This window comes from Pantoea osteomyelitidis, assembly GCF_044342975.1.
GTDB lineage: Bacteria > Pseudomonadota > Gammaproteobacteria > Enterobacterales > Enterobacteriaceae > Pantoea > Pantoea osteomyelitidis.
This window is the reverse complement of sequence record NZ_JBGFSN010000006.1, coordinates 1-55,405: the sequence shown is the minus strand read 5'-3', so window position 1 is coordinate 55,405 and position 55,405 is coordinate 1. Positions and strand designations below refer to the sequence as shown.

The 55,405-nt window shown below is 53.4% G+C and carries 55 protein-coding genes and 4 pseudogenes (1 of these 59 cut by a window edge); 24 read left to right on the top strand and 35 right to left on the bottom strand.

Going from position 1 to position 55,405, the window contains the following annotated elements; genetic code table 11:
• Positions 1 to 195 carry the final stretch of an aldehyde dehydrogenase (NADP(+)) gene (locus tag ABU178_RS16335; protein ID WP_397216799.1) on the top strand. 1,335 nt of this gene lie to the left of the window's left edge, so only the last 195 of its 1,530 coding nucleotides appear in the window; its start codon lies off the left edge, out of view; the stop codon is at positions 193 to 195.
• A 405-nt stretch (positions 196 to 600) separates the two neighbouring features.
• Here the strand turns inward: ABU178_RS16335 and ABU178_RS16330 are convergent, their stop codons facing one another.
• The 3 genes from ABU178_RS16330 to ABU178_RS16320 are packed head-to-tail and all read right to left on the bottom strand — an operon-like array spanning position 601 to position 2,648.
• Positions 601 to 1,365, bottom strand: coding sequence for a molybdopterin-dependent oxidoreductase (locus ABU178_RS16330; RefSeq protein ID WP_397216797.1), 765 nt, complete (start codon positions 1,363 to 1,365; stop codon positions 601 to 603).
• Complete coding sequence (locus ABU178_RS16325; protein WP_397216795.1) at positions 1,358 to 1,999, bottom strand: cytochrome b/b6 domain-containing protein; 642 nt, start codon at positions 1,997 to 1,999, stop codon at positions 1,358 to 1,360. The genes ABU178_RS16330 and ABU178_RS16325 overlap by 8 nt, the downstream gene beginning before the upstream one ends.
• A 25-nt stretch (positions 2,000 to 2,024) precedes the next feature.
• Positions 2,025 to 2,648: a hypothetical protein gene (locus ABU178_RS16320; RefSeq protein WP_397216793.1), complete on the bottom strand. Its 624-nt coding sequence runs from the start codon at positions 2,646 to 2,648 to the stop codon at positions 2,025 to 2,027.
• A 209-nt stretch (positions 2,649 to 2,857) separates the two neighbouring features.
• Here ABU178_RS16320 and ABU178_RS16315 point away from each other — a divergent pair, with 209 nt between their 5' ends.
• Together ABU178_RS16315 and ABU178_RS16310 are read left to right on the top strand one after the other, a co-directional pair.
• Positions 2,858 to 3,532: a heavy metal response regulator transcription factor gene (locus ABU178_RS16315; RefSeq protein WP_397216791.1), complete on the top strand. Its 675-nt coding sequence runs from the start codon at positions 2,858 to 2,860 to the stop codon at positions 3,530 to 3,532.
• A 1-nt stretch (position 3,533) separates the two neighbouring features.
• The gene (locus tag ABU178_RS16310; protein ID WP_397216948.1) at positions 3,534 to 4,982 is read left to right on the top strand and encodes a heavy metal sensor histidine kinase; all 1,449 of its coding nucleotides are present in this window, start codon (positions 3,534 to 3,536) and stop codon (positions 4,980 to 4,982) included.
• A 71-nt stretch (positions 4,983 to 5,053) separates the two neighbouring features.
• Here ABU178_RS16310 and ABU178_RS16305 read toward each other — a convergent pair whose 3' ends face one another.
• The 3 genes from ABU178_RS16305 to ABU178_RS16295 all read right to left on the bottom strand — a co-directional run bounded on the left by ABU178_RS16305 (position 5,054) and on the right by ABU178_RS16295 (position 7,480).
• Positions 5,054 to 5,998, bottom strand: a complete 945-nt coding sequence (locus ABU178_RS16305) for an NADP-dependent oxidoreductase (protein WP_397216789.1) — start codon at positions 5,996 to 5,998, stop codon at positions 5,054 to 5,056.
• Positions 5,999 to 6,233: 235 nt separating this feature from the next.
• Entirely contained in the window at positions 6,234 to 6,983 is a 750-nt protein-coding gene (locus ABU178_RS16300; protein WP_397216787.1) for a carboxymuconolactone decarboxylase family protein, read from the bottom strand.
• An 11-nt stretch (positions 6,984 to 6,994) separates the two neighbouring features.
• On the bottom strand, positions 6,995 to 7,480 hold the full coding sequence (locus tag ABU178_RS16295; RefSeq protein WP_397216785.1) for a (R)-mandelonitrile lyase: 486 nt from the start codon (positions 7,478 to 7,480) through the stop codon (positions 6,995 to 6,997).
• A gap of 138 nt (positions 7,481 to 7,618) precedes the next feature.
• Between ABU178_RS16295 and ABU178_RS16290 the strand changes: the two are divergent.
• Positions 7,619 to 7,729 (top strand): annotated as a pseudogene (locus tag ABU178_RS16290) (LysR family transcriptional regulator); the annotation flags it as partial.
• 107 nt (positions 7,730 to 7,836) lie between these two features.
• A complete protein-coding gene (locus ABU178_RS16285; protein ID WP_397216783.1) occupies positions 7,837 to 8,514 on the top strand; it encodes a LysR substrate-binding domain-containing protein in 678 nt (225 codons plus the stop codon).
• 611 nt (positions 8,515 to 9,125) lie between these two features.
• Here ABU178_RS16285 and ABU178_RS16280 read toward each other — a convergent pair.
• Both ABU178_RS16280 and vapB read right to left on the bottom strand, forming a co-directional pair.
• The gene (locus ABU178_RS16280; protein ID WP_397216781.1) at positions 9,126 to 9,542 is read right to left on the bottom strand and encodes a type II toxin-antitoxin system VapC family toxin; all 417 of its coding nucleotides are present in this window, start codon (positions 9,540 to 9,542) and stop codon (positions 9,126 to 9,128) included.
• Positions 9,535 to 9,768, bottom strand: coding sequence for a type II toxin-antitoxin system VapB family antitoxin (gene vapB, locus ABU178_RS16275; RefSeq protein ID WP_397216780.1), 234 nt, complete (start codon positions 9,766 to 9,768; stop codon positions 9,535 to 9,537). The genes ABU178_RS16280 and vapB overlap by 8 nt, the downstream gene beginning before the upstream one ends.
• Before the next feature lie 489 nt (positions 9,769 to 10,257).
• On the opposite strand from vapB, the gene ABU178_RS16270 reads away from it, so the two are divergent.
• Positions 10,258 to 10,419, top strand: a complete 162-nt coding sequence (locus ABU178_RS16270) for a hypothetical protein (protein ID WP_397216778.1) — start codon at positions 10,258 to 10,260, stop codon at positions 10,417 to 10,419.
• Between the two features lie 867 nt (positions 10,420 to 11,286).
• Here the strand turns inward: ABU178_RS16270 and ABU178_RS16265 are convergent.
• Positions 11,287 to 12,021 (bottom strand): replication initiation protein, encoded by a 735-nt coding sequence (locus ABU178_RS16265; protein WP_397216776.1) that lies wholly within the window; start codon positions 12,019 to 12,021, stop codon positions 11,287 to 11,289.
• 999 nt (positions 12,022 to 13,020) lie between these two features.
• On the opposite strand from ABU178_RS16265, the gene ABU178_RS16260 reads away from it, so the two are divergent.
• The 3 genes from ABU178_RS16260 (at position 13,021) to ABU178_RS16250 (ending at position 15,322) form a co-directional block, all read left to right on the top strand.
• Positions 13,021 to 13,893 (top strand): ParA family protein, encoded by an 873-nt coding sequence (locus tag ABU178_RS16260; RefSeq protein ID WP_397216774.1) that lies wholly within the window; start codon positions 13,021 to 13,023, stop codon positions 13,891 to 13,893.
• Positions 13,883 to 14,917, top strand: coding sequence for a ParB/RepB/Spo0J family partition protein (locus tag ABU178_RS16255; RefSeq protein WP_397216773.1), 1,035 nt, complete (start codon positions 13,883 to 13,885; stop codon positions 14,915 to 14,917). Before ABU178_RS16260 ends, ABU178_RS16255 begins: the two co-directional genes overlap by 11 nt.
• Positions 14,918 to 14,992: 75 nt before the next feature.
• Positions 14,993 to 15,322: a hypothetical protein gene (locus ABU178_RS16250; RefSeq protein WP_397216771.1), complete on the top strand. Its 330-nt coding sequence runs from the start codon at positions 14,993 to 14,995 to the stop codon at positions 15,320 to 15,322.
• Between the two features lie 292 nt (positions 15,323 to 15,614).
• Here ABU178_RS16250 and ABU178_RS16245 read toward each other — a convergent pair whose 3' ends face one another.
• From ABU178_RS16245 to ABU178_RS16215, 7 genes and pseudogenes are all read right to left on the bottom strand, one after another.
• Positions 15,615 to 16,556 (bottom strand): 2-hydroxyacid dehydrogenase, encoded by a 942-nt coding sequence (locus ABU178_RS16245; RefSeq protein ID WP_397216769.1) that lies wholly within the window; start codon positions 16,554 to 16,556, stop codon positions 15,615 to 15,617.
• Between the two features lies 1 nt (position 16,557).
• Positions 16,558 to 17,871 (bottom strand): MFS transporter, encoded by a 1,314-nt coding sequence (locus ABU178_RS16240; RefSeq protein WP_397216767.1) that lies wholly within the window; start codon positions 17,869 to 17,871, stop codon positions 16,558 to 16,560.
• Between the two features lie 158 nt (positions 17,872 to 18,029).
• Positions 18,030 to 19,178 carry a galactonate dehydratase gene (gene dgoD, locus ABU178_RS16235; protein WP_397216765.1) on the bottom strand — a complete coding sequence of 383 codons (1,149 nt, stop codon included), beginning with the start codon at positions 19,176 to 19,178 and terminating at the stop codon, positions 18,030 to 18,032.
• Positions 19,175 to 19,792, bottom strand: coding sequence for a 2-dehydro-3-deoxy-6-phosphogalactonate aldolase (locus tag ABU178_RS16230; protein WP_397216763.1), 618 nt, complete (start codon positions 19,790 to 19,792; stop codon positions 19,175 to 19,177). Before ABU178_RS16230 ends, dgoD begins: the two co-directional genes overlap by 4 nt.
• Positions 19,776 to 20,657: a 2-dehydro-3-deoxygalactonokinase gene (locus tag ABU178_RS16225; protein WP_397216761.1), complete on the bottom strand. Its 882-nt coding sequence runs from the start codon at positions 20,655 to 20,657 to the stop codon at positions 19,776 to 19,778. Before ABU178_RS16225 ends, ABU178_RS16230 begins: the two co-directional genes overlap by 17 nt.
• A complete protein-coding gene (locus tag ABU178_RS16220) occupies positions 20,654 to 21,349 on the bottom strand; it encodes a FadR/GntR family transcriptional regulator (RefSeq protein ID WP_397216759.1) in 696 nt (231 codons plus the stop codon). The genes ABU178_RS16225 and ABU178_RS16220 overlap by 4 nt, the downstream gene beginning before the upstream one ends.
• 508 nt (positions 21,350 to 21,857) lie before the next feature.
• Positions 21,858 to 22,466 (bottom strand): annotated as a pseudogene (locus ABU178_RS16215) (MFS transporter); the annotation flags it as partial.
• Here ABU178_RS16215 and ABU178_RS16210 point away from each other — a divergent pair.
• From ABU178_RS16210 to ABU178_RS16200, 3 genes and pseudogenes are all read left to right on the top strand, one after another.
• A pseudogene (locus ABU178_RS16210) lies at positions 22,460 to 22,627 on the top strand (LysR substrate-binding domain-containing protein); the annotation flags it as partial. The pseudogenes ABU178_RS16215 and ABU178_RS16210 overlap by 7 nt on opposite strands.
• A 212-nt stretch (positions 22,628 to 22,839) precedes the next feature.
• The gene (locus tag ABU178_RS16205) at positions 22,840 to 23,052 is read left to right on the top strand and encodes a hypothetical protein (protein ID WP_397216757.1); all 213 of its coding nucleotides are present in this window, start codon (positions 22,840 to 22,842) and stop codon (positions 23,050 to 23,052) included.
• 260 nt (positions 23,053 to 23,312) lie between these two features.
• Entirely contained in the window at positions 23,313 to 24,572 is a 1,260-nt protein-coding gene (locus tag ABU178_RS16200) for a diguanylate cyclase domain-containing protein (protein WP_397216755.1), read from the top strand.
• A gap of 242 nt (positions 24,573 to 24,814) precedes the next feature.
• Here the strand turns inward: ABU178_RS16200 and ABU178_RS16195 are convergent, their stop codons facing one another.
• Complete coding sequence (locus tag ABU178_RS16195) at positions 24,815 to 25,252, bottom strand: alpha/beta fold hydrolase (RefSeq protein WP_397216753.1); 438 nt, start codon at positions 25,250 to 25,252, stop codon at positions 24,815 to 24,817.
• Positions 25,253 to 25,469: 217 nt separating this feature from the next.
• On the opposite strand from ABU178_RS16195, the gene ABU178_RS16190 reads away from it, so the two are divergent.
• The gene (locus tag ABU178_RS16190) at positions 25,470 to 25,829 is read left to right on the top strand and encodes a type II toxin-antitoxin system RelE/ParE family toxin (RefSeq protein WP_397216751.1); all 360 of its coding nucleotides are present in this window, start codon (positions 25,470 to 25,472) and stop codon (positions 25,827 to 25,829) included.
• Positions 25,826 to 26,125 carry an XRE family transcriptional regulator gene (locus ABU178_RS16185; RefSeq protein WP_397216749.1) on the top strand — a complete coding sequence of 100 codons (300 nt, stop codon included), beginning with the start codon at positions 25,826 to 25,828 and terminating at the stop codon, positions 26,123 to 26,125. Before ABU178_RS16190 ends, ABU178_RS16185 begins: the two co-directional genes overlap by 4 nt.
• A 505-nt stretch (positions 26,126 to 26,630) precedes the next feature.
• Here ABU178_RS16185 and ABU178_RS16180 read toward each other — a convergent pair.
• Entirely contained in the window at positions 26,631 to 27,542 is a 912-nt protein-coding gene (locus ABU178_RS16180; RefSeq protein WP_397216747.1) for a LysR family transcriptional regulator, read from the bottom strand.
• 165 nt (positions 27,543 to 27,707) lie between these two features.
• On the opposite strand from ABU178_RS16180, the gene ABU178_RS16175 reads away from it, so the two are divergent.
• Both ABU178_RS16175 and ABU178_RS16170 read left to right on the top strand, forming a co-directional pair.
• Entirely contained in the window at positions 27,708 to 28,406 is a 699-nt protein-coding gene (locus tag ABU178_RS16175) for a glutathione S-transferase family protein (RefSeq protein WP_397216745.1), read from the top strand.
• Between the two features lie 285 nt (positions 28,407 to 28,691).
• Entirely contained in the window at positions 28,692 to 28,814 is a 123-nt protein-coding gene (locus ABU178_RS16170; protein ID WP_397216743.1) for a DUF427 domain-containing protein, read from the top strand.
• A gap of 170 nt (positions 28,815 to 28,984) precedes the next feature.
• Here the strand turns inward: ABU178_RS16170 and ABU178_RS16165 are convergent, their stop codons facing one another.
• Genes ABU178_RS16165 through ABU178_RS16145 form a run of 5 tightly spaced genes read right to left on the bottom strand, consistent with a single transcriptional unit; the run spans position 28,985 to position 35,530 of the window.
• Entirely contained in the window at positions 28,985 to 30,481 is a 1,497-nt protein-coding gene (locus tag ABU178_RS16165; protein WP_397216741.1) for an efflux transporter outer membrane subunit, read from the bottom strand.
• Positions 30,482 to 30,494: 13 nt separating this feature from the next.
• Positions 30,495 to 31,613, bottom strand: a complete 1,119-nt coding sequence (locus ABU178_RS16160) for an ABC transporter permease (protein ID WP_397216739.1) — start codon at positions 31,611 to 31,613, stop codon at positions 30,495 to 30,497.
• 3 nt (positions 31,614 to 31,616) lie between these two features.
• Positions 31,617 to 32,744: an ABC transporter permease gene (locus tag ABU178_RS16155; protein ID WP_397216737.1), complete on the bottom strand. Its 1,128-nt coding sequence runs from the start codon at positions 32,742 to 32,744 to the stop codon at positions 31,617 to 31,619.
• The gene (locus ABU178_RS16150) at positions 32,737 to 34,518 is read right to left on the bottom strand and encodes an ATP-binding cassette domain-containing protein (protein ID WP_397216735.1); all 1,782 of its coding nucleotides are present in this window, start codon (positions 34,516 to 34,518) and stop codon (positions 32,737 to 32,739) included. Before ABU178_RS16150 ends, ABU178_RS16155 begins: the two co-directional genes overlap by 8 nt.
• Positions 34,505 to 35,530, bottom strand: a complete 1,026-nt coding sequence (locus ABU178_RS16145; RefSeq protein WP_397216733.1) for an HlyD family efflux transporter periplasmic adaptor subunit — start codon at positions 35,528 to 35,530, stop codon at positions 34,505 to 34,507. The genes ABU178_RS16150 and ABU178_RS16145 overlap by 14 nt, the downstream gene beginning before the upstream one ends.
• Before the next feature lie 107 nt (positions 35,531 to 35,637).
• On the opposite strand from ABU178_RS16145, the gene ABU178_RS16140 reads away from it, so the two are divergent.
• Together ABU178_RS16140 and ABU178_RS16135 are read left to right on the top strand one after the other, a co-directional pair.
• On the top strand, positions 35,638 to 36,279 hold the full coding sequence (locus ABU178_RS16140) for a TetR/AcrR family transcriptional regulator (RefSeq protein WP_397216732.1): 642 nt from the start codon (positions 35,638 to 35,640) through the stop codon (positions 36,277 to 36,279).
• Positions 36,280 to 36,634: 355 nt separating this feature from the next.
• Complete coding sequence (locus ABU178_RS16135) at positions 36,635 to 37,204, top strand: DUF4142 domain-containing protein (protein WP_397216730.1); 570 nt, start codon at positions 36,635 to 36,637, stop codon at positions 37,202 to 37,204.
• Between the two features lie 355 nt (positions 37,205 to 37,559).
• On the opposite strand, the gene ABU178_RS16130 is transcribed toward ABU178_RS16135, so the two are convergent.
• The 6 genes from ABU178_RS16130 to ABU178_RS16105 form a co-directional block, all read right to left on the bottom strand.
• Entirely contained in the window at positions 37,560 to 39,203 is a 1,644-nt protein-coding gene (locus tag ABU178_RS16130) for a methyl-accepting chemotaxis protein (RefSeq protein ID WP_397216729.1), read from the bottom strand.
• A gap of 424 nt (positions 39,204 to 39,627) precedes the next feature.
• Positions 39,628 to 40,386: a carbon-nitrogen hydrolase family protein gene (locus tag ABU178_RS16125; protein WP_397216727.1), complete on the bottom strand. Its 759-nt coding sequence runs from the start codon at positions 40,384 to 40,386 to the stop codon at positions 39,628 to 39,630.
• Positions 40,387 to 40,639: 253 nt separating this feature from the next.
• Positions 40,640 to 41,842, bottom strand: coding sequence for an MFS transporter (locus ABU178_RS16120; RefSeq protein ID WP_397216725.1), 1,203 nt, complete (start codon positions 41,840 to 41,842; stop codon positions 40,640 to 40,642).
• A 46-nt stretch (positions 41,843 to 41,888) separates the two neighbouring features.
• Positions 41,889 to 42,650 carry an SDR family oxidoreductase gene (locus ABU178_RS16115; protein ID WP_397216723.1) on the bottom strand — a complete coding sequence of 254 codons (762 nt, stop codon included), beginning with the start codon at positions 42,648 to 42,650 and terminating at the stop codon, positions 41,889 to 41,891.
• Between the two features lie 48 nt (positions 42,651 to 42,698).
• Positions 42,699 to 43,514: an SDR family NAD(P)-dependent oxidoreductase gene (locus tag ABU178_RS16110; RefSeq protein WP_397216722.1), complete on the bottom strand. Its 816-nt coding sequence runs from the start codon at positions 43,512 to 43,514 to the stop codon at positions 42,699 to 42,701.
• A 155-nt stretch (positions 43,515 to 43,669) separates the two neighbouring features.
• Positions 43,670 to 44,608: a GlxA family transcriptional regulator gene (locus ABU178_RS16105; protein WP_397216946.1), complete on the bottom strand. Its 939-nt coding sequence runs from the start codon at positions 44,606 to 44,608 to the stop codon at positions 43,670 to 43,672.
• Between the two features lie 294 nt (positions 44,609 to 44,902).
• On the opposite strand from ABU178_RS16105, the gene ABU178_RS16100 reads away from it, so the two are divergent.
• Complete coding sequence (locus ABU178_RS16100; protein ID WP_397216720.1) at positions 44,903 to 45,112, top strand: YdgH/BhsA/McbA-like domain containing protein; 210 nt, start codon at positions 44,903 to 44,905, stop codon at positions 45,110 to 45,112.
• Positions 45,113 to 45,649: 537 nt separating this feature from the next.
• Here ABU178_RS16100 and ABU178_RS16095 read toward each other — a convergent pair.
• Both ABU178_RS16095 and ABU178_RS16090 read right to left on the bottom strand, forming a co-directional pair.
• Complete coding sequence (locus tag ABU178_RS16095; protein ID WP_397216718.1) at positions 45,650 to 46,615, bottom strand: LysR family transcriptional regulator; 966 nt, start codon at positions 46,613 to 46,615, stop codon at positions 45,650 to 45,652.
• A 55-nt stretch (positions 46,616 to 46,670) separates the two neighbouring features.
• Positions 46,671 to 47,228 (bottom strand): TetR/AcrR family transcriptional regulator, encoded by a 558-nt coding sequence (locus ABU178_RS16090; RefSeq protein ID WP_397216716.1) that lies wholly within the window; start codon positions 47,226 to 47,228, stop codon positions 46,671 to 46,673.
• A gap of 159 nt (positions 47,229 to 47,387) precedes the next feature.
• Here ABU178_RS16090 and ABU178_RS16085 point away from each other — a divergent pair, with 159 nt between their 5' ends.
• From ABU178_RS16085 to ABU178_RS16070, 4 genes are all read left to right on the top strand, one after another.
• Positions 47,388 to 48,593, top strand: coding sequence for an MFS transporter (locus ABU178_RS16085; RefSeq protein ID WP_397216714.1), 1,206 nt, complete (start codon positions 47,388 to 47,390; stop codon positions 48,591 to 48,593).
• A gap of 80 nt (positions 48,594 to 48,673) precedes the next feature.
• Positions 48,674 to 49,528: an N-acyl homoserine lactonase family protein gene (locus tag ABU178_RS16080; protein ID WP_397216712.1), complete on the top strand. Its 855-nt coding sequence runs from the start codon at positions 48,674 to 48,676 to the stop codon at positions 49,526 to 49,528.
• 190 nt (positions 49,529 to 49,718) lie between these two features.
• Entirely contained in the window at positions 49,719 to 50,720 is a 1,002-nt protein-coding gene (locus tag ABU178_RS16075; protein ID WP_397216711.1) for a zinc-binding alcohol dehydrogenase family protein, read from the top strand.
• A gap of 61 nt (positions 50,721 to 50,781) precedes the next feature.
• Positions 50,782 to 51,978, top strand: coding sequence for an SMP-30/gluconolactonase/LRE family protein (locus ABU178_RS16070; protein ID WP_397216709.1), 1,197 nt, complete (start codon positions 50,782 to 50,784; stop codon positions 51,976 to 51,978).
• A 175-nt stretch (positions 51,979 to 52,153) separates the two neighbouring features.
• Here the strand turns inward: ABU178_RS16070 and ABU178_RS16065 are convergent, their stop codons facing one another.
• Complete coding sequence (locus ABU178_RS16065) at positions 52,154 to 52,690, bottom strand: carboxymuconolactone decarboxylase family protein (protein WP_397216708.1); 537 nt, start codon at positions 52,688 to 52,690, stop codon at positions 52,154 to 52,156.
• A gap of 172 nt (positions 52,691 to 52,862) precedes the next feature.
• On the bottom strand, positions 52,863 to 53,228 hold the full coding sequence (locus ABU178_RS16060; protein ID WP_397216706.1) for an EthD domain-containing protein: 366 nt from the start codon (positions 53,226 to 53,228) through the stop codon (positions 52,863 to 52,865).
• A gap of 78 nt (positions 53,229 to 53,306) precedes the next feature.
• Between ABU178_RS16060 and ABU178_RS16055 the strand changes: the two genes are divergently transcribed.
• A complete protein-coding gene (locus tag ABU178_RS16055; protein ID WP_397216704.1) occupies positions 53,307 to 54,278 on the top strand; it encodes an AraC family transcriptional regulator in 972 nt (323 codons plus the stop codon).
• 39 nt (positions 54,279 to 54,317) lie between these two features.
• Here ABU178_RS16055 and ABU178_RS16050 read toward each other — a convergent pair whose 3' ends face one another.
• Together ABU178_RS16050 and ABU178_RS16045 are read right to left on the bottom strand one after the other, a co-directional pair.
• On the bottom strand, positions 54,318 to 54,794 hold the full coding sequence (locus ABU178_RS16050; protein WP_397216702.1) for a nuclear transport factor 2 family protein: 477 nt from the start codon (positions 54,792 to 54,794) through the stop codon (positions 54,318 to 54,320).
• 59 nt (positions 54,795 to 54,853) lie between these two features.
• A pseudogene (locus tag ABU178_RS16045) lies at positions 54,854 to 55,270 on the bottom strand (TetR family transcriptional regulator C-terminal domain-containing protein); the annotation flags it as partial.
• Positions 55,271 to 55,405 lie beyond the last annotated feature (135 nt).

The window sequence follows — 55,405 nt, the reverse complement described above, 5'->3', positions numbered from 1 at the left end:
GCAGGACGCATTCTCGCCAACGGCTTCCCCACCGGCGTGGATGTTGGCTACGCTATGGTGCACGGTGGCCCCTTCCCCGCCACCAGCGATGCGCGCACCACATCCGTTGGCGCAGCGGCGATTCAGCGCTTCCTGCGCCCGGTTTGCTATCAGGACTTACCTGCCGCGCTGCTGCCGCCATCGGTGCAACATTGAGACGAAGGCGACAAATGTTGTCGCCGCTTTTCATGAGTGGATTGCGAAGCCTGATCCCGATAGTTCACTGTATAGATCGCATTTCATGATGCGCGGTGAGAGCCCGAGGGAACACAAGACTATCATGCCCAACCCGGCAGCAAGTTTTGCAAAACGGCCTGAAGGAAAAATAAAAAAGACGACGCGCAGCGGCGGCGTCGAAAGGGATTTACCCTCGGTTTGTAGCCCTGTGAGCAATGCCTTCCTCTCGGTAATCGCACACCACTGTGCCAGACATAACTCATATTGAGCGCGTTGTATCGCGATAGCGTCTGCGCTACCACCGCCGCGACTCACAGTAAATAACCAACAAGGGCAGATCTTTACTATTTCATACTAAGCCAGATACAACAGGCGAATGCAGTATTAAATCCCGCTAAACCAGTTATAACCCTGATCTTCCCAATAACCGCCCGGATTGTTATTGGTGACGAAAATGGCGCCGATATGTTTGGCATTTTTAAAGCCCAGTTTAGTCGGCATGCGCAAACGCAGCGGATAGCCGAAATCGGGAGGCAAAGGTTTGCCGCCAAAATCCAATGCCAAAATGGTTTGTGGATGCAACGCTGTTTCCATGTCAATGCTGGAGTAATAGCGGTCATCGCATTTAAATCCGACATATTTAGCGGTCAGATCCGCCCCGATGTGCTGTAAAAAGGTTTTAAGCTGCACGCCTCGCCACTGACCAATAGCGCTCCACCCTTCAATACAAATAAGCCGCGTGATCTGGCTTTCCTGGGGCAGACGCTGGAGCTGCTCCAGCGTCCATGACGCTTTCTTTTGTACAAGACCGGAGACTTCCAGCCGGTAATTCGGGACGTCGATTTCCGGCACATTATATTCCGGGTAATAGGCATTAAAGCGAAACGGCTGGGTAATTTGATCTTCGCGGTAAGTTTGCGCAAGCTTTTGCCCGCTGAATAACCAACTTTGCACACGATCATTCCAGCGCGACATCGCCCACAGCACTTTGTCGACTTCGTCTCCGTCCTGCAAATTGCATCCGGTCAGCATGGAAACAGCACCCAGCGTCAGCCCGGAGCGCAGCAATAATCGACGCTGAATATTCACCAGTTTTTTTCGCTGGTCGGGTTCAAGAATAATTTTTGGCCGTCGGGATTGATCACTCATCGACCTTTTCCTCTTTATTCATTGCCGTGCCGCCGGTAATCATCGCAACAAAAGTTTTGGGGACCAGCAATACCATCAGGACATGAATGACCACAAACAGCATCACGCCGCCCATAGCAAAAAAGTGTACATATCGGGCAATATCGAACCCGCCGAATAACCATACCAATAAGCTGAACTGCACCGGTTTCCAGATAGACAATCCTGATAACACCAGCAGAACCCCTAACAATAAAACACCGCTGTACATCAGTTTTTGGACAGCATTGTACTGCCCCAGTTTATGGGGCAGATGGAATGTCAGCGCGCGCACCGTATCGCGCCAGACAGCGCGGGGAGAAAACGGGAAAAAATTCTGTGTGAAATGACCGCTGTAAATTCCCCAGATCAGATAAAACAGGGCATTAGCAACCAGCAACCACATCACAGCAAGATGCCAGGCGATGTTACCGCCCAGCCAGCCGCCGAGCGTGGCATTTTGGGGAAAAGTAAATGTGAAAAGGGGATCGGCGTTATATATCCCCCAGCCGCTCATCACCATGCCGATCATTGCCAGAAGGTTAACCCAGTGACAAAGGCGTACAGGCCATAAGTGGACTCTGCGTTTTTGATGCGAAGATCGCTGAGGTTTCACACAATACTCCTGCTTATCCGTCCTGTTACATGGGTGGCGTCACGCCATCTTTGCCGGCAGAAATACCCCGTGCGACTAAATCGCCTTTGTCATCTTTCATTGCGAACAGGACAATTTTAGCGCCAGGTTTCAGCAGGCTGCGATCGCCAGGCGTCAGCAGGACAACCGGGACGTCATCCGGGACGACAACGGTTTTTTGAGCGTCGTGATATTTTACGGTTAACGTGCGTCCGTTGCTGTTCACCAGTTTGCCCACCGTACCGTTGGTCATCGTGTTGATTTTGCCATCAGCCGATTCAAACGGATTAAAGCCTTCGCCTGAGCCGCGCAGGCTCGGTGCAAATACATGCACTTCCAGCGCTTTCAGCGTGCCGTTCGCCTGCGGCACGGCGGCAGTACCGATAAAGCTGTCGGTTTTAATGTCGCTGATTTGGCCTTTAGTGACCGAGTTGATGCGGGTCTTGTCGGTCAGCTTAACATCGAGCTTATCACCCTGACGGGTCGTGATATGCAGAGATGTATCATTAACTGAATCAATGGTTCCACGTGTGGGTTTAATTACGTTATCAGCAGCGAGAGCCGATGTCGCTCCACTGCACATCAGCAGAGAACCGAGTAATAAACCTGCAAGGCGTGTCGGCGTATTCATTATTAATCCTCCATTGTTTGATGTCGTTCAAAAATTTATATGAATCACTGCTGTTTCCAGTGATGGATGCCTTGTCTCAGAGTGAACGATCTACCGGCATTGGTCGATGACAAATTGATGACAAAAATGTCATCAAAGGGCGTTGTTGAAACTGATAAACTTTCCTCAAATTATTTTTTGCATGTAATCGTGCGGCGTCGGGGGCCTGAATGCGGATACTCGTGATAGAAGATGATGTCAGCACTGGCAACTACCTGAAAAAAGGGCTGACGGAAGCCGGTTACCGCGTTGATTTGGCACGCAACGGCGCCGATGGCCTGTTTTTAGCGCTGGAGGAAGGCTATGACGCGATTATCCTCGATGTCATGCTGCCCGGCCTTGATGGCTGGCAAGTGATGGAAGTGCTGCGTAAAAAAAGCGATGTGCCGGTTCTGTTCCTGACAGCGCGTGACGACGTGCAGGATCGTATTCACGGACTGGAGCTGGGCGCTGATGACTATTTGATCAAACCTTTTTCTTTTACCGAGCTGGTGCTGCGTATCCGGACTCTGTTGCGTCGCCCGACGGCACGGGAGCCGGACACCTATTCTATAGCCGATCTGAATCTGGATGCGCTGCGCCGCCGCGTAACCCGTCAGGATCAGACTATCTTATTGACCAACAAAGAATTTATGTTGTTACAGCTCTTGATGCGCCGCGAAGGCGAAGTACTGTCGCGCACAATGATTGCGTCGCAGGTCTGGGACATGAATTTTGACAGTGATACTAACGTTGTGGATGTCGCGATTAAGCGTCTGCGTGCCAAAGTGGATCGCGCCTTTGAGGTGAAACTGATCCATACCGTACGTGGCATTGGCTACGTTTGTGAAGTACGCAATGACTAATATGAGAAAGGAAAACTCCCGCCAGCCCGTGTCAAAAGGGGCGATCTCCCTGACGTTGCGGGCGACGTTACTGTTTGCGTTTATCGCCTCTCTGGTTATCAGCAGCGTCGGATTTTATCTCTATTATTCGATGGGTAAAGAGCTGATGCGTCGTGCTGATTATCAGGTCAGCGGACGCGTTCAGTATTTCCGCCATCTGCTGGCGAATGAATTCCCTTTATCGCAACTGAGTCATAACCCCGGTCTGTTTGAAAATATGCTCGGTAATGAGCGAGATATTTTGACCTTCCGTCTGGCAGGCCAGCCGCCATTGATTAACGTCAACCCTGCGCAATTGGTATTGCCGCCAGTGGCGCCTGTGCCTGACGGCCAGCCGCTGACCCTGGAAACAGTACATCATCTGATGGCGCCTGATGGAACGCCGGTGCGTTTTGCTCGTGCAGACGTGCAGATTAAGGATGGGAGAATGGTAGAAATTACCGGCGCGCATTTTATGACCGAAGAGTCTCGTCTGCTGGAAACGTTCCGCTGGAAAATTATTGGCGCCGTGCTTTTTGCTTATTTACTGATTGCCACGCTCGGCTATCTGGTGCTCCGCCGGGGATTAAGACCGCTGCGCAAGATGGCGCAGGAGGCAACAAAAATCCATCCAGCCAGCCTTTCTACCCGACTCAGTACAGAGAATGCGCCCAGAGAACTACAGCAGCTTATTATCTCTTTCAACGATATGCTGGAAAGGCTGGCCGAAGGCTATCAGCGTCTGACGCAATTCTCCGCTGACCTGGCGCATGAAATCCGTACCCCGGTGGGTGCGCTGATGGGACATTGTCAGGTGGCGCTGTATCAGCCACGTTCGGTGGAAGAGTATGAAACCTTACTGGCGAACAATATGGAAGTGCTGGAACGTATTTCGCGGCTGGTGGAAAACATCCTGTTCCTGGCCAGAGCGTCCAATGCCCGCTCAGTGTTAACCATCGCCAGGATTGATGTTGCCGCTGAAATTACCCGCGTTCAGGAATATTTTGAAGGTCTGGCCGAAGAGCGGCAAATGATTCTGGAGTGTGCAGTTAAAGGCGTTGTGTATGCTGATACCATGCTGTTCCAGCGTGCTGTCAGCAATTTAGTCGCCAATGCGGTACGCTACGGGCGCGAAGGCAGCACCATTACGATTAGCGCGCGGCCGCAGGCGAAAGGCATAGATATTCATGTGACCAGTCAGGGCAATCCTGTGCCGCCAGAAATGCTGGATAAACTGTTCGACCGCTTCTACCGGGCCGACTCATCCCGCAGCGAAGGGGGCAGTTCCAGCGGCCTCGGATTATCTATCGTTCAGGCCATTATGGCGTTACATCAAGGCAGTGTTAAGGTAACAAGCTCGGACCAGGGAGAGACCCGATTCACGTTGTCATTTCCTGGTCCAAGTTCTGATCCTGATCGTCAACCTTCTTAACGTACTCCGCTGCTGTTTCCAGCACGCCTTGATATCAGCAGCGGTAAAACGCCGGTTAAGGGATGCGCTGATTATTCGTCAAACCGGATAACGAAGCGGCCCCGGACGCCTCCTTTTTCCAGCAGCCGGTGTGCTTCCGCCGCCTCTTCCGGTTTAAACAACGCGGCCACCTCAGGGGTTAAAATGCCCTGATCGACATATTGCGTTAAGCTATTAAGCGCGTCGGTATGATAGCAATAATCGCCGACAAAGGTTTTGCTGAAGGCAATGTCGCGCGCGCCGTTGCCTTCATATAAACGGACCGACGTAAAACTCCCTCCATCCTTGACCGCAGGAATGGCCCGTTCATTGAGCACGGCACCATCGGCCAGGCCATCTACACCCTGTGGAAAATAATGACGAATGTGACTGGCGACATCATCCCCTCTTGGCACCACAATATCCGCGCCATAGCGCCTGACGCGTTCCTCATCTTTCGCTGCCGCATCAGCAATAACGGTTAAACCCCGGTGTTTTGCCAGTTGTATAACGTATCCGCCATAGATGCCTGCCGCCCCGGTAACAGCAAGCGTCTGTCCCGGCTGAAGGTTCAGTAGATCCAGCGACATGATGGCGGTAAGCCCGTTCATCGCTATCGTACTGGCTTCATACAGGGTTTTACTCTGAGGCGCCAGCGCAACAGAGCGCGCATCCAGCACGATTTGTTGCCGGTAAGCGCCATAACTTCCTTCGGGAACCACAATGCCCATAACGCGATCGCCCACATGAATATTGGTCTCCACGTTCGCGCCTACTTCGTCAACAATGCCTGCGATGTCCATTCCCGGCACCAGCGGGCGCGACTGCGTTTCCTGCGCGGCTGAAAATGCGCCATTTCTGAGCAGTAAATCGGTTGGGTTGACCGCTACGGCGACAACTTTAACCCTGACCTGACCAGGACCTGCGCTGACTGGCGGCAGATCAACAATATTCAGCACTTCGGGTCCACCCGGTGTCATTAATCCAATCGCTTTCATGCCTGGCCCTCATTGTTTAAACATTATGTACAGGAATTGAACGGCAAGGAAAATATGCCGACGTTAACGTCACTATAGTCAGCCAGGCTTCTGAAACCGGAACAATTCATGCTGGAGAGATCACGCTTGATGGCGAGAACAGGCGGGGTGAGCATCCGCCGGTTCAGAGCAACATGCGGGCGGATTTCAATAAACAGAAACGCGCCGGGACAGAGCCCGGCGCGGCTGATGCGTTTTAAGATTGGGTAAGTGAAGCCAGCACAGCATCAAGGCGCTGTGCCGCTGCTTCGTTGCCCTGTTCTCTGAAATACGGACCGAGTTCAGCAAGCTGTGCCAGACTTAACCCGACGTTCATGCTGATATTCAGGTGCGATTTCAGCTGCGACTCCACGCCACTTATTGCCGCCAGCGCGCCCACGGTAGCCAGTTCACGGCTTTTCCAGCCAATATTATCGCGCACGAAAATATCACCAAACAGATGCGCTTTCAGATACTGGTCAATCGCCGGCGCGAATTCAAACAGCGCACCTTTTACCGGGCTGCCAACCAGAGCCGTCTGGTTGCGTGTACCGACAGCAAGCATCTCTTCAGGCGAAGGCATCGGACCCGGTTCTTTACCGGCAGTATCCCGTTTGCCCTGCGTGCGGCGCGCATCGACCACTTTCAGCAGTTCACCCAGCGCATTCAGGCTGCGCGGGAATCCCGCATAGGCGTAAAGTTGCACCAGAACTTCCCGACAGTCACTGATGCTTAGCCCGGCATCCAGACCTTGCTGTAGCGCAGCATTAAGCCGATTGATATCACCCGTTGCGGCCCAGGCCGCAATCAAAGCGATGTTTTTTTGCGCAAGCGTCAACGGATGCGTCTGTTTTTGCCGCTGCGTCTCAATCTTTTTCTGGTAAGGATCGGATGACTCAACAGCAAAGCCGCCCATCGAGGTCAGTGCAGTACAGACTAACAATGCAGAATGAATGCCTTTGCTCATCCCGATGTTCCTTATGATTTGTCAGAAGATGCGTACTGCTCATCAGTAACGTGTTCCAACCAGTCCACCGCTTTGCCTTCTTCGGCTTCAGCAATCGCAATATGAGACATGCTGTTTTCCGGCGCCGCGCCATGCCAGTGTTTAACGCCTGCCGGGATCCAGACGATGTCGCCGGGACGCATTTCCTGCACCGGACCGCCCCACTCCTGTACTCGCCCCACTCCGGCGGTAACAATCAGCGTCTGACCCAGCGGATGAGTATGCCAGGCCGTGCGTGCTGAGGGCTCAAAGGTAACGGTTGCACCCCCCACACGGGCAGGCTCTGTGCCCTGGAACGGCGCGTCGATACGTACGGTGCCGGTAAAATAGTCAGCCGGACCTTTAACGGAAGGTTTTGCACCACTTTGCGATACGGTAATCATGGGAGAATGCTCCTTAGCAGAGATAGCTGAGACAGAAAGCGCAAGGGAGAAAGCAACAACGGCAAATCTCTTCATACAGGCTCCGGACATCAGAATCAGTGAATGGGATGCCAGTACAGCGGCAGTGTAATCATTTCATCTCAAAGTCTAGATCCCGAGAGATTGGTTGATAAGATAGGTAAATAAGAATGCGTATGTGAGTATGATTCAACAATGAGCCTTGAAAACCTTAACGATCTGCGCGCCTTCCGAACGGTGGCGCGCGAAAAAAATTTTACCCGCGCGGCCGCTCAACTGGGCATATCGCGCTCAGGCCTGAGCCATGCTATAACCGCGCTGGAAGCGCGATTAGGCATCAGGTTGCTGATGCGCACCACCGCAGCGTTGCGCTCACCGAAGCGGGCCTGCGTCTTTATCACACGTTGGATCCCATGCTCAGCGAGCTGGATGCTGAACTCGCCGCCCTGCGCTCGCTCAGCAATAAACCTGCCGGAACCGTGCGCATTACGGCGCACGATCATGCGATCGCTTCAGCGATTTGGCCTCGTTTGCAGCAAATGCTGAAAAAGTATCCCGATATCATTGCCGAACTGAGCGTCGATTACGGGCTGACCGATATTGTGGCGCAACAATTTGATGCGGGCGTTCGCGTGGGCAATATTGTGGATAAAGATATGATTGCGGTCCGTATCGGACCCGACTTCAAAATGGCGGTAGTGGGCGCGCCCGCCTATCTTGAGGGTAAAACCCTGCCTGAAACCCCGGCCGATTTAACCGCTCACAGCTGCATTAATTTGCGCCTGCCCACCCACGGCGGACTTTATGCCTGGGATTTTGAAAACCAGGGCAAATCACTGACGGTACGCGTTACCGGCCAGGCGGTATTTAACAACACCGGATTAATGCTGCAAGGCGCGCTTGATGGGCTGGGGTTTGCCTATATTCCGCTGGATTTGGCGCAGCCGCACATCAACAGCGGGCAACTGATTCCGGTGCTCGACGCCTGGTGGCCCTTGTTCCCGGGCTACCATCTTTACTATGCCAGCCGCCGTCAGATGGCGCCTGCACTGTCGCACATTATTAATGCGCTAAGATATCCAGCGCTGTGACAGTTGCAGCCAGAATCCAGGATAATCATTTCATAATTAAATGGTTATATTGTTCCGCGTAAGCATCATAAACGCATAGAGCGCTTGAATATCCTCATCTGTCAGGTTCTGATAAGAAGGAAACAGCATGGCAGGATAGAAACGGTGGCCATCGCCAGGCCGCCGCTGAATGACGCGCTGCCTGGCGTACTGTGACAGGCAACGCAGTCACCCAGTCGGACAACATATTCGCCACGTTTGATGAGATCGGCCGAAACCGGCTCTTTTATGGCGGCGGACGTCTCAAATACCGATACCGGCGTGCGCAGCGCTCATATTGCTGCTGCTCCCACCACACACACGACGGCAAGAAGGAGCAGACTAACTCATGTTTATTCCCTGAAACCTGCGTTGACTCAGCTAAACTTGAGGCGTGAAAGCGGCATTGAACGGACACGTTCCCCGGTCAGCCGGGAAACCGCATTGGCCACAACAGGAGAGAGCGTTTTCCTCACAGCGCACCTGTTGCCTTCATCGGACATCCTGCCAGCACACATTTTTATAAACGCGGGGACTTAGGCTGTTCAGTAATCTGCCGTAACTGCCAGAACACCGGGCAGTGCGTCTGTAACTTATTTTACCCAGTCTTCCAGCGTCAGCTCCGGCACCCGCTCAAACTCACGGGTGTTATTCGTCACCAGCACGGCGCCAGCGGCGATGGCGTGCCCGGCAATAGCGGTGTCGTTGGGCCCGATCGGCGTGCCAGATGCGGCCAGTGCGGCCTTTATCCCGGTTGTCGCGTCAATTGCCGCCCGGTCCCACGGGAGAATGGCATCGAGGCGGGCGCAGAATGCCTCAACCAGCTGCTCGTGCCGCGGTGAGGCTTTTTTACCGATCGCCCCGAAGCGCATCTCGGCATCGGTGATGGCCGAGACCACAATGCGGTGGTTGCGCAGCACCGCCTGCTCCAGGCGTCTGATCACGGCCTCCGGCTGCTCGCGCATGATGAACGAGCAGATGTTGGTGTCCAGCATATAAATCTTATTCACAGGTCAAATCGCCCTCGTCACTGACAACGTCCTCACGCTCCGCCATAAAGTCCGGGTCGGCCTTTTCGAGCCCGGCAAACGAGCCCCATGTTGTCCGGACGGGACGGAGGATGAGGCTGTCTCCCTCCCGGACGATTTCCAGCTCGCTCACCCCTTGAAAATCCAGATCGCGAGGCAGACGGATGGCGCGGTTTTTACCGTTTTTAAAAATAGAAACTGTTCTCATAAATGCCTCCAGTGCCTGGATCCGCCGGGGCAGTGAAAAATAGACGTAAACGCAGCGTCTCTTACATAGGCTAAGTATATGTATGTGCACAGGTTACGTATATGCAGCGATCATATATATGCACTTGCATGTGCATGAGGTATGTATATTTTTTACCTACGCTTATTTCTTTTTCAGACGGGAGCCGGAAAAGGATAGAACCGGATCATGAGCGCTGGATGACGAGTAACGAGGAGAGGCTTTAAAGGTTAGTCGTAACGGATTTGTGTAGCCGGTCATTATCTGTAGCCTGAAACATGGGAAACACATCAACTTCCCGGATCGATCAGGAATTATGGGAAACGCATCAACTTTTCGGATCTATTGAGACTATGGGGAATGCATCAACTTTCCGGGCCTACAGGAGATATGGGAAACACATCAACTTTCCAAGCCTACAGGGGATATGGGAAACACATCAACTTTCCAAGCCTGCAGGAGATATGGGCAATGCATCAACTTTCCAAGCCTGCAGGAGATATGGGCAATGCATCAACTTTAGCAGCAAAAACAGATATGGAAACCACATTAACTTCCGCTACCGGTAAGGTGTATGGGAAACGCATCAAGTACCTGTGCGGTAAAAATGTGGGAAACGCATCAACTTCTTAGGGCTGTCGGCCGTATGGGAAATGCATCAACTTTCCGGGGCTGCCGGGAGCATGGGAAACACATCAACTTTCCGGGGCTGCCAGGAGCATGGGAAACACATCAACTTTCCGGGCCTGCCGGGAGCATGGGAAACGCATCAACTTTCCGGGCCTGCCGGGAGCATGGGAAACGCATCAACTTTCCGGGCCTGCCGGGAGCTTGGGAAACACATCAACTTTCCGGGCCTGCCGGGAGCATGGGAAACGCATCAACTTTCCGGGCCTGCCGGGAGCATGGGAAACGCATCAACTTTCCGGGCCTGCCGGGAGCATGGGAAACGCATCAACTTTCCGGGCCTGCCGGGAGCGTGGGAAATGCATCAACACCCCGGGGATTGCCGGGTATGGGAAACGCATCAACTAGGCGAGCCTGCCGGGAATATGGGAAACGCATTAACTTTCCGGGCCTGCGGGAGCATGGGAAACACATCAACTTTGCGGGGCTACCGGGAGTATGGGAAACGCATCAACTTTCCGGGGCTACCGGGAGCATGGAAAACGCATCAATTTTCAGGGGTTACCGGGAGTATGGGAAACGCATCAACTTTGCGGGGCTACCGGGAGCATGGGAAACACATCAACTTTGCGGGGCTACCGGGAGTATGGGAAACACATCAACTTTGCGGGGCTACCGGAAGCATGGGAAATGCATCAACTTTTCGGGAAGACAAGAAAAATGGGAAATGCATCAAATTGAGAGAGGTTGTTGACACCCAAGAAACGGGCACAGCGGAGAATTGAATAATCGAGCAGATCGATAAAGAAACAATCCCCTCTTTAATTTAAAAATGGATAATTCTCTATTTTATTCAGAAAGTTATACAACCTTTCATGGTTTGCCTAATGGCTTGTCTAAGACGCTAAAAATCATCCGGCCATCATCTTCAATTTTATAGCTCACCCTGAGAGGCGTTTTGTCGTTAATTTTCTTTAAGGCGGGTTCGAGAAAAGTACGTTTCATCTCTGCTTTGTTGATTTGCTGCGTTTTAGGCAACATGAATCGCTCGCATAACCAGTCATGAGACGTAATCCAGGTTCCTGTACTACGGAACTGACACAGGCTTTCATACAGTCGAATAACCCGCACGCTGTTTAACTGACCACAATCATAAAGAGAGTAAGTAGTGAACTGTGAAGACAGGCCTACAAGAAACGGCATCACTTTGTAGTTAAATTCAATCTGCCAGGAACCGCGCCCGCGCTTCAATCCCGCTTCAGACAGCCAGGGGCGGGTAACCTCTTCAAATTCGCCATCTTTTGGATAAAAAGTGACTGTAGATTCCCCTAAGGCTTTGATACCCGATTTGACATCACGGCTGGCCACCGCTGTGGCAACGTTAAAATATTTTACGTAATCCGACACGCTGACATTGAATAAGGGAAGCATCTCATCAGAAAGATCTTCAGAATCCTGACTGAAATAGGTTTGAAGAAGGCATAACCACAGAACACGCTTAGCCTGAAGCGGCAGGAAATAGGCTGCTTCAGTCAATTCATTGGACTGTTTGATGTTAGCCCTTTTCTTATAGGGCTTCAGCGCTGTGCCTGATTCTGAAGTAGTCATCCTTTGTACCTGTGGGTAAAAAAGCATTCGCCCATAATGGCAGGTTCATCAAAAAAATCAACGATTGAGGCCAAGTTATCCACATGTGGATAGCCTTCAGAGAAACTTGATGTATTTCCCATAGCAAGTAGATGCATTTCCCATATCTACTTGACTTGTCTCCCATCGGAACTTGATGAGATCCCCACACCTTGTTTATGTGTTACCCATGTCATATGGCTCTGAGAGCAGATGAGACAAGGGTTTGCGGGGCTCTAAAAGATCTTAAAAAGAATAAAAGATCTTAAAAGGATCTTAATAAATACACTGTGTATAAGTGGATAAAATAAAACACCCTTTGCCCGATTACTAAAAGTAATGCGTAAGGCAGAAACGTTGTTATCAGTGATGTTGCGCTTCCTCGCCCATTTACTCGCTACGCTCGGTCATTGGGCTGCGGCGAGCACTACTTACTCCTTGAAAAAAAAAGCTTTCGCTATGCGCTTTTCCCTGAGCGACATATAAAAACGCGCTAGAAAAGTTATCCGGCTAGATCAGAACATGCAACAGAAATGCTGATGACTTGTGAGAAAGCTGGAAAAGCGACTTAGTGTCGTTACATTCTTTTCAAGATATGTTAAATATTCTTTAACATTCAAACCACAAGCATCAGGCAGAGCCTACTTTCACTCACCCACTTTCTCGATAATAGGCTTATCCCCCCTGCTTCGCTCAAACGTTCTGCCACCGTCACTATGTTATTCCCTTCCGTCAGACAGATAATATGCTGCTGATAAAGACGGTTCAGCCATTGGCCGACATCAAGGCATCCGGCTATCTGATCCCACTCCTGCCTGAATAAATTTCGCATGCGAAATTATGCCTTATGTAGAGAATCAATATTGATTCTCTATCAATGACCTGGCATACTCCTGTCATCAGTTCAGGTTGCGCAGCGATAACACCAGTTGGACAGATGCGCGATAGAGATTTCGCATGCGAAATAATAAGGGTCTGTTTATGGACGGTCAGAAGGCAGGAAAGGTCATCATCATTGGTAACCAGAAAGGCGGCGTGGTGAAAACGCAATCTACCAATGAGATTTCATACAACATGCAGCAGCTGGGTTATCAAACTCTGATAATCGATTTTGACAGCACGTCTGGTTTAACCGAAAGGATTTTCCCGGGAAGTGTGCCGCTCACTATTGATGGTGAGCCGTTAGGTAACACTTTTTCGCCGGGCGAAGCGCATGCATTTCAGTTGTTCTTCCCGGATACGAAAGTGAAACCAGAAACGTTGCCGGATGGCCGCCATATCTTTGGTTCTACGAACGAGTTGGGTGAAATCAACTACCGTCCGCAGGATTGCGTCTTCGATTTCAAAGACCGCATTGATGCTTTAAGAAGCCAATATGATTACATCCTTATCGACTCCGCGCCTGACTATAACAACCTGCTGATTGCTTCTCATGTTGTGGGCGATTACCTGTTGGTCCCTACCCTGCTGGAAAAAGGTTCGCGAATTGGCGTGGGCAAGCAGCTCAACTACATGCAGCGAATCAAGAAAAACTACAATCCCGGCTTACAGTTTTTGGGTACCTATATCACCCAAGCCAGCGTGCAAAGTTACACGCAGCCCCTGCTTGATGGCTACCTGACAGCAGTTGAAACCGAGAACCTGAGAAGGCTGTATGAGATCCTTGCTGAAAAAAATTACGGCGAAGATAAAGTGCTCGGCTTGATATCCTGGGTAAAAAATCAGGCGAAAGAGGCTATTGAACTGGGACTCACTATCCGGGAGTACTCACCGACCAGTAAACCTGCGGTGCAGTATCAGGAACTGACAAACAAAATTATCAAGCTGACAGGGGAAGGCATGCATGGCGAGTAAGTTTCAAAAAAGGCTGCAGGAGCAAAAGAAAAGCAGTGCCATTCCTTCGGCAATGCCCCAGGTAGCTGCAAGCGTAGCCGTACGCAATACGCCGGCCCCTGCCGGTAATGAGGAAGCATCCCGGCTGCGCAGTGAGATTAGCCGTCCTGCGATGGAACCTTCCGGACAGATAGTCAGAGTTCGGGCTGACGAGATTTATGAGGTCGAGCAGGTTCGCCCCGAGGAGGATTTCGATGAAGACATCCTGTCAGGGATGGTCGATTCGCTTTCTGAATTTGGCACGCTTACACCGCCCCGTTGCTTTCCAAGAGACCGGAAAGGATACCGGGTCTGGTTCGGCGCTACACGTGTCCGATCAATGAAACGACGCGGCGATGAGTTTATCGATATCTATGTGGGCACTCCTCCACGGGATGAGCGTCAACGCATCATGGGGCAGCTTATTGAAAACCTGCAGCAGTCAGGATTGAAACCCCTTGCAACTGCTGTCGCGTTTGAACAGCTCAAGAGTGAATACGGCATGAGTGGTGAGGAAATTGCCAAAGCTCTGGGCAAGCCAACCGCTTTTGTCAGCAAGCATATGCGTATCGGGGCGGCACCTGAAAAAATCCGCTCGCTGGTCAGAGGTAAAAAGCTATCTGACGTGGAGCTCATTTATAACCTCATTCAGCTCAACGAGACAGATTCTCAGTGCGCAGATGAGCTGATCAGCAAAATCAATGACGGGCAAACCATTACACGCGCCCACGTCAAAAAAGAACTCGCCCGCATTAAACGTCCAAAAACAGAGCTGCGTGAGAAATCTGTTCAGGAAAATATTTCGCATGCGAAATTTTCTGACAGCGCAGAAATTTTGCCGGAGAAAAATAAAATTCAGCTGTCAGCGATTGTTTCTGTTGATGGGCTTGAGGGAACGCTGTTACTGGACGAGGCGCCCACTGAATACGGCTGGGTCTGGGTTTCAACTTCCCAAGGTAAGCTCTATGTTGAGGTTGAAAAAGTTAAACTGCTGGGACTGAAATAAAACAGAGTTTTGCCGGTGTGAGGCTTAAAAGCTTCTTATCGCATGTTCCATTAACGTATTAATGGCTGAAGCAGAATGACCTTTATTGAACTTGATACTCATATTGCGAAAACAGGAAGAAGGTCACTTGCTATCAAACTAGTGTTCACGCTGGCCGACAATCTTGACAATCATGTTGAAGGTATCGATCTTGATGATTTCGAGGTAGCGAGCGGCTATACCCGTACGAATATACGCTCCGCTGCGTCTTCCCTGAAGGAAGCGGGCGTAATTGATATCTACTACTACCGAGAATCAAGTGAAGAAGGGGAACGCGTGCTGCTCAGGGAAAGTGCTAAAAACCGATGGGCAAAGCAGCACTACCGGCTCAGCAGTGCTGTGATAGCATTACTGAACCGGGCCTGATATTTCGCATGCGAAATCTTTTCAAATCAGCTTATCTGTAAGAAAGCAGGCGGTAACCTTAAAACAGTACTGCCTGAACAGCAGCCTCCAGGTTTATTTACCGGGCATCGTAGAAACATTGATGCCCGGTAATACATATCCTGTATCTGTAACCATTCCCGCCAGTCGCAATATTTACCCGTTTTCAGCTCTTCCCGAAAGGATCCTTTCATGTTCTGTTTTTGTTCCTGAGTGCTTGCATTGCCTGCAAACTTATCTCACTTCAGGCTTCATTGTCATAAAGGTGACGCAGTTAATTGCATTCGGGTACCGGTGTCAACAACGGTTCGCCGTTGAAAAATGCCTCAACGTTATCCAACACCAGTTGCGACATCGCCTGACGCGTAGTCCAGGTCGCGCTGGCCATATGCGGTGTCAGTACGACATTCGGCCGGTCATACAGCGCCGGAGGTACTTCCGGTTCGTCGCTAAATACGTCGAGTCCCGCTCCACCTAAGGTTCCGGCATCCAGCGCCATGATCAGCGCCTGTTCATCCACCAGGCTACCGCGGCCTACATTGATCAAAATGCCCTCGCTACCCAATGCGTCCATGACTTCGCGATTAATCAGATGACGATTGTCAGCAATGCCTGGCGCGCAAACCAGTAAAAAATCGCACTCTTTTGCCAGCGCTACCAGGTCAGGCTGATAGCGGTGCGCCACCTCTTTAACCGGCGAGCGGTTACAGTAACTGATCGTCATATCAAAAGCCTGTGCACGTTTTGCTACAGCCAGGCCAATTCGACCCAGTCCGACAATTCCCAGCGCCGCGCCGGAAACTTTTTTTGTCCAAGGGTAGCTTTCCTGCATCCATTTCCCCTGCTGAATAAAAGCCTGTGCGCCGGGTATTTGACGGCAGGTGGCCAGCATGAGTCCGATGGCCAGATCGGCCACGTCCTCGGTCAGTACATCTGGCGTGTGGGTCACCATAACCTGATGCGCTTTTGCTGCCTGTACATCCACTCCGTCATAACCCACACCAAACACGGCGATCAACGCGAGGTTTGGCAATGACGCGATCAGCTCACCAGTGACAACTGCTTCCCCGTTAGTCAACAGCAACTGAAATTCATCCGCCATGCTTCGAAAATCACGTTCAGGCAATGTATTGTATTCAACCACCTCATAACGAGCCTGTAGTGCGTCCATCAGAGGAGCAGGCAAACCGGCCTGCTTCAGAACTTTCATTTTCATTTCAGTTACCTGTTTCAGTCTGAGGTAAGGGTTTTGATGCATTACGCGAGGGGCGTGAGATGATAATGCCTGTCACTCCTCCAATAATCAGCGCCACGGCGACGATCAGCAGACCATAGTGATAGCTGTTAGTCATATCTTTGATTTTTCCGAGCACCGGCGGTAAACCCAGTCCGACGAAATTGGCGACGGTATTGATGAAAGCAATAGACGCGGCGGCAGCCACGCCAGCCAGCTTTTCAGTGGTCACCGCCCAGAAAATGGGAGTCAGCGCAAAATTGAAGCCAACAGTGAGCACCAGAAGGATGTAAGACACAACAAGATTGCCTGAATAAATAGCTACAGCCAGCGCCAGCCCGGAAAAGATCAGAGGCAGCCCCATATGCCATGAACGCTCATGAGTTCGATCAGAATGACGGCCGTTCAGATACATAAACAGACAGGCCAGCACAAACGGAAGGGCAGAAAGCAGGCTGATAACAAAGTTGCTCTGCTCAGCCGCCATGCTTTTGATGATGAGCGGCATAAACAGGGTAATACCGATTGATCCAAACGCCTGCAGGAACCAGACCAGACTCAGCAGTAGTACCGTTTTATCTTTCAGCGCGCTCAGCCACGAGTGATTTTTACCAATTTCTACCCCGACGTTGTCCTGCTGCAGGCGCTGGCGCAGCCAGGATTTTTGCTCTGGACTGAGCCATGGCGCATGGTCAGGCGTATCGGGAAGGCGCCATAACACCAGACAGCCTAACGCGACGGCGGGGATACCTTCCAGTGCGAACAGCCAGCGCCAGCCCGCCACATCAGCAATTCCGTGCATATTCAGAATAGCGCCGGAAACCGGAAGACCAATAATAGAGGCTGCTACCGATCCCATATAAAAGAAGGACATTGCGCGGGCGCGGTTACTTTTCGGGAACCAGCAGGATATATAGTAGATAATACCGGGAGCAAAGCCGGCTTCCGCCATTCCCAGCAAGAAGCGCATCACATAAAGCTGGTTAGCGCTGTGTACAAACGCCATACCTGTACTGACGATGCCCCAGGTAATCATGATGCGGGCAATCCAGCGACGTGCGCCCACTCGAGTCATGATCACATTACTGGGGATCTCGAACAAAATATATGAGATATAAAACATGCCGACGCCGAGGCCGTACATGCTTGCTGAGAGACCCAGATCGGCATTCATCTGGAGCGCGGCAATAGAAATATTGGTCTTATCCAGATTGGCGACAAAATAGCAGATGACGATAAAAGGAATAATTTTTGCGTTCAGCTGCTTCAGGGTAGAGCTGTACAGATCTGTGTTCATAATGTTGACCTCGTTGAGCGTTTTGCCGAATTTGGGCAGCAGAAAGACTGCCCGCAGCGTACGCAGGGTAGGGTAAGAGGTATTTTATTTTAATGATCTCCGAAGCCGCCGCTGCTGAAGCAGGCTTTCATCGCTGCAGCGTCAGGGGATAAGGAGATTTACCACTCGGCGACGGTACCGTCCGGGAACCGCCACAGCGGATTGCGCCAGTCTGACGCGCTCTGACTGCGTTCAGTCACCAGCTGTTCGTTGATCTCTACGCCAAGACCAGGCTTAGTTAGCGGAGCGAAGTGCCCGCCTGTGATATTGAAGTCTTCTTTATTCACTACATAATCCAGCAGCTCTGCACCCTGGTTGTAGTGGATGCCCATGCTTTGCTCTTGAAACACCGCGTTGCGCGAGACAAAATCAACGTGCAGGCAGGAGGCAAGCGCAATTGGACCCAGTGGACAGTGCGGTGCCAGCGCCACGTCATACGCTTCCGCCATGGCAGCAATTTTAACGCATTCGGTAATCCCCCCCGCATGGGAAAGATCGGGCTGAAGGATGGCCAGACCGCCCGCTTCCAGCACGCGCTTAAATTCAAAACGGGAATACATGCGTTCGCCAGCCGCGATTGGCAGATGCGTCTGTGCGGCAAGACGGGGATAGTACTCCGCCTGTTCCGCCAGTACCGGTTCTTCAATAAACAACGGCCGGTAAGGCTCCAGCTCTTTAATCAGGATTTTTGCCATCGGCGCACTGACGCGACCGTGGAAATCCAGACCAAACTCGATTTCATTACCAAAAGCTTCACGAATCTGGGCAACGGTACTGACCGCCGCATCGACTTTACGCGAGCTATCGATTATCCCCATCTCTTCGCAGCCGTTGAGCTTAAAAGTATCGAAGCCGATTTCGCGCAGTTTATGCATCCCTGCAATCACCTCTGCCGGTCGATCGCCACCAACCCAGCTGTAAGCTTTGATATTGTCACGAACCAGACCGCCGAGCAGCTGCCAGACCGGGACGCCAAGCACTTTACCTTTGATATCCCATAATGCCTGATCAATCCCGGCTATCGCGCTCATCAGAATTGGGCCGCCACGGTAAAAGCCGCCGCGATACATCACCTGCCACAGATCATTAATACGTGCCGGATCCTGACCGATGAGGTAGTCTGAAAGCTCATGAACAGCCGTTTCAACGCTCTTCGCCCGTCCTTCAATCACTGGCTCTCCCCAGCCTGTCACACCTTCATCGGTTTCAATCTTCAGAAACATCCAGCGTGGAGGCAGACGATAAGTGGTCAGTTTGGTAATTTTCATTGTACGGCTTCCTTATAGGCTGCAACGAATGCGCGTGCCTGCTCTGCGGTACGTGAAACCGGCTGGCCGGGGCGATAGAGATCGCTGCCCAGTCCCGCGCCCACGCAACCCGCAGCCAGAAACGCATGAAGATTTTCAGGCGTAATGCCGCCGACGGCGAACACCGGCACGTCCGCAGGCAACACGGCTTTCAGCGCTTTGATGTAATCCGGTCCAAAAGCGGAGGAAGGAAAAATTTTCAGCGCCTGCGCCCCGGCTTTCAACGCGGCAAAAGCTTCGGAAGCTGTGGCGCAACCTGCGGCCACCGTCATACCCTTCCCGACGGCACGTTGGATCACCGCGACGTCCGTATTCGGCGTTACTACCAGCTTGCTATTCATCGCAGCTAGCTGATCCACCTGTTCCGGCTCCAGCACTGTTCCGGCACCAATCAGTGCTTTATGCCCGAAAGTCGTTAGCATGCTGGCGATACTGCGCGCCCACTCAGGCGAGTTGAGCGGGATTTCAATCGCATCGAACCCCGCTTCAATCAGCGCGCCAACATGCTCCTCGACTTCCTCAGGACGAATGCCGCGCAGAATAGCGATAAGCGGCAAGTTAGTGGTCCAGTTCATTAGCGATACTCCTGATTCCGTGCTGGAAGGCGTAATCCCCGTCCAGCAATTGAGCTGACAGGCCGCTGAATGTCATCGCCTGCTGATAGCGATCGGCCAGCGAGCTGCCAGCGATTAAGGTTAACGGGGCGCGCTCCCCGCGGATAAAAGTCTCTGCCATCAGCGCAACCTCATGACCAATCAGCAAACCAGAAAGAAAATCGCTGACCGACTCACGCGGGCGTGCGCCCAGCACATGCGCCGCGCGCACTTCAAACAACCGGCTCAGAATGCTGCGATCGTTAGCGCCGGTTTCCAGTCCCTGACGGAACGCATCTGCGTCCGCTAACTGTTGGGGTAAGCCCGCACCAATCAGCGAGTGGTTGAGCAGAAGATGGTGCAGTTCGCCGGTCATCACGGTACGGAACCCCACGATTTTCTGTTGGTCTTCCCTTACCCATTTGCAATGCGTGCCGGGCATCACATAACAGGCAGCCGGGCTAAGCTGAGCGGCACCAAGCAACTGCGTTTCCTCGCCACGCATCACGTTAAAATTATCGTCGTGACTCATGCTCAGGCCCGGGACTATCCAGCCGCGGTTTTCCACTCGGGTCAGGTTCGAGGCGATATCACTCAGCGAGACCGGGCAGGGCAGGTAGGGCACGTTCAGCCAGCCAGCGTTACTGCCGACCATTCCCGCCATTACTACAGGCAACTCGCTGACCGGCCAGCCTTCGGTAAGTGCGGTAAAAACCGCTGCCGGCGTTCTGCCATTCAGGCGTGTAATACCCGATTCGGAACGGCGCTCCTGCTGACAGATGCCTTCGCGATAATACCAGGCGCGCAGGTTGGTAGATCCCCAGTCGATAGCGATATAGCTGTTCAATTAATGTCCTTAAGTCTTCGGGTTGAACTGGCAATCATCGTCAGCGCCGCCTTTTCAGCTTCATCGGGATTCTGATGGCGGATAGCGTTAAACAACGCTTTATGCTCATGCAAGGTATTGGGCATGTTGCTGCTGTCAGGCATGTAAGTGCGCTCGAATATCGCCAGCTGAAGCGAGCTGATGGCCACGCTGAGCTGCTGTAAAACCGGATTATGTACCGACTCCAGCACGGCTTCGTGATAATGAATATCGGCCTGATTAAAGGCTTTGCGGTCATGATGGTGTGTCACCATATCGTTCAGCGCCGCCTCAATTCTGGCTAAATCACTGGAGGTGGCGCGCTCCGCCGCCCAGCGGGCAATTTGCGGCTCGACTAAATTCCGCACTTCATTCATGGCGGCAATCAGACGCGGATCCTGATCATGCTTCAGCGACCACTGCAGCACATCGCTGTCGAGAAAGTTCCAGTGATTGCGCTGAGCGACAAAGGCGCCGCGGTAACGCTTCACTTCTATCAATCGTTTCGCCACCAGCGATCGAAACACTTCACGGATAATATTGCGTGAGGTGTTGAACTGTTCACACAGCTCGGCTTCAGCCGGTAAAGAGGCGCCGGGTACGTACTTACCCGACACAATTTCTTCACCTAAAGCCAAAATAATGCGATCCGTTTTGCTCAGTTCGTCTTTCATAATGTTCCATGTAGTCAGTAAGCGTTCCTGACACTTTACTGCCGTCAGCCGCTAAATCGCATAACAAATAAAACTGTATGCTGGATAACGATGCGCTTATAGTAGTACTAGAATTTGATTTTGTACTACAATCCAGATCACAAAACAGACAATAAAGAAAGGCAAAGAGGTTATGAGAAGTCAGCAATAAGCACAGTGAGAAGTGAAGCAGGCGGACTGCTCAAAGGAAGCACCGAAAACCGGTGGGCATGCCAGTACTGTAAGCTCAGCCATGCTGTTAAAGCATGATTGAACCGGACCGATATTTCGCATGCGAAATCTTTCCTACGCCCTGTTGCAGTATCCGGGCGTCCGCTTAGAGCGAAAAGCGGATGTCAGATGAGAGTTGAAGAGGGCCAGTTGTACAGAAAAGAAAGCCCAAAACCCACTCATTGGGAATGGGGCTGTAAGTGTTTTTTATGCTGATCGGGAGAGCGTAAAGATAACCGATAGCGTGCTCCTCAAAGGTTCATTTAACCTGTTGTGCCTTTAACTCGCTTAAGATGCCAATAAACGCGGCGCCAAGGGGAACAAGCGAGCCCCACAGCACGGCATTCCAGCCATAGTGATTGAGTAGTGCTTCCGAAGAAAACGAACCAGCGATAATCACGCCAAACACGACAAAATCGTTCAGAGACTGGACCTGGATCTTTTCTTCGGGCCGGTGATAGTCGATGATTTTCGCCGATGCGCCGGTGAATCCAAAATTCCAGCCGAGGCCAAGTAAAATCAGCGACAGCCAGTAATGAAAGACGTCCGTACCGCTGAGGTCTGCAAGTACGGAGCCTGCAGTGATAAGCAAACCAGCAGCCGCAAACCGCATGGCACCGAAGCGGCTAATCAGTCTGCCGGTAAAAAATCCCGGCCCATACATGGCAATCACATGCCACTGAATCCCGAGATTTGACACCTGCTGAGAGATGCCGTGCATGTGCATTGAGAGTGGCGCAGCTGTCATCAGAAAGTTCATAACCCTGTAGGTTACGGCGCCGCTGAACACGGTCCTGAGAAAGCCCGGCTGACGGACAATATCGCGTATAGGGCGACCGCCTGTTTTTACTGCAACGGTAGGTGAAGCAGCTCCTCGAAACCGGACAGTTGGTCCAGTTGCATCCCGACCCTGGCTGGGCGCTGAAATGGTCCTACTACCACATCACCCCGCAGCACAACGCCATGCGTCATGAATTAAAAGTCTTTCACGACTGGCTTCTTCAGGACGTTGTCTCAGGCAATTCGTGATCAGCACTTCAGGCATTATGCTACTCCGGCAATCACTTCGGGAACGTAATGCTTTCATCCCCGTAAAATTACGACATAGAATTTCTTCTCTGCATCGCAAGATCCTCTGATTTGTTGAAGCTGACAGGCTTTCTGATCATCGCCCTCAACAAATGAGCAGTCCGGTGAGCTCTCAAAATGCATTACCCGGACCCTGAGCGCGGGAGAAAACGATGGCTTATCTGCAAATCATCCTTGATATCAGTGACGAAAACCGTGTCTCAAGTAATCCAGAACTTGAGACTGACTTATGTGCCTTACCGAAGTCTGGAAAATTTGACCAGGCGTATGCGTCGCATAACCCAGAATTAGCGCGACAGTTGCAGGTTGTACAACCGTTGTATAATGCAGGGTTCATTAAAGACTGTGGTCTAATCAGCCGATAAACACAGACTAATACTTCAGACCTTGAATCTCGTCACAGATGATTACCCGCACATTTCTGCGGGCAAAATGGCACCGCAGAAACTGCTGCCGGACAGGCTGAAGCATCAGCCACTGCTCATAACTGACATTCGCATAATTGATAACCGCTTACCAAAGCCTCTGTTAGGTTGATGGGCCGGCAATTACGGTGATTAAGAGGTCTGTAACGATTAGTATTGAGCTTGTTTAGTATCGTCAGTAAACAACGGAGCCGAACACCATGAATACTGTGATCAAACCTACCTTTTCCGCTGTTTGGTCCACGGACGCTCAAGGCACTTGCATTGCCAGTCAGGAAAGCCCGACTGGCCTGATGCCCGCACTGAAAGGCGTAACGCTAAGTGAATGGTTGAGGTTCGCACAGGCAGATGATGATGCAAAGATCGCGCTGCAACTTACTGCGGCGTTGGAATTTGTGAAACCTTTTCATATCGAAGTTCCGATCCATTGTCTGGACGGGGCGACGCGGCGTGTGATTGTTTCAGGTCTGCCGGATTGCCAATCCACTGCTTCTTGCCTGCAGTACAACGGCTTCATCCTTGATATAACCGGGCAGCGCAAAGCACTTGAGGATGCACTGCGTACAGCGGCGGAATACCGTCTGTTGATTGAAAACAGCACTGACTTGATCGCGCATTGCGACACGAACGGCAGGTACGTTTCGATCTCGCCTTCTTACAGTGAAATGATAGGCTGGTCAGCCGATGAGATGGTAGGCCAACTGGTGGTGGATTTCCTGCATCCCGACGACCGCGCATCCGCTGCTGATGCACTGGTATGTATCTTCAACGGTGGTGTGCTGCCGGATGTAATCGAGGTACGCAAGCTACATCGCGACGGCCACTACATTACGCTTGGTACCAAGGCCTGCGGCGTCGGCGATCCTTCCACAGGTAATAACATCGGTGCAGTGCTGGTTTCGCGCGACATTACCCGTGACAAGGAAAGGATCCGGAAGCTTGAGAAACTGGCAACCCGCGACACGTTGACCGGATTGCCTAACCGGGCCTGGATCAACGACCAGGTTGGCTGCATGCTTGCGCAGGGCGAAGATCTGGCATACACGACTGTCCTGTTTATTGATTTGGATGGGTTTAAGGCAGTCAATGATTCGATGGGACACGCAGTAGGGGATGCCTTGCTGCAGCAGGTAAGCGAACGGCTACAACGCTGTATGCGTCCGGGCGATTCGGTGGCACGTCTGGGCGGAGACGAGTTTGTGGTAGCAGCGAAGTGCAGCAATCGTGAGGCAGCGTCCGCAATCGCCCAGCGTATCATTGACAGCCTGAAAGAGCCATTTGCTTTCAATAGCATGGAAGTACGGATCGGGGCGTCTATTGGCATCAGTTTCGCACAGTCCGGGACGGCATCGGCCAAAATGTTATTTGAAAATGCTGATATGGCGATGTACCAGGCGAAAGCACGACGTGATGGGTCATATCAGTTTTTCGAGCCCGCAACGCTGCCGTTACGTGATTAGAATAGCCAGCTTCGCTTTCCGGCCTTGTCTGCGATTTATCGTGGCGCGTCGTTTACCTTAATGCCTGTGCTACCCGGCGACAGGCACTTTAGTACTAAATAGGGGATGAAATAGACAAAATGGAGTGAGCGGAGGGGACGTTTGTGGCTTTCCGGATGTCCGCTTTTGGCTGTGAGTTCAACTGCTCGGACGCGCTCCACTTGTATAAGATCCGACAGAAAGCGCCCCTGGTACCCAATCAGTTAGTGCATGGCAGTGAGCAAGCGGCTGGCAAAGCTCCTGATCAGCTCCGAAATTTCGCCCGATGCCTCCAGAGGCGAGAGATGACCAATTCCCGGCAAAATGTGTAAAGTGGCGTGCGGTATGCGCGTCATCAGTTCCTTCTGTAACACCGCAGGTGGATCTACCCGATCTTTTTCGCCTGAAATGACGAGAGTCGGAACGCAAATCATTGCCGCTTGTGCGCTGATGTCTTCCTGGCTAGCAGCCAGCGGCCATGCTGCTTTGGCAGCGGGAGCACCTTGCAGACTGTCCTGCACGACCATTTCAAGATCGTCCGGCCGAAGAAGGCCAGCTGCCAATACCTGCCTGACGGTGGCCAGGATGCTTTCCCGACTGGCCCCAACCACGTTGATCGACCGCGACGGTGCGAAAAGCAGGTGTAAGGCCCCCAATGACATGCTGCCAGGTGCGCGACGAGCCGCCCCAGTAATGCAGGAACACGAGCGCCGGAGCGTTTATCCCGTGAGCAAGGCGGTTCCGGCCTGTCCAGAACCTGTAACAGCTCTCGCCAGCGGTAAAGCCCGGCATCACCTGCCCAAACTGATAGAGAACAGCGTTGAAAATATAGACTGTAATATATATGCTATATAGATTGTAATTTATAAAGGTGGGCCTGTGTGGATTGTTGAAACCACGGATTTGTTCGCTGAATGGCTGAAAGAGCAGGACAGGGCAATGCAGCTGGACGTTATTGCCGCACTGAATCTTCTGAAGCAGGAAGGTCCACACCTCGGGCGACCGCATGTCGATACGCTGTACGGCTCGAAAATCCCCAACATGAAAGAACTCAGAGTTCAGAGCAACGGCCGACCTGTAAGAGGATTCTTTGTGTTCGATCCCCTGCGCAAAGCCATCATCCTTTGCGCGGGTAACAAAGAAGGCGCTGATGAAAAGCGTTTCTACAAGACCATGATTAAAACGGCTGAAAGCGAGTATCACCGACACCTGGACCAACTGAAACGGAGTGGAAAATGAAAACGCTGGATGATCTGATGGTTGATTTGACACCCGAGGAGCTGACTCAGGTGAATGATAAAGTTGCAGAAATGCGGCTTGATTCTCAGTTGTATAAACTTCGCGAGGCGCTGGCTAAAACGCAGAAGCAGCAGGCAGAGGCTATGGGGATCGCACAACCCTCCGTTGCGGCTATAGAAGGGCGCGGCGAGGATCTGAAAATCGCGACGCTCAAACGATATGTTGAAGCGCTCGGCGGCCAGCTAACTATCGGTGTCAATATGCCCGGTGGCGAGCACGTCGATTTCACACTTTAACTGCACCCGTAAATGTGATCGCCCGGGGATACGGTGTTCCCCGGCTGACGTACCGGTTATTCCCCTTCGCCCGCGCTTTCTCTTTCCGAAACGCTGTCTCACGGTCTGCTTTCTTCACTGACTGCTGTTGTGCGGCAGCTGCTCCTTCGGTTTTCTTCCTTTGATGGTCAAAAGCAGTAATATCCTGATGGCCCTCTTTGGTTCCCCGGTAGGGCCGAGCCATCAATCCTGGTGCACTAACCGGCAGAGTCCATAAGCTCCGCCAAACATCAGAAGCGGCGCCAGGAGGATTCTGGCTGGGTCTGATGGCAAATGGCCAGGGTAAACTCTGCAGCTGGCCTGCAGTCCGCTATGAGCGAAAAGCGGCGAGGTAGGGAATGGTAATGCGGCCCTTGAAAACATTGTGATTTTGCGTTTTTACATAGCCTGGGCCGCTAGCAGACGCTGAGAGAACAGCTGATCGTGCTAAAAAGCTGCGACTTCGATATGGATCGCATCCTATAAGTTAGGATTTCACTGCTGAGCGCAAGAACTCTACAAATGCGCGTACTCGCGCCGATAGATGACGATTCTGGGGGTAAAGAATCGAAAACGGGCGAGAGCGGCCTCCGTATTTTTGAAGGACCTCTACAAGGTCTCCACGCCTTAAAGCGTCTCCCACTGCAAAGCGATAGGTTTGATAAAGGCCTCCGCCTGCGTTAACCCAAGCGACAGCCCCTAACGCATCATTAAGTACACGCATCCGGCTCGTTATCTGTTTCTCGATTGAAGTACCTAACTCATCGGTGAACAGCCAATGCAACGGGCGCCCTGTATTCGGTGATATGTACTGGATGCAATCGTGTTGATTGAGGTCATCAATACGGTATGGTTCACCTTTTTTTGCAAGGTATGTCGGAGTTCCGAATACCCCAAGCGAGGCGTCCTCAAGCTTGAAGGCGACAAGACGCGAATCTTGCGGCACGCCTAGCCTGATTGCCAGATCGAAGCCCTCTTCAACAAAGTCGATTATTTTGTCCGAGATACTAATCTCGATATCGATCTGCGGATAAAGCTCAGTGAACTTGGGCATTAAGGGTAAAAGGCGAAACGTTCCGTAAGCAGCACTGACGCTAATGCGTAGCGGTCCGCTAGGGACGGTTTGTGAACCCGTGATCGCTCGCTCAGCCTCGGCGATTTGCTCAAGCGCTAGATGACATTCTTTCCAATAGAGCTCGCCCTCAGTTGTAAGCTTGACGGCGCGGGTGGTCCGCAAAAAAAGACGTACTCCGAGGCGCTGCTCGAGCCGACTGATCGACCGACTGACTGCGGCCGGCGTCAAACCGAGAATCTCAGCCGCACTGGTGAAGCTGCCGGTCTCCGCTGCTCTACAGAACTGTTCAATGCTGCCAAGCTGAAGTGGTTTACCCGCTGCCATATTGATTACCATTTGTAATAAATGAATTGATTATCACATGGTTTATCAACCAAGAACAACGCATTAAAGTACGTCTACTGCTTCAGCAACAACGCGACAAAGCCGCGCTACTTAAGCAGTGCACGGTTTTGGCCCACACCCCGACATACTTTTAGGAGCTACACAATGACCAGCAAACTGAACGTTTTCACTTCGCCTTCGGCTTTTCCTAACCCACAGCGCCTGCGCCTGTTCATGCATGAAAAGGGGATCGCTGATCAGTTCCAGGAGACTATTTACGACATGACGCCGGTTGGCGAACAGCGTGGATGGCGTCACTTGAAAATGAATGCCTGGGGTGAGACGCCGACCCTCGAGCTCGCTGACGGTAGCTATATCTCCGAAACTGCAGCTGTCATCCGTTATTTGGACCAGTCCTACCCCGGCCGCAAGATCATGGGGGAGACGCCGCTGGAACAGGGCTTGGACAACATGTGGGATAACCGCATCTGGGTTCACATCCTGTATCGAATCGTCACGGCTTTCCACGTTCTGCATACCGGTCTCGGCTTCAAACTCGAACTGACGAAGAACGAAGCTTGGGGCGAACACTGCCGCAAAGAAGCGTTGGCCCATGCTGCACTGGTCAACAAACATCTTTCGGACGGACGCCAATGGCTGCTGGGGGGCGACGAGCCTACTTTCGCCGACATCACGCTGGCAACCGCGATCGCGTTCTCGAAGTTCCCGGTGAATGCTACGCCGCTGGACGAACGTTTCGAGTTCCTGGACGCATACTGGCAGCGCTGGCAGCAGCGTCCAAGTTTCCAGGCTGCATATGCAGACCGTAGCAGCGGTATCCCTGAGCTCGATAACAAGGCGTGATCTAACTTTAAAGTCGCGCGAAATCCAACCGTGGATTTCGCGCGATAGAAGAAGTCTACTTTGGGGCGGTAGCGAGCAGGCGTGGTAGTCTGCTTCGACCGAGGATAGTCGGTTCAGTGAGATTAAAGCTAACGTCTAATGCGTTGCGCGGCAGGTGTATAACCCGCTGCGCTTCTTCTATTATTTTGCGGATGTGTAACGTATGAACAAACCTATAAAACTGCCTGGACTGGACCATCCGATCACGATTACGCCCGAATTTCGCCGCGTTAATACAGCATTCCAGTGGGTGAAGAACGTAGCGTGAATGCCGTATGGACTTATGAACACCCGTTTCCTGGAGCAGCACAAATAGCCTCTTACCTGGCGTTCTATCCTGACCGGGTTGACGCTATCAACGTCGCTTAGGGCGCGACAGAGCTTTTTTGCTCCGTCAGAAACCCGAACCTTGACGCGCCTCACTCCTTGTACCGTCGGTTGATTTACATGTCCGCTTCTGGCACAGAGCGGACGTCGCAGAAAGCTCTGCCGAAAATGCGAGTGACTTCAATTCTGATGGTCTCTGACGCCGTTGCTTATCAACGGGGGTAATTACCCACCGCACGATTCACTGCAGCCCAGCCCGTCATGACATCACGTTGACTCATGGCCAGTGCCTGCCTCGCCTGGATATTGCTGCGCTGTGCATCCAGCACGTCAATAAAATCACTCAGTCCGCCATCGTAACGCGCCTGGCTCAAGGCCAGCGCCTGCTTCGCACTCTCTGCACGTACCTGCTGTTCGCGGAGTTTTTGCTGCGCCGCGGCATAACGGCTCAGCGCATCATCAATTTCCTGCCAGGCTTTCAGGACGGTTTGGTGATAATCGACCGCTGCCTGTTGTTGATCGGTTTCCCGCAATACCACCGTGGCTTTACGACGGCCTCTGTCAAACAGCGGCAGATTCAGACTCGGCCCCACTGACCAGCTACGGCTGCTCCACTCGGTGAAATTATCTGCGCTGTACGTATCCATACCAATTTGCGCGCCCAGCGTAATGCTCGGGTAAAGTTCAGCCTGGGCGACGCCGATGCGTGCCGTTGCCGCATGCAGCTTCGCTTCTGCCGCCCTGATATCTGGCCGGTTGAGCGCCACCTCGGACGGGATCCCCATTTGCAGCGGTGGCAAATAGCTCGGTTTCAGGCTGTCAGCATGATATTTCAGCTGTTGTTGTAACGCCCCAGGGTGTTCGTCCAACAGCAAAAGTAACTGGTTCATCGCCACGCCTTCCTGCGCCTGAAGGTCGATCAGGTTCGCCCGGGTGGCCGCCAGTTCGCTGCGTTGTCTTTCCTGGTTTGTTTCATCCAGCGATCCGCCTTCTGTCCGTGCCTGAATCAGGGAGAGGCGTTCATCCAGCGCTTTTTCATCCTGTTTTGCGAGCATGATTTGCTGCTGAATGCCGCGCAGATTGTAGTAGTTATTGACCACATCCCCGACGATACTCAGCCTCGCCATCTCCAGCATCGCCTGCTGGGATTCAACATCAGCAGCAGACGCTTCTGTTGCGCGGCGAACATGTCCCCACAGGTCGATCTCCCATGAGAAATCCAGCCCGCCCTGATACCAGTTTGACGGCGCCGACATCAGGTTTATGAGTTCATCCGGGTTCGGCAGTACTTCTTTTAACGCGCGCGTCGAGGGACTGTTCTCGCTTTGTTGGGTCCGGGTAACGCTGCCAGTTGCGGTCACCGTCGGCGTTTGCTGCGAAGCGGTTATCTGCTGCTGGGCGCGGGCGCTGGCGAACCGTAATGTTGCGGAACGAATATCGGGGCTGGCCGATAAAGCTTTTTCGACCAGAGAATCAAGCACAGGATCATTGTAACGTTTCCACCACTGGTTATCTGAAACAACGCTCCCAACCGGCAGCCTGTGCAATCCGGCATCGCCGCTGCGCCAGGATGTCCAGTCAGCCGGCGCATCTGCCTTTGGTTTTTTAAAATCCGGGCCAACAGAGCAACCATTGATGAGTGCCAGCGCAGCCATTACCGCCAGCGCAGATAAAGCACGACGGTTAAAACGTGTAAAACGGTTATTCATCTGGATCCCTGCATCAGTAAAGTCGGTTGCGAAACAGCCATGCTGCCAGCGGCATCGTAATGATCGCCATGACTATCATGGGAATAAAATCAAAGGCGACGTCGCTAAACCTGGCACCTTCGAGATAGACCCGCCTTACAAGGTCAATGGCAAAACGTAATGGATTGGCATATGTCAGGGTATCAAGGACCGCTGGCATAGTTTGTACTGGCGTCAGCAACCCGGAAAGCAACATGAGCGGCATGATAAGTAAGAAGGTGTACAGCATGGCCTGTTGCATATTCACAGAAACGGCTGAAATCGACAGTCCCAGGCCAACAGCGGCAATGTTGAAACTGAACAACCCGAAATAGAGAAGCAGCAATGACCCGTTCATCGGGATCTGAAACCAGAACAAAATCACCAGCAGGATTATCGTCGACTGTACCAGTCCAACTAATACTGGTGGGATGGCTTTGCCAATCAGCAGCTGCATGGGCGTAAACGGAGTGACAAGAAGCTGATCGAAGGTTCCCTGCTCCCGCTCTCTGGCGACCGACAAAGCTGATAACAGCAATGTCTGCAACATACTGATCGCTGCAATCAGCGTGGGCATCAGTCCCCATCGGGATTCGAGATTGGGGTTATACCAGGCGCGGACCTCAACATTTACCGGTGAAAGATTGCCTGTCCTGCGCTGGTTAAAGTCATTAACCACCGCGCTGATATAGCCCGCAGCCGCACCTGCTGTAGAAGAATTGCGGCCATCAAGGATCACCTGCAACGGCGACGTCTGTCCCTGATTGAGCTTGTTTTCAAAATCAGGCGGAAACGTCAGCACCATCAGGGCTTTTCCGTCCATCACCACCTGCTGAATCTGTGACGCCGACGTCAGCGTGACGGTCCGGTTGAACACGCCCGTACCGTCCAGATGCGAGATGATTTGGGTGGATGCCTGACCACGACTTTGATCCAGTACGGCATAATCAACATGGTTAACATCGTAGGTAGCCGCGTAGCCGAAGAGTAATGCCTGCACCAGCACGGGGGTAATGAGGATCACCCGATTAGCCGGTTCTTTAACGATGGTCAGGATTTCCTTTATTACCAGAAAGCTGATGTGCCGCAGCCACTGCCGGAGTTCAGTTATCATGCGCTACCTCAGCCGTTTGCGCAGGGAAAGCCGTGAGGCGTTAACCAGGACAACCGCATAGAGCAGCAGGATGAGGCACTGGCGGAAATACATGGGCCAGTCGTCTCCGCCAAGGAACAGCGTTTTGGTCAGCGACATGAAATGCGTGGCGGGTAAAATCTGGCTGACAACCTGAACCACTACCGGTAAGTTACGAATATCAAAAACAAAACCGGAGAGCATCATGGCGGGCATAAAGCTCGCTATCAGTGCAATCTGACTCGCCAGAAACTGGCTCGGCGCGAAGCCCGATATGGTCAGCCCCATCCCCAGTGCGACCAGCAGATAGAGCATGGAAGAGGTCAGAATGGCGAAGAGAGAGCCTCTGATCGGAATCGCAAACAGGTAATGTGCGGCAAGCAGGCAAATAACAAGATCGACAGCACCCATCACCATATATGGCGCAAGCTTAGCCAGCACCAGTTCCAGTGGCCGGACAGGCGTGACAAACAGGGCTTCCAGCGTTCCCCTTTCGCGTTCACGGGCAATCAGCAATCCGGTAAGAAAGGCGCCAATCAGCGTCAGGATAAGCACAAGGATCCCCGGCACAATAAACCAGGTACTGATACCCGCTTCGTTGAACCACATGCGTTGCTCAATGGATACCGTACCTGCTGTTGATGCGAGGTGTTGTCGGTCAGATTCAATAGCCGTCTGCGTACCCAATGCGCCGGTGATGTAGCTCTGCGCCGCAGAAGCGACGCTGGTGACGGCGCCATTGAGGAGAACCTGAACTTTACCCTTTCCTGACGCCGCACTTTCAGCATAGTCCGGGGGGATGCGAACAATGGCATCAGTCTCACCCTTCTGAAGAGCGCTCTGCGCCGCAGCAAAATCCGGATACGCCAGTACAGAGAGATAACGGCTGCCCTGCAGTGCGGTTATCACCTGATGGCTCTGAGCAGTATGCTGCTCCTGCACCACCGCGACACGTGCTGTGCTCAGGTCGAATGAGACGCCGTAACCAAACAGCAGGATCAGCACGACGGGCAAAAGAAATCCAACTGCAAGATTACTTTTATCGCGCACCAGCTGACGGGTTTCTTTACGGGTCAGCGAGACCAGGCGCCGAAGAAACGTTGACTCATTCATCGCTGTGCTCCTTTTTCTCCGCCTGCGCCCGGGAATGTTCAACGATGGCAATGAAGGCGGTATTCATGTCTGCGGTATGATCCAGCCCTGCGAGCTGACGGACTTCTTTTGGTGTCCCCAGCGCCAGCAATTTTCCCGCATCCTGAATGGCGATCCTGTCGCAATATTCAGCTTCTTCCATAAAGTGCGTAGTGACGATAATGGTGATGCCCTTATTCGCCAGCTCGCCAATGGTGTACCAGAACAGGCGGCGTGCCAGCGGATCGATACCGCTTGTTGGCTCATCGAGAAAAACGATTTCCGGTTCATGCAGCAATGCCACCGCCATGGATAAACGCTGTTTGAATCCCCCTGGCAGTTCGCCGCTGATGGCATCCGGGCTCAGTTCAAATTGCTTCAGCGAAGCCTCGATCTGACGATTCAGTTTTTCGCCGGACAAACCATATGCCCCGCCGAAGAAGGTCAGGTTGTCACGTACGCTGAGATTGCCGTAAAGGGCAAATTTCTGCGATACGTAGCCAATACGGGCGCGCGCTTTAGCCCGGGCCGTGCGCAGGTTCATTCCGGCTACTTCCAGTTGTCCACTGGTAGCGGGCAACAGTCCACACAGCATACGGAAGGTTGTTGTTTTCCCTGCGCCATTTGGCCCTAACAGACCGAAAATTTCGCCGCGTCTGACGTCAAAAGAGGTGCTGGCGACGGCCGTGAAATCACCAAAGGTTCGCACCAGGTCTTTTACGGCAATAATCGGTTTGTCCCCGTCGTTGTGACTGTTTTGTGCAGAGACCATTTCCGCTTTAACAGGCCCTGAAGGGGTCGAAGAATCATGCTGCTGCGCCTGATGCAGCAGCAACATGAAACCATCTTCCAGCTCAGCCTCTCTGGGAGTGGCATTCACCTCATGCGGGGTCGCTTTATCGTCAGGATTGAGACAGATAAAGCGTACGGCATCGCCTTTGGGTACGGCGTCAGCGATCGCATCGCGCTTTTCAAGCAGATGAGCCTGTAAAATCCGGGATTTCGTGCCCTGCGGAGGAACGGCCAGCCAGGTTCTGCCAGCGGCCTTCTGACGCAGCATGTCCGGTTTGCCTTCGGCGAGAATTCTGCCCTGATGCATCACATAAATTTGCGCGCAGCGTTCGGCCTCGTCCATGTAGGCGGTGCTGATGATGACGCTCAGTTTTTCATCCTGAACCAGCTGCTCGATAATTTCCCACAGGTCGCGACGGGAGAGGGGATCAACCCCGACGCTCGGCTCATCAAGCAGCAGCAAATCAGGAGAACGCACCAGCGTGCAGGCCAGCCCCAGCTTTTGCTTCATACCACCCGAGAGTTTTCCGGCCGGACGTGTCGTAAAGCGGGCCAAATCGGTTATCGACAGCAGCCGTTCGAAGCGTTCCTGTCTGGCCTGTTGCGGAACGCCATGTAGATCCGCGTACAAATCAAGATTTTCCTGCACGCTGAGATCTTCATACAGCCCAAAACGCTGCGGCATGTAGCTGATGCGGTTCTGCACTGACTGCGGATCGGCGATCACATCGGTACCCAGTACGGTCAGGCTGCCAGAGCTGGGTTCATAGAGCCCGGCAATCAGCCGCTGAAAGGTGGTTTTTCCCGCGCCATCCGGACCAACCAGCGCCGTTAGCTCACCTGCGCGAATAGTGAGCGTCAGGCCATCGAGCGCGCGCGTTTCAGGGGCATTTTTAGTGATGCCCGGAAACAGACGCACCAGGTCACGGGCAATGACGACATCCTGATTATCAGTTGCCGGCATCGCGCTGATTCTCTGGCTGAGTATTGATGGTCACCGTGGCGGGTTGCCCCATGCGCAGAACGTTATCCGGATCGTCAACGACTATGCGGACTTCAAATACCAGATTGGTTCGCAGATCTTCGGTCTGGACAGATTTCGGCGTGAATTCCGCCACCGAAGAGATAAACCCGACTTTGCCCGTTACCGGTTTATCAGGGAACGAATCAGTGAAAACCTTTGCAGCCATACCCGATTTCACACGCCCCAAATCGCCTTCATTAAGCCACACACGAACCCATTTAGGTTTATTTAGCGCCAGGGTATAGACAGATTTTTGTGGGCCGGTCATGTCACCAGGTTCCTGAAGACGAGCCCGGATTACTGCATCAACAGGAGAGCGTAGTTCTGCCTGTGAGAGGTGGTATTGCATCAGCGCCAGCTGTGCCTCGGTAGCGCGTACCTGGGCAACCGAGGCTTCACGTTGCTCTGAGCGCACCCCTTTTTCCATCAGGGTCAGGCTGGCCTGACGTTCTTTCACGCTGGCTCCGGCAATACGAAGATTGCTGCGGGCCGTGTCCAGCTCCTGTTTGCTGACGCCTTTACCGGCTGTGCTGGCAGAAATGTGTTGAATACGCGTGAGGTCTTCGGTCGCCTTTTGTAACTGCGCCTGGGCGGACGCCAGTTGCGCCCGGGATTGAGCCAGCTCTTCAGGACGCGCGCCTGCCTGCTGTTCACGTACGGTTTGCTTCTGGGCGTCCAGCTGCGCCCTGGCCTGCTGCTCCTGAATTTTCAGCGCGCGGGTGTCCAGTGTCGCGATGACCTGTCCGACACGAACCTGATCGCCTTCATCGACAGTGAGCGTGCTGATACGGCCGCTGTCTTCAAATGCCAGGGAAACCTGGCGAATGTCGACATTTCCATGCAGCGTCAGCTGACTTTTATCTCCGTCATGACGACCAGCCAGCCAGAAAATCGCTCCGGCAATGACAAGAGCCACAACAACCGCTCCGGCGATGATTTTTTTATTCATCATAAAAGTGCCCTGATGCTCCCTGAGGTGCTTAGTTTAAATCAAATTTAAACTTTAATTGTGTAATAATAAACCCCTTCTTAGCGAATTAACTTAGCTGGACGTTGTAAATGATGAGCAGAGCACGCCGGAGCGATGGGGATATCACTCGGGAAAGCATTCTTGAGGCAGCAGGGGAGCTGATCGCAGAAAAGGGATTTGCGCAGACGACTAACAAAGAGATCGCCAAAAGAGCCGGTGTCGACCTGGCCGCGATCAATTATCACTTTGGTGGTCGTGACGGGTTGTATCTCGCCGTTCTGACGCTTGCTCACCATCATTATCTGGACGGTGAGCAACTTTCTCGGCTCGCGGCATCTGAGCTATCTGCCGAAGATAAGCTAGGTGCTTTCCTGGAAACATTTCTGGCAAAACTCAGTAATTCGGATGCCTGGCATGGCCGGGTATTCGCACGAGAAATGTTATCGCCATCTGCGCAGCTCGGGGATTTTATTAATACGGAAGGGGCAGGAAAGATTCAGTCAGTAAGACGGATCGTGGGCGAAGTCGCCGGTCTGTCAGAAGATGATCCGCGGCTGCTTCCCTGCATGCTAAGTGTGGTGGCACCCTGCATGATGCTGATGGTAACGGGAAACCGGCTGCCCGGTCCGGTGAAAGAAATCTACACAATGCAAACTCAGGCGCTCACCAAACATTTTAAACTTTTTTCTCTTGCCGGATTAAAGGCTGTAGGTGAAGAAAATCTAAGCTGACGGGCTCAGTAAAAACTTATTATGGGGTCGACTAGCATTTGATGACTTTGACAGGCGGGGAGCAGATGTACGCCGGTGCCCATGGCTTCTTGTATCCACCGCATCAGTTGCGCCCGTTCATGAGCGGGATGCCTCTAATCCGACCTTCGCCTTGAACTCCGCGCTGTGCAATTTCCGCTTCTTTGCTTCCCGTCATTTCCTGCCGTCCTCCGTTGAGGACCATAACGTAAGACTTAAGCTGCTGTCTCGAATCGTTGATCCACTATACTGACCATTGCAGTTGTCATTTACATACGAGGCTGCGCACGGTTAATTACCTGACACCAACCTTACCCATGACGATCTGGAGAACAACATGCAAAACAGTAAAACCTTAAAAGGATTACTGGTCGTATCGGCAGTAGCAGCTATGTTCAGCACTGTCGGCGTACAAGCCCAGACACCGACGAGCGCCGCGCAGAATAGTGCCGCAGGCCAGACCGCATCGAGCGCCAGCCTCAGCTCCGGCGATGAAAAAGCGTTGAAGGACATGGCGCAGGCCAATATCAATGAAATCGCCGCCGCCAAGATCGCGCTGAGCAAGGCCCAAAGCAGCCAGGTGAAAGCATTCGCTCAGCAGATGGTCGAAGACCACGGCGCTGCCTTGACCAAAGTACAGGCGGTCGCCCAGCAAAAAGGCGTGGCGCTGCCGACTGAGCCGGACGCCAAGCACAAAACCATGGCTGCCAAACTGGAAAAGCAGAGCGGCGGGGCGTTTGACAAGATGTATATGGAAAACGCCGGCACCAAGGACCACAAAATGGTGCTGTCGACGCTGCAGAGTGACGCCAAAAAGATCAAGGATCCGGATGTGAAGGCCCTGGCCGACGCGCACACGCCGGTGGTTGAGCAGCACCTTAAGTCCGCCCAGCAGATGTCGATGTAATCAGACATGCCAGCAGGTAAGTAAACAGGTTGTTCGGTGGGCACAGGGTCCTGCAATCTGGACTACCTTTGTTCAACGTGTTGCAGAAAGTCACGGCGGGAGTGTCATTGTTGACAGTGCTGAAGAACGGGGGACGACCTTTACTGTCAGTCTGCCGATCGATGCTCGCTCTTGTGCAGTCACAAGCTGACACTCACTCTACGTGTTGACGACCAGAATTGATCCGAAGCAGTCGTTCGCCAGGCTGCATGGCGCAGACATTGTGAAGGACCGCTTCTGGCATATAGCGGACATTGTCCTATAAAACCCTGATCGCGGTTCCGACCTATTTCTCTTAAGTCAGAACCATTCAAACTCAAAAACTCTGCCAGTCACTCTCTGCAGCCAGCATCATGCACGTTGGTGCAATAACAGAAGCGGTAACAGCAACCGGAGTTACCTCACGGCGTGCTTCATCCCTGCTCAGCACGAATTTTCCTGCCAGCTGGTTAAGCATCTCAGCCTGCTCCTGCAGGGACTGGGAGGCAGCAGAAGCCTGTTCCACCAGCGCGGCGTTCTGTTGTGTGACCTCATCCATTTGGTTTACTGCCTGCTGCACCTGGGTAATCCCCTGGCTCTGCTCGACAGCGGCAGCGGCAATCTCACTCATCAGCCCACTGACCTGATGGATCGCTTCATTCATTACCTGCATATTCTGACTGACGTCACTGGCCTGGGTTGCGCCTGCTTCAGTCAGGCGGTGCGCTTCATCAATCAGTGTCTTGATCTCACGGGCAGCGGAGGTTGAGCGCTGGGACAGATTACGCACCTCACCGGCCACGACCGCAAAGCCTTTGCCATGCTCACCGGCGCGTGCTGCTTCCACCGCAGCATTGAGCGCCAGAATATTGGTCTGAAACGCGATGCCTTCAATCAGAGAGACGATATCAGCGACTTTGCGCGAGCTGCTGCGAATGTTATCCATGGTGGCGAGCATAGTATCGAGTGAGACGCTGCTTTTCTCCGAAAGGGCGCTGGCATTTTCTGCCAGCTTACTGGCCTGACGGGTATTATCAGCGGTCTGACGTACCGTTTCGCCCAGCTCGGTCATGCTGGCAGCGGTCTGCTCCAGCGTCGCGGCTTGTTCTTCGGTACGTGATGAAAGATCCAGATTGCCTGCAGTAATCTCTACCGATGCGCTGCTGACTGACTGCGACGCGTTCTGTACGGAAGCCAGCGCGGTGGCCACGCTGCGCATCAGGATATTAAACGCCTGCGCCATCTTCCCCACTTCGTCACGGCGCGTATCGTTAGCGCTCAGCGTGAGATCGAGGTTCTCGCTGGCGTGCGTCATTACCTGACCCACATCTGTCAGGCTGCGGCGGATACGAAGTATTGTCAGAGTAGCGAAGATGCCAAAGATGACCAGGGTCGCGATCACACCAGCAATAGTGGTCCAGAGCACATTGTGGAAAGTGCTGCGGTTGGTGGCGCGCAGTTCGTTGCTGATGGTGATGTTTAACTCAAGCTGCTTTTGATAGCCAGTAATCAGCTGCCGAATTGCCGCACCGATGCCATTCTGTCCTTCAATCAAATCAAGGCTCACAGCGTTCTGGTGGCTGCGCGATGCGCTAAGAAAAGCGGGAAGCGTTTCGTTCACGCGCTGCAAACTGGCATAGGCGACTTCAGTCAGGCGCCTGTCTTCATCCCCTGAAATTTCATTTTTCATGTAGTCGTCGGTATGCGATTTCAATAGCGCCAGCTGTTTTTGCAGGCTGTTCTCTACGGCTGGCATCGCGTGGTCATTGAGCTGCGTCTGGTGCTTATAAAGGAGCAGCGCCAGCTGGTTGCTCTGATCGACCAGTTCGCTGAGATCTTTAATCGAGGGGATAGCATTATCCTGCACAAACTCAAAACGATCCTGGAAGCCTGAGAGAAGAGTAATTGCCAGAATGGCCTGCAGAATGATGGCACCGAACAGCATGGAGAAGGCGAGCAGCAGGCGTTGCGAGATGTTCATTTTATTATCCTTAATTGAATCACACTCCTGTTAATACATACAAAAAACAGGGTCTATGGATGTTCATCGGCAGCAGGATGGATTAATTAAGGATTATTTTAGTGACGGGGTTAACAATCTGATAACGCGACCGCGCGATGCAATAAAGAAAACGGGCTTTCTGCCAGACAAAAGACTCAGCAGTTCATTGAGATAGTGTATTTCTGAACAGTACCAGACTACTTGCTTCCCGTTCGAACGCTTGCTCATGGCGCAAAGCCGCCTTACGTGGATGCACGGTCCGCTAAGAGCGATGAGCGGACATTAATCCTTCATGATATGAAATCAAAGGAGATGGGATTATCTGACAGAGAAAAAACAGTTCATTCTTAAATAACAGGTAATCTCTGACGAGCCGTGAAAAGAAAAAGTATGAGCTTCCTCATTATTTATTCAGGCAGATTACTTCCCCTGCGCACTCACCTTCCTGTAGGTCCATTATAACCAGGGCAGCGCAATCCTCTGGAGCCTGAGCGATAAGTTCACCCTTCGCATTCCATGCGGCGCTTTTTCCGACAGGTTTCCAACCGCCTGACGGGCCACAGTAATTAGCCATCAGCGTGGGCATCGCATAAAGTTTGGCGTAGCTTTTTAGCAGGCCGGCATCTTTATCATAACCACCTGCACTTAAAACTGAATTAAGGTAAATTTCAGCCCCCAGATGCACCGTTCGTTCTGCATGGATCGGCTGTCCTGCATCTGCGCATATAGCCACGCCGAGATTAAACGTATGTGCCGTAAGAACACACTCTGCTTCACCGGCGGAAAAATAGTCAGACTCTCCCGGATGAAGATACATTTTTCGGTAAAAGGAAATGTGGCGCTTTGAAGAAATTACACATGCGCCAATGGCCGGCTTCCTACCTTTTACCCACAGAGGCGCACCTGCAATGATTGTCATATCGTGCCTGTCAGACAACGTTTGAAGTGGCCAGAGGCAGGTCTCGTCAGCGAGAGCCAATCCTTCAGCCATCTCTGGTTCATAACCCGTTAAAGAGAGTTCCGGAAAAATGATGAGGTTAACGCCTGCCGACGCTGCAGACGTAACCAGTAGTTCGTGATAGCGCATATTCTCTTCAATGCAGCCGCGAACCGGAGCAAACTGTCCTGCTGCGATTCTTAACCTTCTCTGAATACTACCCATGCTTACTCGCGGACGTTTTTAAAATCGTCAGTTACCATACAAAAATAAACAGCAGGCGTCATCTTTCTAAGACTGGATCCACACCTTGGGCGGCCGTATGTCGATACGCTGTACGGCTCGAAAATCCTCAATATAAAAGGGCTCAGAGCAACGGCTGGCCTGTAAGCGGATTCTTTATGTTCGATCCCCTGCGCAAAGCCATCATCCTTTGCGCGGGTAACCGATCCGGGAGGCGCGCCTGTGGATTTATTGTTCAGGCATCACTGTGACAGGTTTCAACGATCCTCACGGGCCTTCTGAACTTCTCTGACAGTTGCAGGCTGACCAGTGCCAGCAGAATAAAGGCCACAGACATACCGGCAAGCCCGTAAAACCCCGCCACCGGATAAACCCAGGATGCCATCGCAGAGCCAAAGCCTATCCCGCCAAACATAAAGGCACTGGTCAGCGCCAGCGCAATACCGCGATGCCGGGCAGATGCCAGCTCTACGATCCTGCGCTGCTGACTTGGCCAGAGCAGGTCTGTGGCAAAGGCCCAGAAGATGAGCGCTGCCAACAGTACGGCAAGCGTTTTCGGCAGCAGGGCAATCATGGCTGTATCCACAATTAGCAGCGTCATGCCGGTCATCAGCAGCTTTTCAGACGTGAAACGAACCGCCGCGCGGGTAACCCAGAGATTTCCCAGCACCCCGGCAACGCCCAGCACCGCCAGCGTCGCAGAGACAGCATGCGGACCACCAGCGTAAGTATCGCGAATGAATGGGGCGATAAACGAATAAAAGCTGTAGACCCCGGAGGTGATGAAAAACACCACCAGAAATGCCGTCAGATATTTACTCTCTGACAGCACGCCCGCCATCTCGGAGAGCCGGATGCGCGTTCCTGCGCTTTCATCAGGGACCGTCAGCAATACGTTCAGGCCGCTCAGCAGGCTTATCACCCCAACCAGCGCAAACAGCGTTTTCGCACCCCACAGGCCAGCAACCCATGCGGCAAGTGGAATACCGGCCAGGCTCGCCATAGATACGCCGAGGAGCACCATGCCGATAGCCGGGCCGCGCTGCTGTTCATCAACCAGTTCCGCACCGAGCGCAACCAACACCGGGCCGATGAAACCCGCGCCCACGCCCATGAGCAGGCGAGAGACAACTAACGCACTGTAGGAGGGGGAGAGCGCAAAAGCGAATGCGCCAAGACCAAAAAGCCCTATGCCTGTCAGTACGAGCTGACGACGGCGAAGATGGCCAAACAGAACCTGAATCAGCGGGGCGGCCAGCGCAAAGGTGAGACCAAAAATGCTTAGCAAACGTGCGCTCTGCGCATCGGTCAGCTGCCAGGCAGCAGAAATAGCGGGCAGGCTGCCAGCGACAGACAGCGCACCGGTGGCCTGAACAAAGTAAGCGATGCTCAGCGCGCGCAGGGCGCGGCGCTGGGAAGACGTAATGACAGTATTCATTTTTCATCTCCAGGATAAAAAACAGGGGCTGGATGCCCCTGTGGTTTTACTGAACGGGAATCGGATTATCCGCCACGGACTGGTTGAACTGGTTCACCAGCGTATGCTCGTCTGCGCCCGGGTTATCGCGTACAGGCAACACACGATCAACGATGGCTTCAATAGTATCCGTACCCAGCTTTTCAAACGTCTCGCTGATGAATGCGTCCAGCGGCATGGCGCGCGGGTCACCACTCTTGTAAATCAGGTCGGTATCAACCCACGGCGGGGAAATTTCGATAACCTGTACGCCGGTGTTACGCAGCAGGAATCGCTGTGACAACGTATAGGAGTGGATGGCGGCCTTCGTGGCCGAGTACAGCGCATTGGTCGCCATTGGCAGGAAGGCCAGCACCGAACTGTTGTTGATCAGCACCGCATCCTTTTGCTGCTTCAGGTGCTCGATAAACGCCGCACTGACGCGCACCGGGCCCAGAATGTTGGTGTCTAAGAGCGTAACTGCCTGGGCGTCATCCAGCTCGCCTGCGGCGTTGTCAAACGGCATGATGCCGGCGTTATTGATAACCACGTTCAGTGCAGGATAGCGTGCCAGCACACTCTGTGCGGCGGCCTGAATACTGTCGGCACGCGTCACATCCAGCACCACATAATCCATGCCCGGACTGGCGGCGGTGACTTCTTTCAGCAGCGCCTCGCGCCGTCCGGAAATAATTACCTGATTACCCAGCTGATGGAATTTTTCTGCCATTGCGCGGCCAATGCCAGAGGTGCCGCCGGTGATGAAGATAGTGTTATTGTTCAGTTTCATGGACTTACTCCTTCATAGAATAGGTTTTAAGGTTGAATAAATGTTGAATCAGTGCACGGATACGGGGTGATAGCGCTCTGCCGGTGCGTCGCTGCCAAGATGCGGGATCATGGCCTGACGCGCCTGTTCATAACGCGTCCAGAGCGTCTCGTCTTGCAGGGATGGAATGGTGATGAGTTCGCCGCGTGCGAATCCGGTGAGGGCGGCTTCCACCATGTCCTGCGCGCTCATCACGATGTTCGGATCGAGCTGGTCAACCGGCAGGCCGCCGTTGTCCCAGAACGGCGTTGCGGTGGCGCCGGGCAGTACGGCCTGCACCTGAATGCCTTTACCGGCAAGCTCGTGGTGGAGAGACTGACTGAACGCCAGTACGTAAGCCTTGCTTCCGCCATAAACGCCGTTGAGCAGCTCCGGGGCAATGCTGACGATGGAGGCGATGTTGATGATGGCGCCGCGTCTCCGGGCGACCATACCTGGCACCACCGCGTAGGTCAGGCGGGTCAGGGCGGTAATGTTGAGGTTAATCAGGGCCGTCATTTGTTCAGTGTCGCTCTGCAGCAGCGGGGTATGGGTTCCGATACCCGCGTTGTTGACCAGTAGCGTGATGCTCGCATCCAGACGCAGCTTATCTTCCAGCGCATGCAGCTGTGCGGCATCGGCCAGGTCCGCTGCGACCACTTCCACGCTGCGACCGCTGTCGGTGGTGATATGCTCAGCCAGCTGGTTCAGACGGTTGTGATTACGCGCCACGATGATGAGGTCATAGCCCATACGTGCCAGGCGACCGGCATACAGTGCGCCCATGCCCGTTGAGGCGCCGGTGACGACGGCGGTGCCGCGGTCGGTGTGAGTCTGCTGCGTCATGATGTTCACCTTGTCAGTTATCGGGTTGGTGAATTCATAGTACGCACTCATGCGTCGGCGCGGCTGACGAGAAAGGTCGTGATTTGGGACATCATGATGACCGGAATGCCGGTCGTCATGAAATAAGAGCGGGGATCAGGTTTTGAAAAGTACGGTCAGGCTTTACCGGTACGCAGCGACTGAGGCGGGATGCCGTAACCGCGGAGGAAAACTTCGCGCATGTGTCGGCGGTCGCGGAACCCTGACTCACGCGCGATCGCTTCCATCGATAGCCTGCTCTGCTCAATGAGCAATCGGGCATTTTCCAGCCGCAGGCTCTCAATGGCTTTAGCCGGGGACTTGCCCGTTTCGGAACGAAAAAGACGACTCAGCTGCCGGGCGCTCACGTGCACGGCATCCGCAATGTCTTCAATGGTCAGCGGTTTACTCAGATTATTGCGTGCATATTCCAGGGCGGACTGCAGGCGATCGCTGCGTGGGGAAAGCATCAGCATTTCTGAATGCTGCGTCTGTCCGCCGGATCGGCGGTGGTGCATCACCAGCAAATGCGCCACGGTTCGCGCAACCTCAGCGCCCAGGTCTTTCTCAACCATGCCCAGCGCCATATCGAGGCCAGCGGTGAGTCCTGCCGAAGTCCAGACGTGATCGTCAATGATAAAGATGCGGTCTTCTTCGACCCTTGTGGTGGGATGCAGGGATTTCAGGCTCTGTGCGTGCACCCAGTGGGTGGTGGCGCGCCGATGAGATAAAAGCCCGGCCTGGCCCAGTACGAACGCGCCGGTACAGATCCCCGCGACCCGACGCGCGCGCGGAGCATGCGTCTGAAGAAAATCTACAATACCCGGTGAGGCCGGCAGCTCCAGCGGCGTCAGTACGCCCGCGACCAGCCAGGTGTCTATTTCCATATCCGTACTGATCGGATGGCTGTCAACGCCGAAGCCGTAAGAGGATTTCACAGAGCCACCGCGTTCTGAATACACTGTGCAGTCATAGAAAGGTTCGCCGTTCACCTGATTGGCAAACTCAAAGATACTCAGCGTGGATAATCCCAGAACCTGAAAATGATCGGAAATCAGTAAGCCTACCCGGTGCATCATCGTCTCCTTTAATAATCCGGCGTGATATACATCTCTGTTGCCGGTCTGGCTGTAAGCAGGGCGAGCACAGACAATAACCCGCTTTCGCTCTCCGGTATAATGGTCATTAAAATAACAGGCATTTTAACTCTTCATCACCATCTTCACACTTCGAGTGAAAGTCTTTGCTGCGACCCGATCTGTTTCACCTGAACGCAGTCCCCTATTATTCATTCCACACAAGGCAGCAAATTAAAACGCCGCCCTGAATATGAAACTTAATATCTCACAAACTGTATAAGGGTCCTCAAAATGAAAACTGTTAAATCCGCTCTGATGATTGCCGTACTGTCTGCTGTTTCATTCGGCAGTTTCGCACAAAGTATCACTGCAACCGGTTCCACGCTGGATGAAGCGGAATTACAAATTGCCCGACAGGCTCATAAAGCAGGCGCTCAGTATAAAATCACTGAAAGCTATGTTGGTAATCAGGTACATATGACCGCTAAACTGATTAAATAATATCGCGTAAGAAAGGCCATTCGAAAAGATGGCCTTCTTTTTATAATCCGTCTGCAGATCTGTCCTGTGATTATGTGTTTCCGGGGGTGTTTTTAATCCTGAAGGAGAAGGGGGAAAGGGCATTTCATGCTACCTTTTCTCAGTGAATGAAAGTCTTAACGCGCCCCGCACCTTTCTGATTCTCTATTCGGAGAAGAATATCTTATTTATACAACGTAGCGTAATTAATCGGCGGCCTTAAAACAGAATTTTTTATCTAAAAAGCCGCATAATGAAGAGTAAAAATCAATAATGATAAAACTGCACTGATTATTCTCTCTCTGTGCGGTTTTGACTCAGCAGTTTCGCCCAAGGGCATCTCCGCAACCGACTCAACGCTGGATGAAGCTGAATCAAAATGCGCGCTAAAAGCAAAGCAGGCAGGTGCTGATAATAAGATTACCGGCAGCTATGCCGGTAATCAGGTCCGCATGACGGCTATTCTGCAAAATAACTGACGCCTCCGGGTAGAAAGCCATTTCACTTAAATGGCCATTTTTATGCGCTCTGGTTCGCGGGCAGCGCGGCCTGAGCGCCCGATACAAAAGCAGGGTGCGTGCGCATAAGCGCCGTCACGGCTTTCAGATGCTCACGCAGCAGCGCATGCAGTTCGCGGATCGCGGGAGAGAACTGTTTACGGTGCGGACAGATAAGATTGAGCGGAACCCCTTCGCCGGGCTGTTCCGGCAGCAGGACCTCAAGCCGTCCTGCCAGCACATCCGCGCTCACATCTATCCATGACTTGTAGGCGATTCCCGTACCCGCTACGGCCCAGCGTCGCGCCAGGTCGGCATCATCACACAGCATTCGGCTGTTCACCGTCAGCTGACGTCTGACGCCGTTTTCCGGAAAGGACCATTTGTCATACACGTGGCCGTTCAGCGTATAAAGCAGACAATGATGCAGAACCAGGTCGTCGAGCTGTCGGGGGGCGCCATATTTTTTCAGATAGGCCGGAGAGGCGACCAGCACGCGCCGGTTATCCTCGGCCAGCGGCAAGGCAACATAGCTGCTGTTTTCCAGTACGCCGTAGCGGATGGCCACGTCCACCGGATCGCGGAAAACGTCGCTGACGTTATCGGACATAAAAATGCGCAGCGATATCTTTGGATGCTTCTCGCAGAACGCGGTGATCACCGGCAATAAAACGTTGCGACCGATATCAGACGGGACGGCAATTTTCAGCTCACCCTGTATTTCATCCTCTCCACCCTGAAGCCGTTCGGTGCCCGCCTGCAGAATATTCAACATCTCCTGGGCATAGGGCAGCCAGGCTTCGCCTTCTGCGGTGAGACGAAGGCTGCGGGTTGAGCGGGCAAACAGCCGCTTATTGAGATCCCGCTCAAGGCGGTTGACCGCGGCGCTGACCTGGCCGGGGAGAATATCTGCTTCACGGGCCGCGCTGGAAAAACTGCCCAGCGCGGCAGAACGGACGAACAAGGTAACATCTTCAAGACGTATCATGCAGGCTCCCAAGTGCAAAAGGTTGTCAGTACCGTGCAGAGAGGGCGTTTAATTGTTAACGGCAAGACTTAAGAAAACGCAGCAGGCGGGTGACACGCTGCTGCCAGGCCGTTCTGTCGAGGGCATCGTTTGCCTCAAGGCAGGCTTCAGCCAGGGTTGACCAGATAATCTCTGCCACCACGCCGCTGTCCTCTCCGGCATCCTCCGCCGGGATGTTCAGCCGTATCTGCTCAACCACAGCATCGCGAAAGTTGCGCACAATTACCAGCGCTTCGGCGGGCAGTTCCCCCATCTCACGGGAAGAGTTGACCACAAAGCAGCCGTTAAAGGCAGGATTGTTGAAGGGCGCAGCAAGCAGGAAGGCCTCAATATTTTCCCAGCCATGCGGTTGTTTTTGCAGCAGAAACTGCGCCGGTGCGCTATTGACATAGTATTCGAGCGCGCTCACAAACAGCTGTTCTTTACTGCAGAAGGTCGCGTACAGGCTTGAACGGTTAATGTCCGTGGCTTGCTCAAGCTGCCCGAGGCTGGCTCCTGCCAGCCCGCTTTTCCAGAATACCGGGATCACGCGGTTCAAAACATCTTCGTTGCTTATCTTTTTAGGTCTGGCCATCAGCCGCCTCCATTTTAAACCAATCGTTTTAATATGCATCTTAAGCGTGAAAAAAGCCAGACTGCGAAAAATAAAAAACCGATCGATTCAAAATGGCTTGCAATCTGAGGGGGAGTGCAGCTAGTTTTAAAACGAACAGTTTAAAACTAAGGATACCTGATGATCTCTTCTATGACGTCAACCCGGTTTGCTTTCTGGATCAGTGCCGCAGTTGTGGCGCATACGCTCTGGACCAGCGCGGCCCCCGCGATGATCTATCCGCTTTATGCCACACAGTGGCAGCTGTCGATGACGGTGCTGGCGGTCATTTTCGGTATCTATCCGCTGAGTGTGGTGCTGACAATGCTGCTGTCGGCCGGTCTGTCCGACAGACTGGGGCGAAAGCGCATTATGCTGGCCGGGCTGGTCAGCTCCGCCGCCGGTGTGCTGATGTTTGCCGTTGCCGGAGAGGTGTATACCTTGATGGCGGGCCGGGTGTTGATGGGGATAGGGGTAGGACTGTCGGCCGGTCCTTCCGCCGCAGCCCTGGTGGACTATGCCGGTCAGGGGGGCGCTGGCCGCTCTGCATCCGTTACCCTCGGTGCGCAGTCAGTGGGCTTCGCCGGTGCGCTGCTGCTGGCGGGGGCGCTTGTCACTTGGGCTCCCGCGCCTACGCGCCTGAGCTTTTACGTCCTGTTCACGCTGCTGCTTCTGCTTATCCTGCTGTGTCTGTTTATTCCGGGCGACCGGCATGACCTTCCGACCCGGCGCCTGATGGCGCGCCCCCACGTTCCGCCCTACCTGCGCCGCAGCTTTATCTATGCCGCGCTGGCGGTGATGGGTGCCTATACGCACGGCGTGCTGATCTCTTCCCTCGGTGCGCAGGTCGCCCGCAGCCTGATTGGCTCACCGAGCGCGTGGGTAAACAGTCTGGCGCTGGCACTGTTCCCGGTGGCGCTCGGCATCACCGGTGGCTTCGCCAGAAAAGTAGAAGCCCGGCGGGCGATCATGACGGGTTCCGCGCTTTCCATGCTGGGCATGGCAAGCCTGTGCGTGTCCGTGTCAGTACACAGCCTTGCGTATTTCATAGGGGCTTCGCTCATCTCGGGAGCCGGATACGCCTTTATGACGTTTGGCGGACTGGCGTTGATCGCGCAGGAGGCCCGGCGCGAAGAGAGGGGAAACGCCATGTCCATGCTGTTTGTCTTTGCCTACCTGTTTACCGGCGGGCTGGCTATCGCGCTGGGTAAAACGGCCACGAGCCTGAACCTCTCTTTCGCCATTTACAGCGGCGCATTCATCCTCACTGCTGTCTGTCTGGTGCTGATCATTCAGGGCCTGTATCAGCGGCGATCCCGGCATTCGTTTCCTGTAAGCGACGCCTGAAACCTGATTTTTTAACCCCCGGAGCGCGGAATCCCGGTTCGGCGCTGTGGAAAACTTTTACTCAAAATCTGGAGAATACGATGACCTTAAAAATCTACCCCCTGAACCTTGGCAATATCACGCTGGACAAGTCGGGGCTGGTTTTATTTCAGGATGCAGGGATCAAAACCACCATTCCGACGCTCTCTTTTTTGATTACCGGCGGCGAATACCCTGTGCTCGTCGATTCCGGCTCACGTTCAACCGATTATTACAGCCAGTTTGGCTTTGCAGCGGAGCAGACGCGCGAAATGACGCTGGAGTGGAACCTCGCACAGCATGGCCTGACGCCTGCGGATATCCGCTACGTCATTCATACCCACGCGCACGTTGACCATGTCGGCGGGGACTATCTTTTCCCAATGACCACCACGATCAGCCTTTCCCGCCGTGAACTCTCTTTTGCCGCGTCCGGCATTATGGGACCGGCCATGTATGCCCTTGAGGATACGCGACACCTGCTCGACAGGCTGTATACGCAGGGCGCGCTGCGCCTGTTTGACGTGGACGGCAGCTTTGAAGAAGAAGTGATCCCGGGAGTGACGGTGCGTTTGAGCGGCGGGCATACGCCAGGTTCAATTTGCGTTCTGGTGGAAACCGCTGAGGGGCTGGCAAACATCTGCGGGGACGTGGTGTATAACCTGCAGGGCAGCCTCATCGATCCCTTCCTCGACAGCCTGAACCCCGGCGAACCGACCATTACCGGTAACCGGGCGATGTCCACGCTGGAAGAAAAAACGGCGATCAAGAAAGCGCTGTCCGGCGTGCGGTTTATGCTCCCCAGCCATGACCTGCCAGCGCTGGTGCAGGGAGGACGTGTTACCGGTCTTCTGCACAACGCCATATCAAATCCGGAAGCCCGTGTCACCGACGCTTCTGCCTACACCCTTCTGTAAAACCCCGCCGGGCCTGCTGGCCCGCTTTCGTCCTCCTTCCGCCCGGACGCCGCTGTGCGGATTTTCACTCCGCGAGTGAAAGTGCTGATGTCGGCACCCCGTTTTTCTGCGCCAGTGACTCCCGTACTCTTCACGTAACGCACCGGTACCCCGGCTGCCACACCACTGCTTAATGAAAGGGAAACACACCATGAAAGCGATTGTTTATACCCAGCACGGATTACCCATTACCGACCCCCGTTCTCTCTTTGAGACCGAACTGCCGAAACCTCAGCCGGGCGGCCACGACCTGCTGGTAAAGATCAGGGCGATTTCAGTCAATCCGGTAGACACCAAGGTGCGCGCCAATTCACCCGTCACGCAGCCGCGCATTCTCGGCTGGGACGCGGTGGGCATTGTTGAAGCGATCGGTGAAGACGTCACGTTGTTCAGACCCGGGGATGAGGTGTATTACGCCGGATCCATTATCCGTCCCGGCTCCTATGCAGAATATGGCCTTGTTGATGAGCGTATCGCGGCCCACAAACCGGCTTCACTGAGTGACGCCGACGCGGCCGCGCTGCCGCTCACCTCACTTACCGCCTGGGAGCTGCTGTTTGACCGCCTGGATGTCAGGGAAGGGCATGGCGATGCGATCCTCATCATCGGCGCTGGCGGGGGCGTGGGTTCGGTACTGACTCAACTGGCCAGCAAGCTTACCGGACTTCGCGTCATTGGCACCGCCTCCCGCCCGGAGACGGCGGAATGGGTGCGTGAGCTCGGCGCGCATGACGTCATCGACCACTCCCGCCCGCTGCTGGAAGGTCTGCGCGAAATCGGCCTCTCTTCAGTGCGTTACGTCGCGAGCCTGACGCACACCGGTAAGCACTATCAGCAGATTGTGGAAGCGCTGGCGCCGCAGGGCCGTCTGGCGTTGATTGACGACCCGGATTCGCTGGATGCGCTTCCGCTGAAGCGCAAAGCCGTTTCGCTGCACTGGGAGCTGATGTTCACTCGCTCACTGTTCCAGACCCCGGACATGATCCGCCAGAACGAGATTCTGGAGAGCGTACGCCGCCTGATCGAGGACGGCACCCTGCGCACCACGAAAGGCGAGCATTACGGAAAAATCAGCGCGGACAATCTTCGCCGGGCGCACGCCTTTATCGAAAGCGGCCGGGCGCGCGGAAAAATCGTGCTGGAAGGTTTCTGATTTCGCTGCCGGTCAGGTAACAGACTGACCGGTCCATTCAATATCTCAGGAAGATATTCTGATGAAAACACGCATGATGAAAACGGCTTTCGCGCTGTCTGTGGCTCTGGCGGCAGGCAGCGGCAGCCTGAATGTCCTGGCTGCGCAAGCCCACGCGATGCCTGCCCTCAGCCAGCTTGCTCAGGACCGCGCGATCGGTAAACCCGAAGTGGTCGCCACGTTTAGCGGCGCAATGCCGACCGGCGTCACCGTCACCGAAACGGGCCGCATTTTTGTGAATTTCCCGCGCTGGGGTGACGATGTTCCGTTTACCGTGGCCGAAGTAAAAGGTAACCGGCTGGTGCCTTACCCGGACGTCGGGATAAATACCGCTGACAATTCTGCTCCCCGCACTCATCTGCTGAGCGTGCAGAGCGTAGTGGCCGACGGCCAGGGCAGGATCTGGATACTGGACACCGCCGCGCCCGGATTCTCAAAACCCGTAGCGGGCGGCGCAAAGCTTGTCGCGGTTAACCTGAAAACCAATCAGGTCGAAAAAACCCTTGTTTTTCCGGCGGAGGTGATCAGGCCTGCCACCTACGTCAACGATATGCGTTTCGATTTTCGCATCGGTAAAGCTGGCGTGGCGTACGTGACCGACTCCTCACTGTCCGGTACTGGCGCGATTATCGTCATCGATCTGGACACGGGGAAAGCGCTTCGCCGTCTGGAAGGCGACCGCACAACCTCGCCTGAGGCCGGTTTTTCACCTGTCGTGGAAGGCGAAACGCTGTTGCAGCGTCACGCAGACGGAACGACCGCGCCCTTCAGCGTGGCCTCTGACGGTATTGCTATCTCTCCGGACGGTAAGACGCTCTACTACAGTCCACTGTCGGGTCGTCACCTCTATTCAGTTTCCACGGCGCTGCTTCGCGATCCGGCCATCAAGGAGGCTCAGCTCTCTGCGTCTGTGAAGGATTTAGGTGAAAAAGGGGCGTCAGACGGTCTGGAAAGTGATGCGAAGGGTACCGTTTATGCCGGCGACTATGAGCGTAACGCTATCCGTAAACTGCCGGCAGGCGGGGAGTGGACAACCATTGCGCACGGTCCGGAAATCCTGTGGCCGGATACCCTGTCGGTCGGGCCGGATGGTTATCTGTACTTCACCACAAACCAGCTGAACCGCCAGCCCGGTTTCCATGGTGGTAAAGATTTGCGCCAGAAGCCTTATGCCCTGTTACGCATTAAAATTAATGCAGCGCCCGCACCCACGCACTAAAGGATTTCACCTCCGGCCCCGACGCTTAACGCACGGGGCCGTTGCAGGATATCTCTACTCGCTGAAATAGGGAGCAGCGTTTTCTGTCCATAAACGTAACGGGTCCAGAGGGGGTAACAGTGAGCAGGAGCAGCATGTTATGGCTCTCTCCTGCACCACTGACGTCCTGCAAACATCAGCTCACTTTTGGGAAGTCAACGACAGTATCATTTACGCGGTTCACCATATTGGTAAACAGGATGGCGCTGACGGCACCGAGGGTTTCCACTACCTGCTGGTCGCTGAATCCGGCCTGACGGAAAGTCTGAACGCGCTCCGCCGCTACGGTACCGCGGGATGAAACCAGGTACTGAACGAACTGCACCAGAGCATCAATGCGCGCATCAGCCGTGAAGCGAGCTTCGCGTAACTCTCGCGTCTGATCGTCAGTGTAACCGGCCTTTTTGGCCATTAATGTATGGGCGGCGAGGCAGTAATCACAGCCAGACTCTTCGCTTACCGCGAGATTGATGGCTTCCAGCGCGCGCGCGCTCAGGCTTCCTTTGTGCAGCGTTGCGTTCAGTTGCAGCATCTGGCCCAGGATTTCCGGTGACTGCGTGCCAATGGTCAGATAGGCGTTCGGGACCTTACCCATACTGCCTTTAATAGCACCGAACAGCTGTGCGGTTTTACCGGTGGCTTCGCTTTCGGTGATGGTATGTAAACGGCTCATAGATGACTCCTGATTTCATTCAGTAAAATGCTCAGGTGACAGGGTATTGAATGTTCTGTCACGTCGGCTTCAGGAGCACAGTACTGTGGCAGGATAAGAGGAAAAAGCCAGCAACCGGGTTAGGACTTTCTCTCGCCGAGTTAAAATCGGTGACGCTAAAAAGTCATGGTATTTATGAAGAGCATTCCCGCTGATAGCGCGGGTAGTCAACGACGATGAGTTCTTCGGTCACGAGCCGGACCACGGAAGTCAAATCGATGAAGTTCACGTGGTCCGGATCTACCTTGGTTGCAAAGTTGTCCGACAGGAAGAGTTTGTTCATATCGTCACTGTTGTCGAACCATGCCTCCACTATGGCGTCGAACCGTGGTTCCTCAGGGGTCGAATAATCCGCAGGGTATGAAATCACGAAGCGGCGGATATTCTTCGCTTCGGGAATGGCAAAGAGTATTGGGGCATGAATGTCACGACGATAGTCCCTGAATTCCTGAATGCCCATACCTTGTCGGCGCTTGAAGCCGATGATGACTTTGATCATGAAAATATCCTTTGACGGTGAGTAGTCGGTGCATTTGCTTCGAAAAAGGATAACCATGAAACTCGAAACAAACTATGTTTGAATATCCCTATTACTTTCGAGATTGTCCCCGTGGTTGCTGATCCTTTATCCGATGTTCTCTCGCTATTAACGCCGAAAACCTACATCGCGGGTGGATTTGACTTCGGGGAGAAATGGGCGCTTCAGTTCGAGAAGCATTCTGGCCTCAAGTATTTTGCGCTCGTATCGGGCAGCGCCTGGCTCGCCGTCGATAGCGGGCAAGATCCGATAAGGCTTGAGGCGGGTGATTGCGTTCTGTTACCGAACGGACGTCGGTTCCTGATTGCTCAGGACCTCGCCTTCGAGCCGATCGGCATTGCCTCCCTACCCGAAGAAGAGTGGAACGGCGGTATCGCGACAGTGAACGGCGGCGGAGAAACAACAATGCTCGGCGGCCATTTCGGATTCGCCGGCAAACATGTCGATATCCTACTCGGGTCAATGCCTGCCATCATTCGGCTCCGCGACGAGGACGACAAGACAGGTCTGCGATGGGCCCTTGAGCGTATGCGACAAGAGCTGTTCGGAACGCAGCCGGGTGCCAGGCTCGTAGTGCAGCATCTCGCTCATCTGATGCTGGTCCAGGCGCTGCGACTTTATCTTGCTCACGGCGTGGGAAGCGGGGTCGGCTGGCTGTTTGCACTCAGAGATGAAAGGATCGCGGCTGCCATTGGCGCAATTCATGCGAGTCCGGGCAGCCGATGGACCTTGCCGGAACTTGCGCAAAAGGCCGGGATGTCTCGATCAAAGTTCGCACTCAGGTTCAAAAGCCTATCCGGATCGTCGCCAATCGAATATCTGACACGATGGAGGATGATGATTGCATGTCACCGGCTCACCAGTGGCACTGAATCTGTCTCCAAAATCGCGCTGTCACTAGGCTATGAATCAGAAGCTGCATTCAGTACAGCGTTTCGACGACTCATTGGCTGTTCACCACGCCGGTATTCTTTGAAAGATCAGTCGATAAATGAAAAAGCCCCCGGCTAAGAGAGTGGCCGTGGGCTTTTGGCGAGGTAACTGACAAATTTACAGACCCAGCTCCGACAGACCCGGATGGTCGTCCGGACGACGCCCCAAAGGCCAGTGGAACTTGCGTTCACTTTCCTTTATAGGCATGTCATTAATACAGGCGAAGCGACGATGCATCAGGCCATCTGCTTCAAATTCCCAGTTTTCATTCCCGTAAGAACGAAACCAGTTACCTGAGTCATCATGCCATTCATAAGCGTACCGGACAGCGATGCGGTTGTCGCCAAACGCCCATAACTCTTTAATGAGACGATACTCAAGTTCTTTTTTCCACTTACGGGTGAGGAATTCTTTGGCTTCTTCACGATTATTTGCAAACTCGACGCGGTTACGCCATTTGGTATCCAGTGAGTACGCCAGCGCTACTTTTTCGGCATCGCGGCTGTTCCAGCCATCTTCAGCGAGCCGAACTTTCTCAATCGCCGATTCGCGCGTGAAAGGAGGAAGTGGCGGACGAGTTTGTGTATCAGACATGGTAAAGCCCCCTGTAAATTCGGATAGATCAGTAGAAACATTTTTTTGATACTCAGGCCTTAAGAAGAGGCCTGTTCCAGCAAAAGTTTCGCAACTTCCCTTGCACTGTCTGCGGCGCTGCTATCACCCATCACATAGGACAAGGTGATAGCGCCCTCTACCAGAATCAGCAGCTGTTTGGCCAGAGCGGCAGGTTGCTCAATGTTTAATTGGTCAGTGAGTTCGAGCGTGTAATCCAGCAATTTTTGTTTATGCAGCTTTGCTATCTGGCGAACAGGGTCGGTAGGATCACCCACTTCTCCGGCTGTATTTATAAATGCACAGCCACGAAAGCCTTCTGACTCAAACCAGCCCCTGAGCACAGTAAACATATTCAAAATGCGAGCCTGAGGAGTATCGCCTTTATCAGCTTCAGCTCTGAACCAGTGCATCCAGCGTTCATCACGTTCATTCAACGCGGCTGCTGCCACGTCATTTTATCCCTTCCAGCGTGACCGATGCCCCGCCGCAAATAATTACCAGTACATTATTAGCAGGGTTAAACCTGATTTTGTGCTCGTACAAGAGTGAGAGAGACACGCCGCATGCCGGTTCAATGAGCACCCGATGGT

Excerpts from the sequence above, each read along its gene's own strand:
- ABU178_RS16330 (WP_397216797.1), bottom strand. The coding sequence starts at position 1,365 with ATGAGTGATCAATCCCGACGGCCAAAAATTATTCTTGAACCCGACCAG.
- ABU178_RS16320 (WP_397216793.1), bottom strand. The coding sequence starts at position 2,648 with ATGAATACGCCGACACGCCTTGCAGGTTTATTACTCGGTTCTCTGCTG.
- ABU178_RS16315 (WP_397216791.1), top strand. The coding sequence starts at position 2,858 with ATGCGGATACTCGTGATAGAAGATGATGTCAGCACTGGCAACTACCTG.
- ABU178_RS16310 (WP_397216948.1), top strand. The coding sequence starts at position 3,534 with ATGAGAAAGGAAAACTCCCGCCAGCCCGTGTCAAAAGGGGCGATCTCC.
- ABU178_RS16305 (WP_397216789.1), bottom strand. The coding sequence starts at position 5,998 with ATGAAAGCGATTGGATTAATGACACCGGGTGGACCCGAAGTGCTGAAT.
- ABU178_RS16300 (WP_397216787.1), bottom strand. The coding sequence starts at position 6,983 with ATGAGCAAAGGCATTCATTCTGCATTGTTAGTCTGTACTGCACTGACC.
- ABU178_RS16295 (WP_397216785.1), bottom strand. The coding sequence starts at position 7,480 with ATGAAGAGATTTGCCGTTGTTGCTTTCTCCCTTGCGCTTTCTGTCTCA.
- ABU178_RS16285 (WP_397216783.1), top strand. The coding sequence starts at position 7,837 with ATGCTCAGCGAGCTGGATGCTGAACTCGCCGCCCTGCGCTCGCTCAGC.
- vapB (WP_397216780.1), bottom strand. The coding sequence starts at position 9,768 with ATGAGAACAGTTTCTATTTTTAAAAACGGTAAAAACCGCGCCATCCGT.
- ABU178_RS16270 (WP_397216778.1), top strand. The coding sequence starts at position 10,258 with ATGCATCAACTTTCCAAGCCTGCAGGAGATATGGGCAATGCATCAACT.
- ABU178_RS16265 (WP_397216776.1), bottom strand. The coding sequence starts at position 12,021 with ATGACTACTTCAGAATCAGGCACAGCGCTGAAGCCCTATAAGAAAAGG.
- ABU178_RS16260 (WP_397216774.1), top strand. The coding sequence starts at position 13,021 with ATGGACGGTCAGAAGGCAGGAAAGGTCATCATCATTGGTAACCAGAAA.
- ABU178_RS16255 (WP_397216773.1), top strand. The coding sequence starts at position 13,883 with ATGGCGAGTAAGTTTCAAAAAAGGCTGCAGGAGCAAAAGAAAAGCAGT.
- ABU178_RS16250 (WP_397216771.1), top strand. The coding sequence starts at position 14,993 with ATGACCTTTATTGAACTTGATACTCATATTGCGAAAACAGGAAGAAGG.
- ABU178_RS16245 (WP_397216769.1), bottom strand. The coding sequence starts at position 16,556 with ATGAAAATGAAAGTTCTGAAGCAGGCCGGTTTGCCTGCTCCTCTGATG.
- ABU178_RS16240 (WP_397216767.1), bottom strand. The coding sequence starts at position 17,871 with ATGAACACAGATCTGTACAGCTCTACCCTGAAGCAGCTGAACGCAAAA.
- dgoD (WP_397216765.1), bottom strand. The coding sequence starts at position 19,178 with ATGAAAATTACCAAACTGACCACTTATCGTCTGCCTCCACGCTGGATG.
- ABU178_RS16230 (WP_397216763.1), bottom strand. The coding sequence starts at position 19,792 with ATGAACTGGACCACTAACTTGCCGCTTATCGCTATTCTGCGCGGCATT.
- ABU178_RS16220 (WP_397216759.1), bottom strand. The coding sequence starts at position 21,349 with ATGAAAGACGAACTGAGCAAAACGGATCGCATTATTTTGGCTTTAGGT.
- ABU178_RS16205 (WP_397216757.1), top strand. The coding sequence starts at position 22,840 with ATGGCTTATCTGCAAATCATCCTTGATATCAGTGACGAAAACCGTGTC.
- ABU178_RS16200 (WP_397216755.1), top strand. The coding sequence starts at position 23,313 with ATGAATACTGTGATCAAACCTACCTTTTCCGCTGTTTGGTCCACGGAC.
- ABU178_RS16195 (WP_397216753.1), bottom strand. The coding sequence starts at position 25,252 with ATGTCATTGGGGGCCTTACACCTGCTTTTCGCACCGTCGCGGTCGATC.
- ABU178_RS16185 (WP_397216749.1), top strand. The coding sequence starts at position 25,826 with ATGAAAACGCTGGATGATCTGATGGTTGATTTGACACCCGAGGAGCTG.
- ABU178_RS16180 (WP_397216747.1), bottom strand. The coding sequence starts at position 27,542 with ATGGCAGCGGGTAAACCACTTCAGCTTGGCAGCATTGAACAGTTCTGT.
- ABU178_RS16175 (WP_397216745.1), top strand. The coding sequence starts at position 27,708 with ATGACCAGCAAACTGAACGTTTTCACTTCGCCTTCGGCTTTTCCTAAC.
- ABU178_RS16165 (WP_397216741.1), bottom strand. The coding sequence starts at position 30,481 with ATGAATAACCGTTTTACACGTTTTAACCGTCGTGCTTTATCTGCGCTG.
- ABU178_RS16160 (WP_397216739.1), bottom strand. The coding sequence starts at position 31,613 with ATGATAACTGAACTCCGGCAGTGGCTGCGGCACATCAGCTTTCTGGTA.
- ABU178_RS16155 (WP_397216737.1), bottom strand. The coding sequence starts at position 32,744 with ATGAATGAGTCAACGTTTCTTCGGCGCCTGGTCTCGCTGACCCGTAAA.
- ABU178_RS16150 (WP_397216735.1), bottom strand. The coding sequence starts at position 34,518 with ATGCCGGCAACTGATAATCAGGATGTCGTCATTGCCCGTGACCTGGTG.
- ABU178_RS16145 (WP_397216733.1), bottom strand. The coding sequence starts at position 35,530 with ATGATGAATAAAAAAATCATCGCCGGAGCGGTTGTTGTGGCTCTTGTC.
- ABU178_RS16140 (WP_397216732.1), top strand. The coding sequence starts at position 35,638 with ATGATGAGCAGAGCACGCCGGAGCGATGGGGATATCACTCGGGAAAGC.
- ABU178_RS16135 (WP_397216730.1), top strand. The coding sequence starts at position 36,635 with ATGCAAAACAGTAAAACCTTAAAAGGATTACTGGTCGTATCGGCAGTA.
- ABU178_RS16130 (WP_397216729.1), bottom strand. The coding sequence starts at position 39,203 with ATGAACATCTCGCAACGCCTGCTGCTCGCCTTCTCCATGCTGTTCGGT.
- ABU178_RS16125 (WP_397216727.1), bottom strand. The coding sequence starts at position 40,386 with ATGGGTAGTATTCAGAGAAGGTTAAGAATCGCAGCAGGACAGTTTGCT.
- ABU178_RS16120 (WP_397216725.1), bottom strand. The coding sequence starts at position 41,842 with ATGAATACTGTCATTACGTCTTCCCAGCGCCGCGCCCTGCGCGCGCTG.
- ABU178_RS16115 (WP_397216723.1), bottom strand. The coding sequence starts at position 42,650 with ATGAAACTGAACAATAACACTATCTTCATCACCGGCGGCACCTCTGGC.
- ABU178_RS16110 (WP_397216722.1), bottom strand. The coding sequence starts at position 43,514 with ATGACGCAGCAGACTCACACCGACCGCGGCACCGCCGTCGTCACCGGC.
- ABU178_RS16105 (WP_397216946.1), bottom strand. The coding sequence starts at position 44,608 with ATGCACCGGGTAGGCTTACTGATTTCCGATCATTTTCAGGTTCTGGGA.
- ABU178_RS16100 (WP_397216720.1), top strand. The coding sequence starts at position 44,903 with ATGAAAACTGTTAAATCCGCTCTGATGATTGCCGTACTGTCTGCTGTT.
- ABU178_RS16095 (WP_397216718.1), bottom strand. The coding sequence starts at position 46,615 with ATGATACGTCTTGAAGATGTTACCTTGTTCGTCCGTTCTGCCGCGCTG.
- ABU178_RS16090 (WP_397216716.1), bottom strand. The coding sequence starts at position 47,228 with ATGGCCAGACCTAAAAAGATAAGCAACGAAGATGTTTTGAACCGCGTG.
- ABU178_RS16085 (WP_397216714.1), top strand. The coding sequence starts at position 47,388 with ATGATCTCTTCTATGACGTCAACCCGGTTTGCTTTCTGGATCAGTGCC.
- ABU178_RS16080 (WP_397216712.1), top strand. The coding sequence starts at position 48,674 with ATGACCTTAAAAATCTACCCCCTGAACCTTGGCAATATCACGCTGGAC.
- ABU178_RS16075 (WP_397216711.1), top strand. The coding sequence starts at position 49,719 with ATGAAAGCGATTGTTTATACCCAGCACGGATTACCCATTACCGACCCC.
- ABU178_RS16070 (WP_397216709.1), top strand. The coding sequence starts at position 50,782 with ATGAAAACACGCATGATGAAAACGGCTTTCGCGCTGTCTGTGGCTCTG.
- ABU178_RS16065 (WP_397216708.1), bottom strand. The coding sequence starts at position 52,690 with ATGAGCCGTTTACATACCATCACCGAAAGCGAAGCCACCGGTAAAACC.
- ABU178_RS16060 (WP_397216706.1), bottom strand. The coding sequence starts at position 53,228 with ATGATCAAAGTCATCATCGGCTTCAAGCGCCGACAAGGTATGGGCATT.
- ABU178_RS16050 (WP_397216702.1), bottom strand. The coding sequence starts at position 54,794 with ATGTCTGATACACAAACTCGTCCGCCACTTCCTCCTTTCACGCGCGAA.